Here is a 56,129-nt window from a genome sequence, read left to right as displayed (position 1 = left end):
AAGCGAGGGTGGCGTCATCGAGCGCGGCAACAATAAGGAGAATCAGGTCCGCGCCGTGCGCGCGGGCTTCGAAGATCTGGTACTCGTCAACGGTGAAGTCCTTACGCAGAATGGGGACGTTCACGGCTGCCCGGACAGCATCAAGGTCCGCGAGCGACCCGCCGAAGCGACGTTCTTCTGTGAGGACGCTGATCACCGCAGCCCCGCCGCGCTCATAGGCGGCAGCAAGTTCAGCGGGGTCCTGGATGTTCGACAGTTCACCCTTGGACGGGCTCTTCCGTTTCACCTCCGCGATGACGCCCATACCGTTCGTCCCTGCGCTCAGCGCGGCGTAGGCGTCGCGGGGGGCAGGAGCCTGTTCCGCCAGCACGCGGACGTCCTCCAGCGGGAGGGACCGCCTGCGTGCGTCGAGATCTTCGCGGACTCCGGCGACGATGTCTTCGAGAACGCTCACTTAGTGCCCGGAGTTCTTCAAACGGTGGCCGCCCACGCCGAATCCGGCCTTCTTCAGGACGAGTCCGAGGGCGAGGCCGATCACCATGATGAGGGCACCAATCCAGAAGAGTATGGTGCCGGCGTCCTTGTTGCCCTCGGTGCTTGCGAAGATGAAGGCGAACGAAGACAACGCTGCGCCGGCAAGCATCACAAAGACGCAGGTCCAGGCTGCGGGACTGTTGCCGTGTCCGACGGTTTCATCGTAGGCCGCCGAATGCTCAGCCATCGGGGTGTCGTTGGTACCGGTCTCGGGCGCGGTCTTAGCCATGGCATATCTCCTTGTGCTGTGGTCTCATTCCATTCTGCCATTGATTCAGCGGGGCGCTGATTCGCATCCGGCACTCAGCCGGTGGGGTCCTCACCCCGGCTGAGACTGTCCCAGTTATCTATCTCGTCGGCGTTCGCATCGGCCTTCGGAGCCTGCCTCCTGCCGGCTGTTGTTTCGTACCGCCGGGCGGCGCGCCAGCCGCGGCCGGCGATCAGCAGCCAGACCGCGCAGGCGACCAGCAGGATTCCCGCTACGGCGGCGAGCCACGGCATAGGGGTTGCCGTCACTGAGACGCCGTCCTGACTGGTGACTCCGAGTGCTTCACCGATCGCCGGTGCGGCGGAGGCCGCGGGGTCGCCGGCGACGGCAAGGCTGCTGACGAGGATGCCTGCGCCGGCCACGGTCAGGATTGCGGCGATGATCCACCGGGCGGTGCGGCCGGCGATCGATACGGCCAGCGCTGCGGCCAGGCCCACCAGCGCGAACGCCGTCACGGCAGTGGCGGCGTCGGATCCGGGGACTTCGATGGTGGGGGTCTGAACCGCGGTCTGTGGCAGGGTGACTGAAAGCCAGGTCTGGGTGGTACTGCCGAAAGCCGCAAGCGCCGCGATCACCGTAGCCAGGACGACGACGCCCTTGCGGCGCGCGGCGGGCGTTCGGGACTGCCCAGGAACGGGTGGCTGTGAGGACGGGCTCATACGGTGCCCACGCCGGTGTCGGTCACGGGATGAAGACTCGCCGCGATCAAGGCAGCCCGCAATGGCGCAGCGGCCTTGTTGACAGTTTCCAGTGCCTCCGCCTCCAGCTCGGAATCGGCAACGATTCCGCCTCCTGCCTGCACATAGGCACGGTTGTCGCGCAGCAGGGCGGACCGGATGGCGATCGCCATGTCCATGTCCCCGGCGAAATCGAGGTAACCCACCACTCCCCCGTAGATGCCGCGTTTGTGCGGTTCAAGTTCGTCCAGCAACCGCAGGGCACGCGGTTTGGGAGCTCCGGACAGCGTGCCTGCGGGGAAGGTCGCGGCCAGCACATCGTAGGCGGACCGCTTCGGATCCAGTTGCCCGACGACGGTCGACACCAGGTGCATGATGTGGCTGAACCGTTCGACCTCCATGAACTGAGTTACGTCCACTGTTCCCGGGCGGCACACCTTGGAGATGTCGTTGCGCGCCAGATCCACGAGCATAAGGTGCTCCGCCCGCTCCTTCTCGTCCGCGAGGAGTTCCTCGGCAAGGGCACGGTCCTGTTCGGCAGTCTTTCCGCGCGGCCGGGATCCGGCGATGGGGTGGGTGATGACCTCCGAGCCGTTGACGGTAACGAGCGCTTCCGGTGACGATCCCACGATTGAATACGGGCGTCCGGACGCGTCCTCGAGGCTGAACAGGTACATATACGGACTCGGATTGGTGGTACGCAGCACCCGGTAGACGTCCAGGGCTGAGGCGTCGCAGTCGAGCTCGAACCGGCGGGAGATGACCACCTGGAACACCTCGCCGTCCACGATGGCCTCCTTGCCGCGCTCGATCGCGGCCAGGTACTGGTCCCGATCCCATCGTTCGCGGACACGGGACATCATCGTTGCACTGTCGGCCGCGTTATCCGCCAGGACCGACACCGGCTGTTCCGACGCCGCGGCGAGCCGCTGGAGCATACTGCGAAGGCGGGCAACGGCGTCGTGCCAGGCTTCGTCGACGCGCGCGGAGGAATTGTCGTAGTTGATGGCGTTGGCTACCAGCGTCACCCTGCCGCCGGCGTTGTCATGAATAGCCATATCGGTCACCAGATTCATGGCGAGTTCCGGCAACTCGAGATCATCCTCCGGAGGGGAAGTGAGCCGCTCCCAGTGCCGGACCGACTCCCACCCGATGAAGCCGACCATGCCGGAGGTGAAAGGCGGGAGTTCATCGAACCGTGCGGTCTGAAGTTCCTCGACAGTCCGGCGAAGCGCCTCCACCGGATTGCCGTTCACTGGAACACCCGCAGGCGGCTCCCCCAACCAGCAGGCCTCGCCGTCCTTGGTGGTGAGGGTTGCCCGCGAGTTGACGCCGATGAACGAGTAGCGGGACCACACTCCGCCCTCAGCTGCCGATTCCATCAGGAACGTGCCCGGGTGCCCGTCTGTGAGCTTCCGGTAGATTCCGATGGGCGTGTGCGCATCATCGAGCACCGTCAGCCGGACAGGTATGACCCGCCGGTCCCGGGCAAGGACGCGGAACTCCTCCAGGCCGGGGGCGATTACTCCGAGCTCATCCATGAAAGGCGTTTCCTAAATACTTGCGCCCGTCCGCGATGGTGGGCGGGCTGAGTGTTTCCTGCTTCTGGTTTGCGTCCGTTGGTCCTACGCGGAGCCGACGACGGCGGCAAGTTCCCTGCCCTCAAAACAGGTCCGGGTGCCGGTATGGCAGGCCGCACCGACCTGCTGCACCCGCACCAGGAGCGCATCGCCGTCGCAGTCCAGCGCTACCGACTTCACGTACTGCACGTGCCCGGACGTGTCCCCCTTGCGCCAGTATTCCTGCCGGGACCGCGAGTAGAAGGTGACTCGGCCGCTGGTCAGGGTCCGCCGCAGCGCTTCATCGTCCATCCAGCCGAGCATCAGGACCTCGCCCGTGCCGTGCTCCTGGATGATGGCTGCGACAAGTCCGGCGGCATCGCGCTTGAGGGCGTCGGCAACGGCAGGATCGAGCGCCGGGGTATCGCCGGCGGCAGGGGAAATGGCGGATTCGGGGTGTTGTGACATCGCAACTGATTCTAGGCGAGGAAGGCGCCTGTCATGCTATTTTCAGTAGTGATGCATTTCGTTGATCCTTCCCGTGAAGTCCTCGCCGAAACCCTGCTCGCGGCCGGGCCTCACTCCCCCACGCTGTGCGACGGGTGGCAGACGAAGGAACTGGCCGCGCACCTGTATCTGAGGGGTCACCGGCCCAGCGTGGGAATCGGCGCCCTGATCAAGCCGCTATCTGTCGTCTCCGAGAAAGCCACCCGCACCCTGGCCGCAAAGTCTGCGTCGACGCCCGCCTATGAGCAACTCGTCAACGACTTCCGCAAGGGCCATCCGTTTTACTCGCCCATGCGCGTGCAGTCCCTTGATACGAGCACCAACCTCATCGAGTACTTCGTGCATACGGAAGACGTCCGCCGCGCAACCAGCAGGTGGGCGCCCCGTGCACTGGATGACGAATACTCGGATGCCCTCTGGGACGAGCTGATCAAGCGTGCCGCCATCCTCTACCGGGGCGTGGACCTCGGCATCGTTCTGGTGCGTCCGGACGGTCCCAGGCACGTTGCCAAGCGTGCGCCCGTGTCGGTTGCCATTGTCGGCGAGCCCGGGGAGCTGCTCATGCACGCCCACGGCCGCACCCGCCATGCGCTGGTTACCTTCGAAGGACAGCCCGACGCCGTCGCACTCCTTGAGAGCGCAGAGGTAGGACTCTAGCGGCACGGTTCCCTACCGGACCGGGAAGCCTGCGTCCCTGATTGCCTTCTTGACCTCGGCGATCGCGTCAACCGGCCCGAAATGGAACACCGATGCGGCGAGCACCGCGTCGGCGCCTGCGGCTACAGCGGGCGGGAAGTGTGCCGGCTCGCCGGCACCGCCGGAAGCGATGAGGGGAACCTTCACGGCAGCACGGACAGCCCGGATCATTTCAAGATCGAAGCCCTCCCGGGTGCCGTCCGCATCAATGGAGTTCAGCAGGATTTCGCCCACGCCACGGTCGGCCGCTTCGCGGGCCCAGGCCACCGCGTCGATCCCGGTTCCCTTGCGGCCGCCATGCGTGGTTACTTCGAATCCCGATGGCGTGGACCGGTCGTGGGTCCGGCGGGCATCGAGGCTCAGCACGAGTACCTGGGATCCAAAGTGCGACGTGATTTCGTCGATGACCTGCGGACGGGCAACCGCTGCGGTATTGATGGACGCCTTGTCCGCGCCCGCGCGCAGCAACCGGTCGACGTCGGAAATCTCCCTTACGCCCCCGCCTACAGTGAGAGGGATGAAGACTTCCTCGGCCGTCTTTGCAACCACGTCGAAGGTGGTGGCGCGGTTGCCGGAGGAGGCGGTGACGTCGAGAAACGTCAGCTCATCAGCGCCCGCGCGGTCATAGCGGTGCGCAAGCTCTACCGGGTCGCCGGCATCGCGGAGGTCCTCGAAGTTGATGCCCTTGACTACGCGTCCGGCGTCGACGTCAAGGCAGGGTATGACGCGGATAGCGACGCTCATCAGACAGCCCCGCCTAAATCCGGCACGCGTGGATGGTGCTGACCAGAATGGCCCGGGCCCCCAGGTCGTAGAGCTCATCCATAATCCGGTTGGTGCTGTGGCGCTTCACCATTGAGCGGACCGCAACCCACTCCGAGTCGCGCAGCGGCGAAACCGTGGGTGACTCGAGGCCCGGTGTGAGCGCGGCCGCCTGATCGACCAGCTCCTTGCGGATGTCGTAGTCGAGCAGCACATACTGGCGGGCCACAAGCACACCCTGGAGACGGCGGATGAGGATATCCAGCCCGACGGGAGTTGCGTTCTTGCGGCCGATGAGTACGGCCTCACTGCGCAGGATCGGATCGCCGAAGATTTCCATTCCAGCAGCCTTGAGGGTGTTCCCCGTCTCGACGACGTCGGCGATAGCATCCGCGACGCCGAGACGCACGGAGGATTCCACTGCGCCGTCGAGTCGGACGACAGTCGCGTTGACGCCCTGCTCGGCCAGGAAAGTGCGCAGGAGCCCGTCGTAGCTGGTGGCCAGGCGGCGCCCCTCAAGTTCGGCGACGGAAGCGAAGTGGCCGACCGGCCCGGCGAAGCGGAACGTCGAGGCTCCGAAGCCGAGGGGCAGGAGTTCCTCAGCGTCCACCTGCGCGTCGAGGAAGAGATCGCGCCCGGTTATTCCGACGTCGAGGGTGCCTGAACCCACGTACACGGCTATGTCCCGCGGCCGCAGGAAGAAGAATTCGATTTCGTTCTCGGGGTCCACCATCACCAGTTCGCGAGTGTCTCTGCGCTGGCGGTAGCCCGCCTCGCTGAGCATTGCGGAGGCGGATTCTGACAGGGACCCCTTGTTGGGGACTGCTACTCGAAGCATGGGTTTCCTTTGGGAAAGAGGGTTTCCTTGGGGCTGGCCTGAAAGCAGGCGCTTGGCCGCGCGGGTCGGTTGAAGGTTTCCGGCGCGCGGCTACAGATGCTTGTAGACGTCCTCGAGTGTGAGCCCCTTGGCGATCATCATGACCTGGAGGTGGTAGAGCAGCTGGGAAATTTCTTCTGCGGCGGCCTCGTTGGACTCGTACTCGGCGGCCATCCACACTTCGGCTGCCTCCTCGACCACTTTCTTGCCGATCCCGTGCACGCCTGAGTCCAGTTCAGCCACGGTGCGTGACCCCGTTGGGCGGGCAGCGGCTTTCTCACTCAGCTCGGCAAAGAGGATGTCGAAGGATTTCACTCTGCCTAGGTTACTGGGTTCGGCGGGATCCACCGTATCCCTGCCATTTTATGTGACGAACCTCCCGCGTAGAAACAGCTGCGGAACCGATGCGGTTCAGTTGCTCCATGGTCCCAGCACGGCTGCCGTTGCCAGCGCGGCGACAGTTGCCTCGTATCCCTTGTCCTCGCTGGAGCCGGCCAGTCCGGCACGGTCCAGGCCCTGCTCTTCCGTGTCGCAGGTCAGGACACCGAAGCCGACCGGCACCTTGGCGCGCACACTGACGTCGGTGAGTCCCGACGTCGCGGCCTGGCAAACGTAGTCGAAGTGGGGTGTCCCGCCCCGGATGACCACACCGAGCGCGACGACGGCGTCATAGTGGGGTGCCAAGCGTGCCGCTGCAACCGGAAGCTCGAAACTGCCCGGGACGCGGACCACGTCGGGTTCGATACCGGCATCGGCGGCAGCCCGTCGGGCGCCGTCGAGCAGTCCGTCCATGATTGCGGTGTGCCAGCTGGCCGCGATGACGGCGAGCCGGACCGGCTCCTGCCGTCCTGATCGCTGAGCGAGGCTGGCGACGTCGATACTGGGGGCGCCGTGTCCGGCCATGGTTCTCCTTGGGATGTTTGGAAGTCTGGAAGGTGGATGTCTGGTCTGAGATCTGAGGGCTGTGTCGAGCGGAGGGAACGGTCAGCTCTGCTGGACGATTTTTTCCTGTGGGCGCTGGTGGAACCGCTCCTCAAGGTGAGACAGCTGGTGGTTGAGGCGGTCGCGCTTCGTCTCCAGGTAGTGCTGGTTCTCCAGCCTGGACGGAATTTCTGAAGGCACCATGGACACGACGGTGACCCCGTACCGTTCAAGGTGTTCCCGCTTGACGGGGTTGTTGCTCAGCAGCCGTATCCTGGCGATGCCGAGCTCCGCAAGGATTCCCGCTGCTGCCTGGTAGTCACGCGCATCGACGGGCAATCCGAGCTGCTCGTTTGCCTCGACCGTGTCCGCACCGTTTTCCTGCAGGGCATAAGCGCGCAATTTATTGGCCAGGCCGATCCCACGGCCCTCCTGCCCCCGAAGGTAGACAACCGTCCCGCCCTGCTCGTGGATCAGGCCAAGCGCCTGCTCGAGCTGCTCGCCGCAATCGCAGCGGTAGGAGCCGAAGACGTCGCCGGTCAGGCACTCCGAGTGCATACGGACCAGCGGGGCGCCGTCCGCTGTGGAAGTGCCCGGAGCGGACATCGTAAGGTGCTCCACGCCGGCTGCCGCATCCGTCCAGGCCTGCGCAGTGAAGGATCCGAACGCCGTCGGAATAGTGACGGTGGGACCGCCGGTGACCGTGCTCATTCGGCAGCTCCCGATCCGCCTGCGGCAAGGTGAGCCGCGAGATCCTCGATCGAAATCAGGGGCGTAGCGTGCCGGGTAGCAAAGTCCCGCAGCGCTGGCAGGCGCATCATGGCGCCGTCGTCATGAGTGATCTCCGCGATGACGGCGGCAGGCTCAACACCCGCCAACCGGCAGAGGTCGATCGCCGCCTCGGTGTGACCGCGCCGCTCCCGCACACCACCGTCGACCGCCCGCAGCGGGAAGATGTGGCCCGGCCGGGTGAGGTCGGACGCCGCAGACGACGGAGCTGCAAGAACGCGTGCGGTCAGCGCCCGGTCGGCCGCGCTGATGCCGGTGCTGACACCGACGGCCGCGTCGCAGGAAACGGTGTAGGCGGTCTGCTTCGCGTCCTGATTGTTGAGCACCATGGCGGGCAGCTCCAACCGGTCCGCGGTTTCTCCGGTCACGGGCACGCACAGCACGCCCGAGGTGTACCGGATGGTCCATGCAGTCAGCTCAACCGTGGCGAACTGCGCCGCGAAAATGATGTCGCCTTCATTCTCACGGTTGGCATCATCAACGACGACGACGGCGCGGCCCGCGGCCATGGCGGCCACGGCCGCCTCCACGGGGTCCAAAGTGATTTCCAGCACCTGTGTCCGGTCTGCCGTCGGCGACACTGGGCTGTTCTCGCTTGAAGTCATGCCTGCGCCCCATTTCCGGTCGACCCGTTCGCGGTGAAGGCGAGCAGCCGCTCTGCGTACTTGGCCAGGACGTCCATTTCGAGGTTCACCGGATCCCCGATGCTCTTGGCTCCCAGACCGGTGCCGGCGAGGGTTGTCGGGATGAGTCCCACTTCGAACCAGGGCGCCGGGTCCCCCGGCCCGCTTACGGCGGTCACGGTGAGCGATACGCCGTCCACTGCGACGGATCCCTTCTCTGCTGTGTAACGGTCCAGCGGGGCGGGAACGCTGAAGCGCAGGCGCTCCCAGGAACCCAGGTCCTCGCGCTCGCGGAGGGTGCCGACGCCGTCGACGTGGCCCTGCACAACGTGGCCGTCCAGCCGACCGTTCGCGGGAACGCAGCGTTCAAGATTCACCCTGTCGCCCTCGGTCAATTGTCCGACGGTCGTTCGCGCCAGCGTTTCCCCCATCACGTCCACGCTGATGCGTGCGCCGTCGATCGTGGTGGCGGTCAGGCACACTCCGTCGACTGCGATGGATCCGCCCAGCTCCAATCCCGTCCCGGTTGGGCCGGCGTCGAACACCAGCACAGCGCTCTTCCCGTCCGGGGTGCGCTGGAACGAGGTGATGGTGCCCTGTCCGGAGACAATTCCTGTAAACACTCAACGGCCTTTCTTCATGGACGCCGGAGCCGGCGCGATGGGTTTGAGGTGCAGTCGGACATCATCGCCGAGCTGGGTTACTGAGGCGGCGCCGTCGGGATCGAGGCGCCACACGTGGGCGTCAGTCAAGGTGGCCACGCCGAGTCGCTGGAAGGCTGGAACTCCGGCGCCCAGGAGCATCGGCGCAACGTAGGCGAAAAGTTCGTCCGCGAGATCGGCCATGAGGAAGACGCCAACCAGCTGTGGGCCGCCTTCCACCAGGACATGCCGCACGCCCCGGCGGTAGAGCTCGGTCAACGCGGCTGCGGGATCGTGTGTCTGCAGGTGGACGAAGCCATTCCCTCGCATGGCTGCCTCTTCGGGAATGGGCCGCAGCCCGACGGCCACGCGCAGGGGCTGGCGATCAGCGTCCGAGCCGTCCAGGGCGCGCGCGGTGAGGCGGGGATCGTCGGTGAGTATCGTGCCGGTGCCGACCAGCACGGCGTCGACCCGGGTACGGATGGTATGCCCGTCGGCGCGGGCGTGCGGACCCGTGATCCACTGGCTTGAGCCGTCCGCTGCAGCGGATTGAGCATCCAGGCTCTGTGCCACCTTCACGGTTACAAATGGACGCTGGTCCTGCAGTGCAGCGAGCCAGCGGCGGTTCAACTCCGTTGCCGCGTCGGCCAGGAGCCCGCCGGCCACCTCGATACCACGGCCGGCAAGCACCCTGGCGCCGCCTGCGGCATCGGGGTTGGGATCGGAAGCGGCGTACACCACGCGCGTGATTCCCGCAGCCAGGATAGCTTCAGTGCAGGGCCCCGTGCGCCCGGTGTGGTTACAGGGCTCCAGCGTCACCACCATGGTGCAACCGGCAGGGTCCACCCCCTGCAGGACGGCGCTCTTCAAAGCTGCGACTTCGGCGTGATCGGTACCGGCACCCAAATGAGCACCGGTGGCCACCATGGCGCCGTCGTCGTCGATTATGACAGCGCCCACCAACGGATTGGCGCCGCGCACGCCCTGGCCGGCAAGGACCAGCGCGTGCTCCATCGCCATCATCTCGTGTGCTGTGAAGACGTGGTCAGCAGCGCCCATGGCGGCCTCCATGCGGAGGCGACGGTTGAAAGTCCATATCATTCCCTCACCTGGCTCTTGCGGCTCCGGGGAACGACAGGCAGGGGCCGGCGGCTGCAGAAGGCGCAAGGACGCCAACGGCAGGGCACAGCCGAAGCTGCACGTGCTTCTCCCATCCAGACTTTAACTGTCGGTGCCGGAATTTCACCGGCTCAACCGTTTGCTGCCCCGAAAGGCTGCGCGCGGGTCGCGGACTATAACCGCCGGTTCGGAATTACACCGACCCCGGAGCACGTTGTACGACGCTTATTCTTTCACATTTTTGGCAGCGTCGGACTTTCCTGCCAGCTTTGCGGCTGGTTTTGCGTCCGGCCTAGCGCCTGGTCTTGCGTCAACGCCTGCTTCCTTGCGCTGCTGAGGCGTGATCGGTGCCGGAGCAGCGGTGAGCGGGTCGTAGCCGCCGCCGGACTTCGGGAAGGCGATCACGTCCCGGATGGAGTCGCTACCGGCGAGAAGTGCGACCACGCGGTCCCAGCCGAAGGCAATGCCGCCGTGCGGCGGGGCGCCGTACTTGAAGCCCTCGAGCAGGAAGCCGAACTTCTCCTGTGCGTCCTCGGGGCTGATACCCATGACCGAGAAAACCCGTTCCTGAACGTCCCGCTGGTGGATACGGATCGAACCGCCGCCGATCTCATTGCCGTTGCAGACAATGTCGTAGGCGTACGCCAGGGCGCTGCCCGGATCGGTGTCGAAGGAGTCCAGATACTCGGGCTTTGGCGAGGTGAAAGCGTGGTGCACAGCGGTCCACGCACCGGTTCCGACAGCGACGTCGCCGGCTGCCACCGCGTCCGACGCCGGCTCGAACATGGGCGCGTCAACGACCCACACGAAGGCCCAGGCGTTCGGATCAATCAGCCCGGTCCGGTGACCGATCTCCACCCGGGCGGCACCGAGCAGCGCACGCGAGGAGGACTGCTCGCCGGCGGCGAAGAAGATGCAGTCGCCAGGCTTGGCGCCGACAGCGGACGCCAGCCCGTCCCGCTCGGCGTCCGTCAGGTTCTTGGCTACGGGGCCACGGAGGCTGCCGTCGTCGTCAATCAAGACGTACGCAAGACCCTTTGCACCACGCTGCTTCGCCCACTCCTGCCAGGCGTCCAGCTGCCGGCGCGGCTGGGATGCTCCGCCGGGCATGACGACGGCGCCGACATACGCAGCCTTGAACACCCCGAATCCGGTGTTCTTGAAGTACTCGGTCAGCTCGGTGAGCTCGAGTCCGAAGCGCAGGTCCGGCTTGTCTGAGCCGTAGCGGGCCATGGCGTCCGCGTACGTCATGCGCTGGATAGGCGCGGGAATTTCGACGTCGATCAGCTTCCACAGCGACGTCACCAGCTGCTCGCCGAGGGCGATGATGTCATCCTGCTCAACGAAGCTCGCCTCAATGTCCAGCTGGGTGAACTCGGGTTGCCGGTCTGCCCGGAAATCCTCGTCGCGGTAGCAGCGGGCTATCTGGTAGTACTTCTCGAAACCGCCGACCTGGAGGAGCTGCTTGAAGAGCTGCGGCGACTGCGGGAGCGCATACCAGGAGCCGGGAGCCAGGCGTGCCGGAACCAGGAAGTCACGGGCGCCCTCGGGCGTCGAACGGGTGAGGGTGGGCGTTTCGATCTCCACGTAGCCGTCGGAGTGCAGGAGCTCGCGTGCAACCCGGTTCGCTTCGGAGCGCAGGCGGAGGTTGGCGTTCGGCGTTGGGCGGCGGAGGTCTAGGTAACGGTGCTTCAGGCGCGCCTCCTCGCCGACCTCGACATGCTCGTCGATCTGGAACGGCAGCGGATCCGAGGTGTTGAGGATTATCACCTTCTCGGCGATGACCTCGATCTCACCGGTTGCAAGCGCCGGGTTTTCGTTGCCCTCGGGGCGCTTCTCGACGGTACCGATGATCTGCAGCACGTACTCGTTGCGCAGGCCATGAAACACGTCCTCTTCACGCACCACGACCTGGGCGACGCCGGAAGCGTCACGAAGATCGAGGAATGCCACGCCACCGTGATCACGACGACGGGCCACCCATCCGGCGAGAGTAACGGTCTGTCCAATGTGCCCGGTCCGTAGTGAACCAAGGTCATGTGTGCGCAGCACAGCATTCCTTCCGGTGGAATTGCATCCAGGTCTGTGGATCGTGGTTGAATCTCAGTGTTCGAGTTTACCGCCGGATGAGATGCACTCCCGGCCACACTTCTCACCGGACGGAGACCCTCGCGCATGCCGCAGGCGCTGAACAGACAACTCGGCGGGTTCGATGCCACAACGGTCGGCGTCGGATCAATGATCGGCGCAGGTGTTTTCGTGGTCTTCTCCCCCGCCGCCGCAGCTGCCGGATCTCTGCTGCCCCTCGCCGTCGGCCTCGCGGCAATCATCGCCTACGCCAATGCCGCAGCCTCTGCCCAGCTTGCCACGGTGCACCCGGTGAGCGGAGGGACCTACACCTACGGAAGGCGCCAGCTCGGTCAGTGGCCGGGTTTCCTCGCCGGCTGGAGCTTCATCACGGGCAAGCTGGCTTCCTGCGCGGCGATGGCGCTCACCTTCGGGTTGTATGCAGCTCCGGGCTTCGAGAAGGCAGCCGGAGCAGCAGCCGTGGTTGCCCTGACGGTTGTCAACCTGCTGGGCATCACTCGCACCGCGATGATGACGCGCATCATCGTGGCCCTGGTGATACCCGTGCTCGCTTTCGTCATCGTCGCTGCTTTTGCGCAGCCGGCCGCCGACGGCGGTGCCTTGCCGGTCGGACCCACCGGCGTCCTGCAGGCGGCCGGTCTGATGTTCTTCGCTTTCGCGGGCTATGCGCGCATCGCCACGATGGGTGAAGAGGTCCGCGAGCCCGGGCGCAACATTCCCCGGGCGATTTTCGGCGCGCTGGGCTTCACGCTGGCGCTGTACCTCCTGCTCGCGTTCGGCCTGCTTTCCGCCGTAGGGCCGGACACCCTCGCTGCGTCGCCGGCTCCCCTGACCGAAGTCTTTCCGGACGGTGACTCGATACCGGTACTTGCCGTTGCGGTTGCCGCGGCGCTGGCAAGTCTGGGCGCCTTGCTGGCCCTGATCAGCGGAATTGCCCGCACCACCCTTGCGATGGCCCGGGAAGGTGACCTTCCCCGGGTGTTCAGCGCGGTCTCAGCCCGCCGGGCCACACCGTTCGCTGCGGAGCTGGCCACAGCCGCCGTCGTCATCATCCTGCTGTTGGCGACCGACGTCCTGACGGTGGTGGGCTTTTCCAGTTTCGGCGTGCTGCTCTATTACGCAGTGGCAAACCTCTCCGCGCTCACCCTGACCTCCCGGCCCTGGTACGCGCCGCGGGCGCTTAACCTGCTCGGCCTGGTGGGCTGCCTGGTGCTGGCGTTCACCCTTCCGGCCCAGTCCGTGCTGACCATGACCGCCCTTGTGCTGGTGGGCCTGGCCGGCCGCGCCGCCGTGATCCTGCTACGACGACGCCGCCACCGGGCTTAGCGCGTCAGTTCAGTTCCGGCGCCACGGACTCTGCTGCGGGACGGCTCTGCTGCAGGACGGCGGGCCACCGGTCCTCGGCAGGCGGAGCCCAGGACGACGGATCAGCAGGAACCTGCTCACCTGACCGAATGTCTTTCACCTCGTGGGTGCCGTCTTCGGAGGTGAACCAGACGAACGGAATACCCCGACGGTCGGCGAACTTGATCTGCTTGCCGAACTTCTCCGCTGAGGCTGCCACCTCCACCGGAATACCGCGGCTGCGCAGCGTTGCCGCGACGTCCTGGGCGGCGGACCAGGAGTCATCGTCGGCGAGGGTGACCAGCACCGCCGTCGGAACGTGACGGGAGGCAGCCGCGAACTCCTGGTTCAGGATGCGCGTCACCAGACGGGTGACACCGATGGAAAGTCCGACGCCGGGAAAGATCCGGTTGCCCTTGCTCGCCAGCGCGTCATAGCGGCCGCCTGAACAGATAGAGCCGAGCGATTCATGGCCCACCAGCACTGTCTCGTAAACCGTGCCGGTGTAGTAATCGAGGCCGCGCGCGATGCTGAGGTCGGCGATCACCTTACCGGGGGCTCGCCTCGATGCCTCCGCGATGACCTGCTCGAGTTCCGCAAGTCCCTCCTCCAGCAGCGGGTCCTCAACTCCGAGGCTCCGCACCTGCTGCACGAAGGAGGTGTCGCGGGAGCGGATCGCCGCAAGGCTGAGCGCCGCCTCCGCCTGCTCGTCGGTGGCACCCAGCTCCGACTTCAGCAGCTGCGCAACCTTCGCCGCCCCGATCTTCTCCAGCTTGTCGATGCTTCGCAGCACACCCGGAGTGTCGGACAGGCCGATGCCCCGGTAGAAGCCTTCGGCGAGTTTGCGGTTGTTAATGCGCAACTGGAAGTCGGGGATGGGCAGGGCTCCGAGCGCCTCGGCGATCACGAGCGCCAGCTCGACGTCGTAACGGAAGGGCAGAGTTCCATCGCCGACCACATCTATGTCCGCCTGCGTGAATTCGCGGGCGCGGCCCTCCTGCGGGCGTTCACCGCGCCAGACCTTCTGAATTTGGTACCGGCGGAAAGGAAAGGCGAGGTGCCCGGCGTTTTCAACCACGTAGCGGGCAAAGGGCACGGTCAGATCGAAGTGGAGCGCGAGCGAATCATCGCCGGCACCTGCGTCTTCGTCCTGAAGGCGGGACACGGCGTAAACCTCTTTGTCGATTTCGCCTTTGCGGAGCAGCTGACCCACCGTTTCAACAGCACGAGTCTCAACACTGGAAAACCCATGAAGCTCGAACGTCCGCCGCAGCGTGTCCAGAATATGCAGTTCCACGAGGCGCTCCTGAGGCAACCACTCGGGAAATCCGGACAACGAGGACTTTCGTGCCATGTAACTCTCCTTGGGAGGACGGGATGTCCCCAACCGGCCGGCTCGGGATCCTGCGCTGAATCGTCAGGCAAGTGGTCAGCTATGCCTACACTGTCTGCGGCATTCATTTTAGGGGTTTGGACTGTGCCGTGCTAACTCGGCCGGGCACTTGGACGAGTAACACCGGGCCTCGTACATAGGGAACCGAACAACCGTTGAATACAGGAGGTCACGTGGCCGTTGACCGTCGCGGACGCGAAATGCGACGCCATATCAGCCAGATCGAAGCAAGGCGGGAGCTGAAACGGGCGCAGGAGAAACGTCGTCGGAAGGACAGCGCCGTCGCCGGAATTGCGGCGCTCGTGGTCCTGGCGCTCGCCGTCGCACTGCAGGTGTTCTGGTTCAGCTCGAATCCCACGGCAGCCCAGATGGACGTGCTGGAGGAGGCTCCCGGCGTCGCCGAGTCTCTCAAGGCGGATCCGACGGAAAACAGCTCCAACATTCCGGACCCGTCAATCGCGGCATGGAAAGTGTTCGCCGGAACCCTCGCCACCAGCGCCGGCAACATTGGTGTCCAACTAAACGGAGAGGTAGCGCCACAGGCGGTTGCGGTCTTCACCTCCCTCGCTGAAGAGGGATTCTTCGACGGCAAGACCTGCCACCGGTTGACCACGGCGGAGACCATGGGCGTATTGCAGTGCGGGTCCCTCAACGGCGATGGGGCGGGCGATCCCGGCTACCAGTGGGGGCCGGTCGAGAACACCCCTGAGGACGGCGTCTACCCCGCCGGCGCGATTGCGGTTGCCCGCGGGGCGACGACGGACAGCAACGGCACGCAGTTCTTCATTGTCTACAAGGACTCGCAGATTCCACAGAACACCGGCGGATACACCATCATGGGTTCGGTGACCTCGGGTCTGGACGTTGTTCAGGAGATCGCTGACGCCGGCGTGGAAGGCGGCGGCGAGGACGGAGCCCCCGCTACGCCTGTGACGATAGACTCATTAACTCTGCAGTAACCAAAAGGGACCCGGCCTCTGCGCCGCCCATCGAGCGAAAGACTTCTAGCGGTGACAAACAGTCAACAATCCGACGAAACGCCTGTAACCGAAGCGACCGAAATCAATCAGCCCGACGCTGCGGCAGGGTCTTCAGCGCCTGAGCCTTCTGTGCCTGAGCAGCCGGCAGCTTCAACTGCTGAGCAGCCTTCTGCGCCCGAGCCTTCCGCTGCGCCGGAGCAGCCGGCAGCTTCAGCTGCTGAGCAGGCAGCAGATCCGGAGCCTTCCGCTGCGCCGGAGCAGCCGGCAGAAACTCCGGAGCGACCAGCGACTCCCGTGCCCGGCCCAGGCAAGGCTGGACGGCCCCGCCCCACGCCGGCAGCCATGGCGCCGCGGCCCAACGGCCCCGCCGCACCCGCCGTCATCGCTGCTCCCCCGATTCACACGACTGCGCTGGAAGAGGTGGAGAAGTTTGCGCGCGTGGAGGAAGACGGCCACGTTTTCCTGATCGTCGACGGCGAGGAATTCCCTGTCGGCCAGTACCCCGACGCCTCACGCGAGGAAGCGCTGGGCTACTTCGTGCGTAAGTTCGACGACGTCGCAGGCCAGGTCACGCTGCTCGAGCAGCGCGTCCAGGCCAAAGCGCCCACTACCGACATGCGGAAGACCGCTGCGCACCTTGCCGAACAGGTGGCAGAACGGAAGATGGTGGGCGATGTGCGCGCGCTTGAGTCGCGGATCAACGCACTGACCGAACGCGTCACGGAGCTCGAGTCTGCCGAGAAGGCGGAGCAGGATGCGGCCCGGGCCCGGGAACGGGCAACGCGGGAAGCGATTGTTGCAGAAGCCGAGGAGATTGCCGGTCGTGATCCGTCCACCGTGCAGTGGAAGGCCAGCAGTAACCGGATGAACGAACTGTTCGAGCAGTGGAAAACGGCGCAGAAGTCGGGGATGCGTCTTGGGCGCGGTACGGAAGACGCGCTGTGGAAGCGGTTCCGATCTGCCCGTACTGTCTTCGACCGCCACCGCAGGGCCTACTTCTCGCAGCTCGACAATGAGAACTCCGAAGCGAAGCGGGCAAAGGAAGCATTGATCCGTCGTGCAGAGGAACTCTCCACGTCGACGGATTGGGGCCATACTGCCGCGGAGTACCGCAGGCTCATGGACGAGTGGAAAACCTCGAAGCGTGCAAGCCGCAAGGACGACGACGCGCTCTGGTCCCGATTCCGTGCGGCGCAGGACGTCTTCTTCGCAGCGCGTAAGGCAGCGAACGAAGCGATTGATGAGGAGTACGGCTCCAACCTCGCGGTAAAGGAAGCGCTCATCAAGGAAGCGCGGCAGCTCCTGCCGGTCAGGGACGCTACGGCAGCCCGGAAGGCCCTGCAGTCCATCAGGGACCGCTGGGAGGATGCCGGAAAGGTCCCGCGGGCTGACATGGGCCGTGTGGAGGCGCGCCTGCGTGAGGTGGAGGACGCTGTTCAGGCCGCCGAGCAAGAACACTGGCAGCGCACCAACCCCGAGACGAAAGCGCGTACCAATAGTGCTCTCAGCCAGCTTGAGAGCACAATTGCGTCCCTTGAAGACGACCTTGCCGCAGCAGAAAAGAACGGCGACGCCCGGCGGATCTCCGAAGCACGCGAGGCCCTCGAAGCGCGCAGGCAGTGGTTGGACATGCTGCAGAAGTCGGCACAGGACTTCTCGTAAGCACCGTCGTTTTCAGGACGGAGGTCCCGGTCAAACCGTTATCCACAGCGGTTCGACCGGGACTTTCCCTTTGCCTGTGGTTCGGAGAAGCTTGACGCATGCCATTTTCGCAAGGATCTTCCGTGCAGGGGCACACAACTGCCCGGCGGGATCTTGCCATCAACTCCACGGGAGGAGTGCTCTTCCACGGCGGGACACTCTTCAGCCACGTTGAGTTGCAGGCGATGCGCCTGGACGGCCTGATGGTCCATGTGTGCGGCGAGTCCTACGTCCGCACCGATCAGCCCTCTACTCCCGCAATCCGGGCTCAATCGGCAATCAACACCGTTCCCCGCCCGCTGCACCGGCGGGTTGCCCTCGCCCGCCAGAGCGCTGCCTGGGTATACGGGTGTGCTCCCGCTCCGGCGGTAGTAAGCCTCGTCACTGATCATCGCCGCCGCACAACCGCTCTTCCGGCGTTCAGTGAAGCGGTCATGCATCAGGTCACCCTAGGGCCCTTCGATCTTTCCACCATCGGCGGCGTAGAGGTCACCTCTCCCCTGCGGACGGCGCTCGATGTCGCCATCCATGGCCAGGATTCCTGGGCAGTGCAGACGTTGAAGAACATTGCTGCAGCACCGGAGCTGCGCTGCCCGCTGCACCTGGTGATTCTCTCACTCGAGAATTCCACCCGGGTGCCGGGCAAATCTCGCGCGTTGAACCGGCTGCGCGAAGCTTTGCGCGTCGGCCGCTAGTTGCGTCGCTGAGAGCCCGTGGTGCGGTAGACGTCGAACACACCGTCAATCCGCCGTACTGCGCTCAGAATGTGGGTCAGGTACTTGGGATCGCCCATCTCGAACGCAAACCGCGACATCGCCACCCGGTCCGTAGAGGTGTTCACGCTCGCCGCCAGGATGTTTACGTGGTTCTCGGACAGAACCCTTGTCACGTCGGAGAGCAGGCTCTTCCGATCCAGCGCCTCAACCTGGATCTCCACCAGGAACACGCTGGACTGCGTAGGCGCCCATTCGACGTCCGTGATGCGGCCGGGCTGGTCGCGCAGTTCCTCGACGTTCCGGCAGTCGCTGCGGTGCACGGAGACGCCGGAGCCGCGAGTGACGAAGCCGACGATCGGGTCCGGCGGAACCGGCGTGCAGCAGCGGGCGAGCTTGACCCAAACATCGCCGACGCCGCGGACCGTCACACCGGAATCGGAGAACTTGGGCCGCCGCGGCTGTGTCGCGACTGTCGCTTCGGCGATATCCTCTTCCGCGCCGGCGTGGCCTCCCATCAGCGCGACGAGGTGCTCGATGACGTTCTGGGCGGAGGTGTGCCCATCGCCGACGGCCGCGTAAAGCGCCGAGATATCCGCATGGCGCAGCTCCTGTGCCACGGCCATGAGGGCGTCGTGGGTCATCATGCGCTGCAGGGGAAGATTCTGCTTCCGCATAGTGCGGGTCAGCTGATCCTTGCCCTTTTCAATCGCTTCTTCACGGCGTTCCTTGGTGAACCACTGACGAATCTTGTTTCGCGCGCGCGGACTCTTGACGAATCCCTGCCAATCCTGGCTGGGACCGGCACCTTCTGCCTTCGAGGTGAAAATTTCCACCCAGTCGCCGTGATTGAGCTCGCTGTTGAGCGGCACCAGCTTGCCGTTGACCCGGGCACCGATGGTTCGGTGACCCACTTCGGTGTGTACTGCGTATGCGAAATCGACGGGCGTGGATCCAGCCGGCAGCGCCATGACCTCACCCTTGGGCGTGAACACGAAGACTTCGCGGGCGTTGATTTCAAACCGCAGCGAATCGAGGAACTCGTCGGGGTCGGAGGTTTCCTGCTGCCAGTCAACGAGGCTGCGCAGCCACCCCATGTCGCTGTTGTCCGGTGCACCGCTGGTACCGGCACCGCCCTGGTTCTTGTACTTCCAATGCGCCGCGACACCATACTCCGCCCGCCGGTGCATGTCGTGGGTACGGATCTGGATTTCTACCGGCCGCCCGCCGGGTCCGATCACTGTGGTGTGCAGCGATTGGTACATGTTGAATTTCGGCATCGCGATGTAGTCCTTGAACCGGCCGGGAAGCGGGTTCCACCGTGCGTGCAGCTGGCCGAGCGTCGCGTAACAGTCACGCACGGAGTCCACCAATACCCTGACTCCCATCAGGTCATGGATGTCATCGAAGTCCTTGCCTCGAACAATCATCTTCTGGTAGATCGAGTAATAGTGCTTTGGCCGGCCGGTGATGGTGGCCTTGATCTTGACTGAGCGCAGGTCCTCGCCGATCAGATCCCGAACAAAATTCAGGTGCTTCTCACGCTCAGGGGTGCGGTCGCCGACCATCCGCACAATTTCCTCGTAGACCTTCGGATGCAGCGCCGCGAAGGAAAGGTCTTCCAGCTCCCACTTGATGGTGTTCATACCCAGGCGGTGCGCCAGCGGAGCGAAAATTTCGAGCGTCTCGCGAGCCTTCCGGGCAGAAGACTCAGGCGAGACAAAGCGCCAGGTACGGGCATTGTGCAGACGGTCAGCCAGCTTGATCACAAGCACACGGATGTCCTTGGCCATGGCGACGACCATCTTGCGGACTGTCTCTGCCTGCGCAGCGTCGCCGAAGGAAACCTTGTCCAGCTTGGTGACGCCGTCCACGAGCATCGCCACTTCCTGGCCGAAGTCGCGGCGGATGTCCTCGAGCGTGCAACTGGTGTCCTCGACCGTGTCATGCAGCAGCGCCGCAGCGAGAGTGGTTCCGGTCATGCCCAGTTCGGCGAGGATGGTGGCCACTGCTACCGGGTGGGTGATGTAGGGGTCGCCGCTCTTGCGCTTCTGCCCCTCGTGGCTGCGCTCAGCAACCTCGTAGGCACGCTTGATGAACTCAAGGTCCTCTTTGGGATTGTTTGCGCGGACTGTCCGCAGCAGGGGTTCCAGGATTGGCGAATACCCTGTGCTTCCGCGCCCGGCCAGGCGGGCGAGGCGTGCCCGGGTGCGTTCCCGGCGCCCGGGTGCGCTTGGCGCTTCCACCGGGGCCGACGAGGGCTGCCCGGGGCGCGCTGGGGCCGGCGCTACAGCGCGGCCTGGCTGAGCGCGCGATTCAACACTTGAACCCGTGGACGGTCCGCTTCCGGACGGGCGTCCGGGACCATCGGCTTCAGCCACCTAACCCCACTTCCGTTGCAGTCCGCACCAACCTACCTCGGGCGGGTAAGGCTACAACATCCCACACTCGCGGTTGACTATCCAAGTTTATCCGCCGCTTGTAGCCTCCCGCGCACCTTTGCTCAGCGCGTAAGCCCGGAGCGCTGGGTCACCAGTGCAAACGGCCCGGCACTTTGAAGTGCCGGGCCGATTGTCCGAAGTTTGCGCTGCAGCGCAGAGGCCGATTACGCCTGCGCTGTACCTGCTTCTCCAGCTTCCAGCGAGCGACGGTGCAGGACACGCTTTTCCTGCTTGCGGATCTCCGGTTCGTTCATCCGGAGCTTCGCATACATCGGTGCGGCGACAAAGACGGTGGTCAGAGTTCCGATGATGATGCCGACGAAAAGAGCCAATGACAGGTCCCGCAGCGTTCCCGCACCGAGCAGCATCGCGCCGATGAAGAGAATCGCGGCGACCGGCAGGACAGCGACAACGGAAGTGTTGATGGACCTGACAAGGGTCTGGTTGACCGCGAGGTTCACCTGCTCCCCGAAGGTCCTCTTGCTGGACACCTCCAGATCTGCAGTGTTCTCGCGTATCTTGTCGAAGACCACGACTGTGTCATACAGCGAATAACTCAAAATCGTGAGGAACCCGATGACGGCGGACGGCGTGACTTCGAAGTCGCTGAGCGAGTAGATGCCGGCAGATGTCACCATTACAACCACCAGTGCGGCCATTGCAGCGACGGACATCTTCCACGTTCTGAAGTAGATCGCCATCAACGCCGCGGCGAGAACCACGAAAACGATCAGGCCGATGATCGCCTGGCGGCTTACGTCCTCTCCCCAGGTAGGACCGACGAAGTTGGAGGTGACGTCCTCCTCAGTAACGCTGTAGGCGCCGATCAGGGCGTCGCGGACGCTGAGGGTCTGGTCATCGCTCAGACGTTCGGTCTGGATGCGCATCGTTTCGGGCGCAATATTGGTCACCCGCGGAACGGCTTCGGGCACTACCCCGGTGACAGCTTCTTCGCCCGCGGTGACGGAGGTGTCCTGCACATTCGACACGGTGAACTCGGATCCACCCCGGAAATCGATGCCAAGGTTGAACCCGCCCTTGATGACCGGAATCAACAGGGACAGCAGAACCGCCGCGCCCGCGATGATGAACCAGAGGTTGCGTTTGCCCACGAAGGGGTAGGACCGCTTGCCGGAATATAGTTCGTTTCCGAATTCGGCGAAACTGGAACGGCTCATCGGTTGTCCCCTTCCTTGGATCCCGGTGCCTGGGCACCGACGGTTTTTTGTTCTTCGGCGGCTTTCCGCTGTTCGGCAAGGCGGCGCTCGGCAATGGTCATACGGCGCTCCGCCTCACCGGCAGCGGCCTTGTTCCGGCCGCGCAGTTCTACCGCCGGACGCTCCACCGGCTTGTGCCGTACCCGACCGGCTCCTCGGTACAGCGGGAGCACGCCGAGGCGCGATGGGTCCAGTCCGGACCAGCGGTGGCCCTCGCCGAAGAAACGGGTCATGGCGAGCAGACGCATGACGGGGTGGGTGAAGAGGAACACCACTACGAGGTCGGCAATCGCAGTCAGGCCCAGCGTGAAGGCGAAACCGCGTACGTTGCCGACAGCCACAAAGTAGAGCACGACGGCGGCTAGAAGGTTCATTGCCTTGGACGCCAGCACAGTTCGCTTGGCTCGCCGCCAGCCGTTCTCGACGGCGGACACCAGGCCGCGGCCGTCACGGAGTTCATCACGGATTCGTTCGAAGTACACGATGAACGAGTCCGCCGTCTGACCGATTGCAACGATCAGACCTGCCACACCCGCGAGGGAGAGCCGATAGTTCTCGGTCCAGCCGAGGATACAGATCGCGAGGTACGTAAGGGCACCGGCCACCACCAGGGAGGCGATGGTCACGAGGCCGAGCATCCGGTATTGGAAGAGCGAGTACACCGCTACAAGCACCAGTCCAATGACACCTGCAATCAGGCCGAGGCGCAGCTGATCGGCTCCGAGGGTGGCGGAAATCTGCTGCTCGCTCTGGATCTCGAAGCTGATCGGCAGGGCGCCGTACTTCAGCTGCTCCGCCAGTGCTGCTGCCGATTCTTCCGTGAAGCTGCCGCTGATCTGCGGCCGACCGTCGGGGATGACGGCGTTGGTGGTCGGAGCCGAGACGATAATGCCGTCGAGCACGATGGCGAACTGGTTCCGCGGGTCTCCCGATCCAATGGAGAACAGCCGTTCGGTCACCTCACGGAAAGTCTCTGTTGCCTCATCGTTGAAGTCGATGTTGACGACCCACTCGTTCAGCGTCTGGCCCTGGGCGCTCCGGGCCATACCGTAATCCGCTGATTCGATCTCGGTTCCGCGGACCTCAACCGGTCCGAGGATGTACTTCCCCTGCGTATCCGGTTCGCAGGCGACCATCGGCTGGTCGGCGGGCGCCGGCTCTACCGCGGGCTGCAGGGCTTCAGGGCTCGTGCAGTCAGTTGATTCGAACTCCTGCAGAACCTCGGCGGTGATCCAGTTCGGGTCGCTGGCATCAGTCGGCTCGGCCGTCGGTGTCGGAAGCTGATCTTCCGGCGTCGGCGTTTCTGCAGCCGGGGCGAGCCCTGGGCCACCGAACAGCACGGGCCGGAACTCCATCTGGGCTGATGCCTGGATCAGTTCCCGGGTTTCCGGTTCGGGGATGCCGGGGAGGGCAACAATGACGTTCTGCCCCGACTGCGTGCTGATCTCAGCCTCCGCGACCCCGCTGCCGTCGACGCGCTGGCGAATGATCTCGACAGCCTGGTCAAGTTGCTCAGGGGTAATTTCCTCGCCGCCCCCCTGAACCTCCGGGGCAAGGATCATCTGGGTGCCGCCCTCAAGGTCGAGGGCAAGTTTTGGCGCCCAGCTGGCGTTGCTCCACAGCGAGCCACCGCCGAGCAGCAGCGCGAGGAGTGCGAAGACTACGCCGAGCCACACGAGAGTTCGTCTGGCGGCGGAGCCCGGGCCGGTTCGTGCCATGGTGCGTAAATCCTTCGGGTATTGGAACTCGAGACATTTCAGGCCGACAACGCGCGGCCGGGTCGAACGTTACTGGTCTTTGTCGTTGCGATCGCGGGCGTTTTCCCGGTTCAGCCGCTCGACTGCCTCTTCCGGAGTCTCCTCACGGTGGACGCCGTCAGCGTCCGCTTGAGGGCCGGTAAGCGAGGAGGCGTCGTCGGGAACCGCGTGCTCTTCCTCGACAGCCGGCTCCGGAGTAACGACCTTGCTCAGAGTCTGAGTATGGACTGTGGCAGTGGCGCCGGGCGAGATCTCTATGAGCGCCTTGTTGTTCTCGGCATCCAGGGAAACGATGGTGCCGAAAAGTCCAAAGTTGGTCATGACTTCGGTACCCGGCACCATCTGGGTGCGCTGTTCGGCAACTTCCTTCTTCATCTTCCGCTGCTTACGGAACATGGTGAAGATCAGGAAGGCAAGAGCCAGCGGGAGAAGCAGGCTGAAGATATCAAATCCGCCACCCGTCGGCTCGGTGGTCTGGGCAACTACATTTGCGAGCACAGAGAAGATCCGTTTCTGTATTTGGTCAGCGCGGCCGGGCGCAATGAACTGCGTGCGGTGTGCCACACGTCATAACAGTCTAAGGGGGCTGGAGCGCAACTTACGCACTAGCCCTCGTTGCGGCTCCATTCCGCTTCACTTTCGAACGAACTCTGCCCGGCAGACGGGGAATCCTCCTCGTACACCGAAAAGAGGTCTTCCGGCATGGCTGCGGCCACAGTGGCAGGCATGACAAGCCCGAGGTGCTCCCAGGCAGCCGCGGTGGCGATCCTTCCGCGGGGGGTTCTGCCGAGCATTCCCTCACGCACAAGATACGGCTCGGCAACTGTTTCAACCGTCTCCGGTTCTTCCCCCACCGCAATGGCCAGAGTGGAAAGCCCCACCGGCCCTCCGTTGAACTTCGTCACCAAGGCGGTCAGCACAGACCTGTCGAGGCGGTCGAGTCCCTTGGCATCAACCTCGTACATGTCCAGCGCCGCACCGGCACAGCGGGCGTCGATGACGTCAACGTTGTGCACGAGCGCCCAGTCGCGAACGCGTCGGAGCAGCCGGTTGGCGATTCTGGGCGTGCCGCGGGAGCGCCCGGCCACTTCAGCGAAGGCAGCGGAGTTCACCCGCATGTCCATCATCATGGCTGAGCGCCGGAGGACGAGTTCAAGCTCCGCCGTGGAGTAGAACTCGAGATGGCCGGTGAAGCCGAACCGGTCACGGAGCGGCCCAGGCAGCAGGCCGGCGCGGGTAGTGGCACCGACCAGCGTGAACGGCGGAAGGTCAAGCGGAATCGCTGTTGCACCGGGGCCCTTGCCGACGATGATGTCCACCCGGAAGTCCTCCATCGCCATGTACAGCATTTCTTCGGCGGGGCGGGACATGCGGTGGATCTCGTCGAGGAAGAGAACCTCCCCCTCGGTCAGCGAGGACAGAATAGCGGCGAGGTCTCCGGCGTGCTGGATTGCCGGTCCGGAACTGATGCGCAGAGGCGCATTCATTTCGGCCGCAATGATCATCGCGAGGGTGGTCTTGCCGAGACCGGGCGGCCCGGACAGGAGTACGTGGTCGGCGCTGCGTCCGCGCATCCGGGAAGCTTCGAGGACAAGGGACAGCTGACGTCGCACTCTCGCCTGACCCACGAAGTCATCGAGGTTTTTCGGCCGCAGAGCTGCCTCGACTGCCCGGTCCTCCGGATCTCCGGCGGGCGAGACGAGCGGCTGTTCCTGATCTGTCATCAGTTCGCCGAAGCCCTCGCCGAGCTGCGTGCCCCATCCTGGCCCAGCCTGCGCAGGGTGAGCTTCAGGATGGAACCTACGTTCCCGGATGCGGCTATTTCAGGAGACTCTTTCACCGCGGAATCAATGGCGGAACCCGCATCCTTTTCCGACCAACCCAAGCCCATCATCGCCGCAAGGACCTGGGGCTGCCAGGCTGCTGCAGCCGTTGCCGGTGCGTCTGACTCCAGCGGAACGAGCTTGTCAGCGAGTTCAAGCACGATGCGCCGCGCGCCCTTTGGACCGATGCCGGGCACCTTGCTGAACGCCTTGTCATCACCCGATGATGCAGCTCTGCGGATGGCTGCGGGCGCGTGCACGGCCAGCACCGCAAGCGCCAGCCGCGGGCCCACACCGCTGACACCGATCAGGGTTTCGAAGACCTCCCGCTCCTCGGCGTCGACAAATCCGAACAATGTCATGGAGTCCTCACGTACGATCATCGCGGTGAAGACCCGGGCCTGATCGCCGGGACGGAGGGTGGAGAGGGTCTGGGGTGTGGCCTGAACCTGCATTCCGAACCCACTGACGTCGAGGACGGCCGAGTGCAGGCCGACGTGGCTTACCGTCCCGGTCAGAGAACTGATCATGCGTGGCCTCCAGGTGCTGGGGGTTGAATTGAATATCACCGAACATACCTACGAATCAGCGTACTGGGATGCATCGGCTATGCGGTGTTGCCACACCGGTGTACCGGCTCAGCCGAGGCATCCTCTGGTTCGGTGTCTCACCGCCGTCGTCGTGCTTTCGCTTCCGCCTCGGCCCACAACCGTTGGGCTGCGGTGTGGCCGGACCCGCCCTGGCTGCGAACGGAAGCCGAAGATCCGGTTCGCCACGCGTGCGTGATGGCAAGAGCGAGTGCATCCGCTGCGTCGGCCGGGGTGGGTGCAACCGCGAGACGGAGGATCTTCGTGACCATCTTGGTGACTGCCGCCTTGTCGGACTGGCCGTTGCCGGTGACGGCTGCCTTGACCTCCGTCGGCGTGTGCAGGGCAACCGGTATTCCGCGGCGCGCCGCCGCAGCAATCACCACCCCCGAAGCCTGAGCCGTACCCATGACCGTGCTCACGTTGAGTTGGCTGAAGACGCGTTCGACGGCGAGAACCGCCGGTGCATGTGTGTCGAGCCAGGTGTCCACCGACTCCGCGATCATCAGCAGCCGGCGATCGAGGCTGTAGTCAGCCGGCGTGCCAACCACACCGACCGCCACCAGCGTGGCGCGCCGGTTCGGCTCGACGTCGACCACTGCCAGTCCACAGCGAGTGAGCCCGGGATCGACACCCATGACGCGCAGTGTCACCGGTGTCCGCCCGGCTGCACAGCAGTCGAACTAATCGTCGCTCTCCAACTGGGCCAGAACGTCCTCGCTGAGGTCCGCATTCGAGTACACGTTCTGCACGTCATCAAGCTCTTCGAGAGCGTCCACCAACTTGAGGAACTTGCGTGCGGCGTCGGCCTCGAGTTCCACCTGCATGGATGGAACAAACTCAACCTCGTCGGTCTCGTACTCGATACCGGAGTCCTCGAGAGCCGCGACGACGGCGCGCAGGTCGGAGGGTTCGGAGTGGACGTCGAATGCGTCGCTGGACTCCTTCACCTCTTCGGCACCCGCGTCCAGGACAGCCATCAGCACATCGTCTTCGGACAGGTCCTTCTTCGGCAGCGAGACCACGCCCTTGCGCGCGAACAGGTAGGCGACCGAACCGGGATCGGCGATAGATCCACCATTCCGGGTGATCGCGACCCGGACCTCGGAGGCCGCACGGTTCTTGTTGTCAGTGAGACACTCGATCAGCAGGGCCGATCCCTGCGGGCCACGTGCTTCATAGATGATCTCCGAGTAATCGACGACCTCGCCGGTGAGTCCGGCGCCGCGCTTGACCGCGCGGTTGATGTTGTCGATGGGAACGGATGTCTTTTTGGCCTTCTGTACGGCGAGCTCGAGGGCCGGATTGCCCGCCATGTCGGCGCCGCCGGCGCGGGCGGCCACCTCGATATTCTTGATCAGCTTGGCGAAGGACTTGGCGCGCTTGGCGTCAATCACGGCCTTCTTGTGTTTGGTGGTAGCCCATTTAGAGTGCCCCGACATGCTCTGCCCTTCTTTGTGCAATCAACGATAGGAAAAGCTCATGGATGCGGTGCTCGCCCGTCACTTCCGGGTGGAAGCTCGTGGCAAGCAGGTTCCCTGAGCGAACTGCAACAATTCTAGCGACCGGCTGCTCCTGGCCCTTGCTGGGGTATCCCACCGCCCCGTGCTCGGCGGGCGGCGTCTCGGGCGCATCAACCTGCGCCAGAATCTCCACTGACTCACCGACCTTCTCCACCCAGGGAGCCCGGATGAACACTGCGTGGACCGGCGCGCCGTCGCCGGGCAGCTCCGTAAACGCCAGGTCCGTCTCAAAGGACTCGCGTTGCCTGCCGAAGGCGTTGCGTCGAACCACGATGTCCAGCCCGCCAAGCGTCTGCTGCGGGTCGCCCCTAAGGTCCAGCGAGGGGTCGGCAATGGTGTCCGCCAGCATGATCATTCCCGCACAGGACCCGTACACCGGGAACCCGTCCCGGATAAGCTGCCGCACCGGTTCGGCAAGATCGAACGCACGGGTGAGTTTGTCCATGGTGGTTGACTCGCCGCCCGGAATGATGAGGCCTTCAACAAGCTCCAGCTCGCTCGGACGGCGGATGGGTACGGCTTCTCCGCCGAGGGATTCGATCACCCGGATATGCTCACGGACGTCGCCCTGCACTGCCAGGACGCCAACGCGCAGTGCCGAGCCCGCTGAGTCAATGGTGGAAGTCACCGGCCCATTCTAGTTTGGCGCTGCCCCTTCCTGCCGAATCGGGCCGAAAAGCGCGATAAGTTAGACACCATGTCTGGTCTGTCTAGCTTGAGCGTGCCCCTAGGCAAAACAGTTCGGGCACTCTCGCGCCTGCGCGGTGGTGGTTCGGCGTTCCCCGGACTGGTGGTTGAACGCATTGATCCCGGCTTCATGGCACGTGCGCTGCGGAACCTTCCCAGGGGCGTCATCGTCGTCAGCGGCACGAATGGGAAGACCACGACCACCAAAATGGTGGTTGAACTCCTTGAGGGCCAGGGCCTGAAGGTCTTCACCAACCGGACCGGAAGCAATTTTACGCGCGGTGTCGCAGCGGCGCTGCTCGGCGAAGTGGACTGGCGCGGACGGCTGGACGCCGATGTGGCCGTCCTGGAACTGGACGAAGCGCATGCCGTCCACTTCGTGAAGCTGGTTCCACCAACCCACTGCCTGCTGCTCAATGTCCTGCGGGATCAGCTCGACCGATTCGGCGAAATCGACAAGACCACCCGACTGCTCGAACAGATCGCTGTGAAGACCACCGGCACCGTCGTGCTCAACCGGGAAGATCCGCGTGTCGCCTCGATCGCGTCGTCCGTCCGCGAAGCCTCCGTGGCGTACTTCGGGCTGAACGAGTCGCTCAGGGACACGTTCCCCAGCGATGACGACCTTCGCGGCGCCACCGGAACAGCCCCCGCCTCTTCCCTGCCTGCCGACGTCGTGCTTGTCGCGGTGGAATCCAACACCGCTACTTTCCGAATGGACGGCGAGGAAAGCACAGTCGATCTGAGCCTCCGCGGCGTCTACAACATTTTCAACGCCGCCGCGGCGCTGGCGATGGCGCGAACTGTCCTGGCTGGAGATGCCAACCGCGAGACGATGCTGCGCTCGCTCGCAGCGGTTGAGCCAGCCTTCGGACGCGGCGAGTCCCTGGTGGTGGACGGCCAGCCCCTGGAGCTTGTCCTCGTGAAGAATCCAAGCGGCTTCCGGCTTGGGTTGAAGTCCTTCGACGCTGCGGGCTACGCGACCATGATCGCCATCAATGACAACTACGCGGACGGCAGAGACATGTCCTGGCTCTGGGACGTCGATTTCGACAGCCTCAGAACCAGCGGGGTGGACATGGTCAGCGGCGTCCGTGCGTATGACATGGCACTGCGCCTGCAGTACGACGACGTCGCGATCCAGGACATCGATCCCGACACCGGTTCCGCGCTGCGCACCTTTATTCGCAGCGCGAAGGGTCAACCGAAACGAATCTTCTGCACCTACACGGCGATGCTCGCCATCCGCAGGGATCTTTCCAGAATTACCGATGTGAAGGTGGTTTCATGACTTCCGGCACCCAGACCGGCACGCCGGCAAAGAAGGGCACGCTGCGGATCCTGCAGCTTTACCCGCGGGACATGAACATCTATGGCGACTGGGGCAACGTACTGGTGCTCAAGCAGCGCCTGGCCTGGCACGGGTATGACGCGGTCATTCTCGAACACAATGCCGGCGACGCGTTCGAGAAGGACGTTGACATCCTGATCGGCGGCGGCGGTCAGGACAGCGGACAGGTGGTCATTCAACAGGACTTGCAGGCCAACGCAGCGCACCTTCGCGCACTGGCCGAGGACGGCACCCCGATGCTTGCGATCTGTGGCCTGTACCAACTCTTCGGGAACTTCTTCAAGACCCACGACGGCACCATCATTCCGGGAATCAGCATCCTGGACATAGAAACCCATGGCGGCAGTGAACGGCTAATCGGCAATGTGGTGGGACGCAGCGAAGAATTCGGCGACATCCACGGTTACGAGAACCACAGCGGCCAGACCTACCTCGGTCCGGGTATCCGTCCGCTTGCCACCGTGACCAAGGGCGAGGGGAACAACTCGAAGGAGGACCATGAAGGCGCCCGGCATCTCAACATTGTCGCCAGCTATCTCCATGGCTCACTGCTGCCGAAAAACCCGGCCATCGCCGACTTCCTGATCCGACACGCCGTAACCCGGAAGTACGGCTCATTCGAACCGGGAAACGTGGATGACAGCCTTGCCGACCTCGCCCGCCGGCACGCTGCAACCCGGCCGCGCTAGGTACGTTCGGCTTCGTCAGTCTTCCTCCGACACCAGCCACTGGTGCGCACCGTCGTCGGACGCTCCAAAAGTTTCCACCGTCGCCAGCGTGCGTGCCTTGACTGCTGCCTCATGCTCGGGGGTTGAGCAGGAGCCCGGCTCCTGGTCGGGAGCCAGCGAGCACCAGCGGTAGGGGTCACGGACTATCACCGACGGCACCCAGGCCAGATCGCTGACCGTCCACTGACCTGATTCGTCTGCCGCGAACTGCGCCCGGATGGTGAGGCCCTCATTGTTGACGTCATACACCGGTGACAGCTCGGTCACTCCATTGCCAAGCCCGTACACAATCCAGGTGTCGTTGTAGTACTCGATGGGCAGCACCGAGTGCGTGTGATGCCCGTATATGAAGTCGACGGCGCCGCTGTCCGCCAGCGCGTGGGCGAGGTCGATCTGCTGCTGGTTGGGCAGTGAGGCGTACTCATCTCCTGCGTGAATGGCCGCGATAACGACGTCGGCGCCCTCCTCACGCGCCCTCTCCGCCTTTGCGATCATGGTGGGCGCGTCGAGCATGTCCACCTGCCAGGGGAATTCCGGAATCAGGCCGTTCAGACCGTAGGTAGCCTCGATGACTGCGATCTTCGCGGCCGGCGTTTCGAGGATCATCAGCTCCTGGGAATCCGCTTCAGTGCGGTAGGAGCCGGTGTGCTCCAGACCGAGCCGATCCAGCGTATCGAGGGTGCGCACCAGCCCCTCAGTGCCGGCGTCGATGGTGTGGTTGCTTGCCGTGGTGCACGCCCGGTACCCGACTGCTTTGGCAGCATCAAGGATCTGCGGCGGGACGTTGAACTGCGGGTAGCCGCTGAACGGCCCTTCCGGTGTGGCGACCGGCGTCTCCATTTGGCACACCGCAAGATCGCTCGCCTCGATGTAGGGGCGCTGCCCTGCCAGGAGCGGCTCGAAATCAAGAGTGCCGTTGCCGGTCTGCTGCGCATCGACGGCGGCCTGGCCCCATAGCTGTGGGTGCACCAGAAGATCACCGGAGGCCATGAAGGAGAAGCAACGGTCCGTGGGGCAGTCAGGTCCCTTGCCAGGGGTCGGCTCGGCAGTTGGCTCAGGGGTCGCCTCAGGCGTCTGGGTGGCGGCGGGCGCAGAGGAGGCAGCGGGCGCCGTCGTCGTCGGTTCTGAGCCCTGGGTGGTCCGGCCCTCCCCTGTTCCCATGCAGCCGGAGCAGGCAAGCGTGAGGGCCAGTCCCAGCGCTGCCCACGTGCGTCGATTTCGCGTCTGTCCCGACACAACGACCTCCCTTGGTGATGACTTCCAATGATAGGTGCGCAGGAAGGCAGACGTGCGAAGGTGAACCTGCCAGGCGAACACGGGATGAAATCGGGATTGCCTGCTGGAGGGGCGCCGCTGGTTATGCCAAGGTTGGTTTCCATGAGCAACCCTTTTCAGAATCCGAGCACGCTGCCGTACCAGTTGCCCCCTTTCGCGCAGATCCGAGAGGAGGACTTCCTGCCGGCGTTTGAAACCGGCATTCGGGAGCACCTCGCTGACATCGACGCGATCGTTGCCGGGCCGGCACCGGCAGCGTTCGACAACACCATCGTGGCGTTGGAACGCGCCGGTCAGGCGCTTCGCCGCGTCGCGCTGGTGTTCTTCAACAATTCGTCTGCACACTCCACCGAGGGAATCCAGGCGGTAGAGACAGAGATCGCCCCGCGCCTTGCCGCGCACGAGGACAACATCTACCTCAACGCCGCGCTGTTCGAGCGCGTGAATGTGGTCGAGATGTCCGGTCTCGACGCTGAGTCCGCACGTCTGGCCGACGAGTACCGGCAGCGCTTCGTGCGCGCCGGGGCCCAGCTCGACGACGCTGCGCAACAGCGCCTGCGGGAGCTGAACGGCGAGCTCTCCCGGCTCAGCACGGAGTTCGGACAGCGGCTGCTCCGTGACACGAATAGCTCGGCGCTGCTTGTCGACGACGCGTCCGAGCTCGACGGATTGTCCGCAGACGACATCGCCTCTGCTGCAGACGCCGCCCAAGCCGCCGGTCACCAGGGCAAGTTCCTCCTGACGCTGATCCTGCCGACGTCACAACCTGCACTGGAGTCCCTGAGCAACCGGGAAACCCGCCGCCGCCTGCACGAAGCGTCGGTCAATCGCGGATCCCGCGACAACGCGGACAACACCATCGGCGTTGCCGCGGAGATGGCAGCGCTGCGCGCCGAGCGCGCCGCTCTCCTCGGCTTCACCAACCACGCCGCGCTTGCCACGGATGACCAGACCGCACCGTCGCTGGATGCCATCCACGAAATGCTCGGCCGCCTCGCGCAGCCGGCTGTCCGGAACGCGCGCGCGGAAGCTGAGCAGCTCGAGGAAGTGGCAGGTCACCCGATCGAGGCCTGGGACTGGTCGTTCTACTCCGAAAAAGTGCGGTCCGAACGGTACGACGTTGACCTCGCCGCGCTGCGCCCCTACTTCGAACTCGACCGGGTGCTCAACGACGGCGTCTTCTTCGCGGCGAACAAACTGTACGGGCTCACGTTCCATGAACGGGACGATCTTCAGGGATACCACCCCGAGGTGCGGATCTGGGAGGTCCGGGAGGAGGACGGGTCCGAGCTGGGACTCTTCCTCGGCGACTACTACACCCGCGACACCAAGAACGGCGGCGCGTGGATGAACTCGTTCGTGGAGCAGTCCCGGCTTGCCGGAACCCGGGCTGTCGTCGTCAACAACCTGAACGTGTCCAGGCCACCCGCAGGTGAACCCACACTGCTGACCTTTGACGAGGTGCGGACCACGTTCCACGAGTTCGGGCACGCACTCCATGGGCTTTTCTCGGATGTCACGTATCCGTTGTTTTCCGGAACGAGCGTGCCGCGGGACTTCGTGGAATACCCCTCTCAGGTCAATGAGATGTGGATGCTCTGGCCGGAAGTGGTGAACAATTATGCGCGCCATCACCAGACGGGTGAGCCGCTCCCCCAGGAAATGATCGACAAGCTCGTTGCTGCCAGGCAGTGGGGCGAGGGTTTCGCCACCACCGAATACCTAGGTGCTGCCCTGCTCGACCTCGCATGGCACGAGCTTCCGCCGGGCACCACGGTGGAGGACCCCCTCGCCTTTGAGAAGCAGGCACTGCACGACGCCGGCGTGGACTACGCGCCCGTGCCGCCGCGGTACCGCACCGGATACTTTAAACACATCTTCGCGGGCGGCTACTCAGCGGCCTACTACGCCTACATCTGGAGCGAGGTGCTGGACGCGGACAGCGTCGAGTGGTTCAAGGAGTCGGGCGGACTGAGCCGGGAGAACGGGGAACATTTTCGCAAGGAGCTGCTTTCACGCGGGTACAGCGTTGATCCGCTGGACGCCTTCGCTGCCTTCCGCGGACGGGCGGCGAGCATCGATCCCCTCCTCGAGCGTCGAGGGCTGGCTGAGCAGTCATGACCACGATCGCCGGTTGCCAGCGGCTGCAGCGCGCCTGGTTCGCTGCGATGGCACAGGCAACCGGCGGCCGGACCTTCTCCACGCACGAATCCGACTGGATCTGGCTGCCTGCCCGGCGTGAGCTCATGCTGATGTTTCCCACCACGTTATCCGCGGCAGGGTTGCGCCCAGGCCTGGCTGAGGGCGTCCGGCTAGGTGCCCGGACCGTGGGCGTGTGGCTTAACGGCGCAGTCCGAGGACAGGAGCTGAGCAGCTTCGGTTTCGAACCGGGCTGGCAACCGTGGTGGATGAGCGCGCCAGTCGAGGCGCTCACCGGCCTGAGCCGCGCAGGAGCCGCAATCACCTCGCGCGTGCCCGAATACTCCGGACCGCTCGCCGCGGAACTGGCCGTTGCCCGCATTGATCCGCCGAAGGCCTGGCATGCACTCCTACGCGTGGATGAAGTTCCCGTTGGCGCCGCGTATGCCTTCTACGACGATGCGGCTACTGACGCGAAAGCACTCGGCGGGATCTTCAACATGGAGGTGCTCCCCCAGTTCCGCCGCCGCGGCTTCGGCACTGCGCTGCTTTCAGCGGTGGCCCAGGAGGCAGCGGCTGCGGGGGCGCAGGAACTGGCGTTGAACGCCACGCCCGAGGGGTATGAGCTCTACTCCCGCCGGGGATTCGAACTCATTGGCCGCGGGCAGACGTGGTGGCTTCAACTCGGGTGATTTCCAGCCGAGTTACTCCTGCCACTCGACGGCACCGGCCTCTGCGGCACCCATCGACTCAACGGTGACCTTGCTGCGCTGTCTGCTCGCTGCGTCCTCCGCGCTGGAGACGCAGGAGGTCTTCGACGCGGCCATCTCCTCGAGATTGAAGGCGGCCACCGGGCACCACCGGTGCCCCGGCCCGTTCCAGGTGGCAGGAAGCCAGCGGAGTCCGGCGCCCTGCCAGCCGCCGTCGTCGTTCTGCTCGAAGGAGACTTCCACCAGAAGTCCCTCGGTGTTGCGGATATTCGGCGTGAGGTGGGCGGCGATGGTGTTCCCGAGTCCATAGACGATCCAGACGCCGTTGTACTTCTCGATGGGCAGCACCGAATGGCTGTGGTGGCCGTAAACCAGGTCGAAGCGGCCGCTGTCCACGAGTGCGTGCGCTACCTCCTGCTGCTGGGCGTTGGCATAGTCGGCATACTCGTCGCCGGCGTGCACCGCTGCAAGTACGACGTCGGCGCCCGCCCCGCGCGCTTTGTCCGCCTTGGCGATCATCGCTGCCGGATCCAGCTGATCCACCTGCCAGCCGAACTCGGGCACGATCCCGTTGAGCGCATAGGTTCCGGTGATCACTGCGATTCGTGCTTCGCCGGTGTTCACGATGAGCGGCTCGGCTGCCTCCTCGGGTGTGCGGTAGGAACCGGTGTGTTCGAGCCCCGCCTTGTCCAGGGTGTCCAGGGTGCGGTTCAGTCCGGCAGTGCCGGCGTCGAGGGTATGATTGCTGGCCGTTGTGCAGGCGTCGTAGCCCAGGTCCGCGACGGCGTCGGCAATCTGTGGAGGGGCGTTGAACGCCGGGAACCCTGAAAACGGGCCGCCGGACTCGGCCAGCGGCGTTTCCTGGTGGCAGATGGCAAGGTCCGCCGGGGCAACGTATTCCTCCTGGGCGGCCAGGAGCGGCCGGAAGTCAAGGTCGCCGCCGCCGTCGAGCGCGGCCTGTTCCCACAGTCCTTCGTGAAGCAGCAGGTCTCCGGTGAGCACAACCGATGTGCAGGGTTCACCCGGACAGCCCGCCGCTTCCGTCGCCGGCGGAGGTGCCGACACTTCCGGCGCTGAAGTGGCGGGCACCGGCGACTGCGAGCCGGGCGCCGAGGGCGATGATTGCGGAGGAGATGCGGTACGGGATGCCGGCGCATTGCCTTCAGGCGTGCCGGTCCCGGTGCAGCCGGTGAGCAGCAGAAGCACTGCCAGAATTGAGACTCGCCCGCTATACGCCCCGCGCCCATTCACGCAACAAGCCTAGCCCTCGCTGGAAGACGACGAAGGGCCGGACGAAAGCCGTCCGGCCCTTAGGTGCTGCGTCGGTATCTACCAGCCGCGCTCAGCGAGGCGGTGCGGCTGCGGGATCTCGTCCACGTTGATGCCGACCATTGCCTCACCGAGGCCGCGGGAGACTTTGGCGATCATGTCGGGATCGTCGTGGAAGGTAGTTGCCTTCACGATTGCCACGGCACGCTCAGCCGGGTTGCCGGACTTGAAGATGCCGGAGCCGACGAAGACGCCGTCAGCGCCGAGCTGCATCATCATTGCGGCGTCCGCAGGGGTGGCAATGCCGCCGGCGGTGAACAGCACCACCGGGAGCTTGCCGGCAGCAGCAACTTCCTTGACGAGTTCGTACGGTGCCTGAAGTTCCTTGGCAGCGACGTACAGCTCATCCTCGGGCATGGAGCTGAGGCGGGCGATCTCGGCACGGATCTTGCGCATGTGCATGGTGGCGTTGGAGACATCCCCGGTACCGGCCTCGCCCTTGGAGCGGATCATGGCCGCACCCTCGTTGATGCGGCGCAGCGCCTCACCGAGGTTGGTGGCACCGCACACGAAAGGAACAGTGAACTTCCACTTGTCGATGTGGTTGGTGAAGTCGGCCGGAGTCAGCACCTCGGACTCGTCGATGTAGTCGACGCCGAGAGACTGCAGCACCTGAGCCTCGACGAAATGACCGATGCGGGCTTTCGCCATGACCGGAATGGAAACGGCTTCGATGATGCTGTCGATCATGTCCGGATCGGACATCCGGGAAACCCCGCCCTGGGCACGGATGTCAGCGGGCACGCGCTCGAGCGCCATAACGGCCACGGCACCGGCGTCCTCGGCGATGCGCGCCTGCTCGGCGGTGACAACATCCATGATGACGCCGCCCTTGAGCATTTCCGCCATTCCACGCTTGACGCGGCTGCTGCCGGTCACCGGCGCAGTGGTGGAAGCTTCTTCAACAGTGGACACAGTATTGGCCCCTCGGGTAGAGAAAAGATGACAATCCATGATACGCCCGCCGGCAGGTTCCGGCCGCCGGTCAGCAACTGTACGTAACCGCACGGCGGTTGTGCACGCGAACATTGCTCCGTCAGCGATGAAGATGGTTAGTCACTCGTCGATCGGCACAGTCCATCCGCCTGAATCTTCGATCACGTGTGTGACCTCGGAGGGATTCGGCCAGCCCTGAAGAACCCCGTCGAGGTAATCGCTGTCGTCCGGGCCCGCTGCATTAACAGTCAACATGTCAAGTTTGCCGTCATAGATATGCAGCAGTAGCTCCAGCAGTGTGCCGCCCTGCCCGGTGAACTGCGCACGAACCGGGAATATCTGGTTGTGGGGTACGGCGCGGGGTAATTCATCTGGAACCCTGAAGTGCGCGGCGGCGGTGAACTCCCTGTCCCAATAGACTTCCCTAGCTGAGGCGAGTTGCGCCAGAAGCTCCGGCGCCCCCAAGATGTCCCGGGCACCCAGAATGCCTTCGGCGATGCTTCGAACCCCAGGGTTCAGAGCCCTCTCATGCTCAGCCGGGTGGCCGGGCACAGCCTCGAACCGGCTCTTCCGGGCGGCGGCTCGGTCACTCAAGTAGCCGGCGAACGTGGCTGCTGCTGCCGCCACTGCCATCCAGCGGCGTGGATGCTTTGCCCCGGCCTCGCGCAGCTTCTCCTGAAAGCGCAGTTCGATCATGTCGCCGGCGTCGGCGAAGCGAAGTGCGATACCGGTTGCAGCGATCCCGGCCGCCGTTTTCAGCGGGACCGATCCCCTCTTGCTGCCCGCGATCGTTGCGGCAACGTAGAACCCGGTCAGGACTGCTGTTACGGCGTGCACGGCGCGGCGCGGCTGTGCATCCAGCTTGGAAGCGTCAATGAGAGACAGGCCGCCCGCGACTACTGTCGAGATGATGCCGAAAGCCGGCGATGCGTTCATCGGCTGGTGCTGCTGGTCAAAGCCCATAAGAGGTCCTCCCTGAATGGCCGCTTTGGCCCGAAACATGCTCGCCCGGGGGCGGTCCTGCGATCTTACAGCGAAGCGTCGAAGCGGTTCCACAACATCCACATCGCCGCTGCCGGGTCATGGACCAGCACCCGTCGCTCAGGAAGCGGCGGACTGCACCCGTACTGTCATGATCCGCTGCACGATGGTGATGATGCTGGCCAGGGCAAGCAGGACCAGCACAGCCAGCAGGACAACCTCCGGCAGGCCGAGGCCGGTCAGGCCTGTCACCACCAGCACCGAGACCAGCCGCTCCGCGCGCTCTGCAATACCGACGTTCGCGGTGAACCCCAGCGACTCGGCCTTTGCCCGCGCATAGGAGACGATCATGCCGAGCACCAGGCAGGCCAGGGCAGAAACGGCAATCGCACTGTTACCGCCGCCGAGAAAGAACCAGATGGCCACACCGGCAAAGAGAGCACCGTCCGCAATGCGGTCGAGGGTGGAGTCGAGGAAGCTGCCCCAGGACCCGCTACGGCCCTGGATCCGCGCCATGATCCCGTCGACGACGTCCGAGAAAACGAACAGGGTGATGAAGACCGTGCCCCAGAAAAGCTCTCCCAGTGGGTAGAAGATGAGCGCACCACCGGCCACACCCACGGTCCCGACGACGGTGACGGCGTCGGGCGAGACCTTCCACCTCAGCAGCAGAGTAGCCAGCGGCGTGAAGAGCGAGGTGAAGAATGACCGCGCGTACTTATTCAGCATGGCTCGTCCCGGAATCAGTCGAGGCAACCGCGGCCGCGTCCCAAGCGGCCGCGAGCTGCGTGCGCACCTCGTCAAGGGTCTGGGTAATCGCTTTGGTCTGGGCGATGATCGGGAAGAAGTTGCCGTCGCCGCTCCACCGCGGAACGACGTGCTGGTGCAGGTGCGCCGCGATTCCCGCTCCCCCGGTGACGCCCTGGTTCATGCCGAGGTTGAAGCCGGTGGGGCGGGCGACGCTCCGCAGAGCGTGCATGGCGGTCTGCGTCAGCCGCGCGATCTCGACCGTCTCCTGGGAAGTGATGTCCGTGTAGTCGGGCACGTGCCGGTACGGACACACCAACAGGTGGCCCGGGTTGTACGGGAAGAGGTTCAGGACGACGTAAGCGCTTTCGCCGCGGTGAACGATGAGCGACTCCTCGTCCGACCGCTCAGGAGCCGCGCAGAAAGGGCAGTCCTCCTGCTTGTTGAACTGCCCCTGCCCGCCCTTGATATACGCGAGCCGATGCGGCGTCCACAGGCGCTGAAAGGCATCGGGAACTCCCGGCAGCTCGAAGCCGTCCGTTACTTCCCCGTCGTCGCGATTCTGTTCATCAGCACCTGCGTGGCCGTGCATGCGCTGCTACTGTTCCCGACTGCGGACGGCTTCCACGATCCGCTTCACGGCTTCGTCGACCGGCACCTGGTTCTCCTGGCTTCCGTCCCGGAAGCGGAAGGAAACCGCGCCGGCGTCGGCGTCGTCCCCTCCGGCGATGAGGACGAAGGGAACCTTCTCCTTGCTCGCGGTACGGATCTTCTTCGGGAAGCGGTCGGAACTGATGTCGACCTCCGCCCGGATGCCCTCCGCCTTCAGCTTGTCGACGACGTCGAACAGGTAGTCGTTGAACGCGTCGGCAACAGGAATAGCCAGCACCTGAACGGGAGCCAGCCAGGCCGGGAATGCACCCGCGTAGTGCTCGGTCAGCACACCGAGGAACCGTTCGATGGAGCCGAACAGTGCACGGTGAATCATGACCGGCCGCTGGCGCGTGCCATCTGCAGCCTGGTACTCAAGCTCGAAGCGCTCGGGCAGGTTGAAGTCCAACTGGATGGTGGACATCTGCCAGGTGCGGCCGATCGCGTCACGGGCCTGAACGGAGATTTTCGGGCCGTAGAAGGCCGCTCCACCCGGATCGGGAACGAGTTCCAGTCCAGATGCCTCTGCAACTTCAGCGAGAGTCCGGGTTGCTTCCTCCCAGGCCTCGTCCTCGCCGACATACTTCTCGGGATCCTTGGTGGAAAGTTCCAGATAGAAGTCGTCCAGTCCGTAATCCTTGAGCAGCCCGAGGACGAAGTTGAGTGTTGTGGTCAGCTCATCCTTCATTTGCTCGCGGGTGCAGTAGATATGGGCATCATCCTGGGTCATGCCGCGTACGCGGGTCAGTCCGTGCACAACCCCCGACTTCTCATACCGGTAAACAGAACCGAACTCGAACAGCCGCAGCGGCAGCTCGCGGTAGGACCGCCCGCGGGAGCGGAAAATCAGGTTGTGCATCGGGCAGTTCATCGGCTTCAGATAGTAGTCCTGGCCGGGCTTACGGACCTTGCCGTCGGCGTCGAGCTCTGCGTCCACGTGCATGGGCGGGAACATGCCGTCGCGGTACCAGTCCAGGTGGCCGGAAACCTCGTACAGGTGACCCTTGGTGATGTGGGGTGTGTACACGAACTCGTAGCCGGCCTCAACGTGCCGCTGGCGCGAGTAGTCCTCCATCGCCTTGCGGATGATGCCGCCGCGCGGGTGGAAGACGGGAAGGCCTGAGCCCAACTCGTCCGGGAATGAGAACAGATCCAGCTCACTGCCCAGCTTGCGGTGGTCACGACGCTCGGCCTCGGCCAGCCGCTCCTGGTAAGCCTTGAGATCGTCCTTCGTTGGCCAGGCTGTGCCGTAGATGCGCTGCAGCTGCTTGTTCTTCTCGCTGCCGCGCCAATACGCGGCAGCAGACCGCGTGAGGGCATAGGCATTGGAAATCAGCTTGGTATTGGGCAGGTGCGGTCCGCGGCAGAGGTCTTTCCAGACGATGTCCCCCGACTTGCGGTCCACATTGTCGTAAATGGTCAGCTCGCCGGCACCGACCTCCACGGAGGCGCCGTCGTCGTCGGTAATATCGCCGTTGCCGCCCTTCAGTCCGATCAGTTCGAGCTTGTAGGGCTCATCCTTCATCGCTTCGCGTGCCTCGTCCTCACTCGCGACGCGGCGCTGAAAAAACTGGTTCGCATTCACGATCTTCAGCATCGACTTTTCGAGCTGCTTCAGATCGTCCGGGGTGAAAGGCTCATTGACGTCGAAGTCAAAGTAGAAGCCGTCGGTGATGTAGGGTCCGATGCCCAGTTTCGCATCGGGGCGCAGCTGCTGGACCGCCTGCGCCATCACATGGGCGGCGGAATGGCGAAGGACATTCAACCCATCGGGAGAATCGATGGTGACCGGTTCCACCCGCGCGCCGTCCTCGAGCTCGCGGCTCAGATCCCACAGCTCGCCGTCCACCCGAACCACCACGACGTCGCGCTGCTCCTTGAAGAGGTCAGCTCCCGTAGTGCCGGTGGTCGCCCGCTGCTCTTCGCCGTCGACGATGAGGGTGATTGATGGGGGCGCTGACACTAAGGTCTCCTCTTGATAAGGGTGAACTGGCTGGATACTGATCGATCAAACCCTACCGGCGGACGAGGGCAGACTGAGGTCCAACACTCCCGCCATGATGCTTCCGATGGTATCCGTTGCGCGAGCGGCCAACCAACCGCACCGCAGGCCGCGCCGACTGTCGGACAGCGCCTACGGCTCCCTGCGGACCTTCAGTTCGAACTCGATGAACGCATCGATCATGGACCGGTAGGTTCGCTCAACGACGGTGGGGTCCACGTCGAGTTTTTCAGCGAAGCTCCGCACATTCGCGATGACCTGCTCCACTCGGGCAGGTGCGCGAACCGACTCGTCGTCGTCCTTCAGGGAGCCGGCCCTGCGCACGAGCCGCTCGCGCCGGGAAATAAGGCCGACCATCTGCTCGTCGACCTCGTTGATGGCGATGCGGACGGCCTTCAGCTGTTCGGCGTGCACCGATTCGGACTTCGGGCGCTCGGGCGTCTGGGGGCTTGGCATACGCCGAGACTACGCGAGGGCCTGCTCTCCGGCGTCGTTGGTTACGGCGCCGCCCGGGAATGGACCTCGCAGCGTGGACGTTACATCTGCGACAGAAATGAACCCATTGCGAGCTCGTCGAGGCCGCGAAGCATCAAAAGGAGCACTGTGGATTACACACCCGCTGCCGGCACCATCACCATGTTCAGCACCACCTGGTGCGGATACTGCCGCAGGCTCAAGTCGCAGCTTGATGCGCAGGGGATCGGCTACCAGGAGATCAACATCGAAGAAGTGGAAGGTACCGCGGAACTGGTCGCCTCACTCAACGGCGGAAACCAGACCGTACCCACCGTCATCTTCCCCGACGGCAGCACGGCCACCAACCCGTCGGCGTCCGAGGTCAAGGCTCGCGTAGCCGTCTAACCCCTCGTTCATTTGGCAGGACACGCCCCTTATCCGCTCGGATAAGGGGCGTGTCCTGCTTTTTCAATGTCGATAAGGTGGAGACATTCCCCCACCCCCAAGGATAAGGACTGTCTCAATGGCACATAGCGTCAAGGGCGTCGTCGTAATGGAGAAGGATGCGCCCGCCACTGTCGTCACCATCAGTGTCCCTGATCCGGGACCGGGTGAGGCACTTGTCGACATCCTGACCTGCGGCGTGTGCCATACCGACCTCCACTACAAGCAGGGCGGCATCAGCGATGACTACCCGTTCCTGCTCGGTCATGAGGCAACCGGGGTTGTCAGTGCTGTCGGTCCCGACGTGACCAACGTCGAACCCGGCGACCGCGTCATCCTCAACTGGCGCGCGGTCTGCGGTCAATGCCGCGCCTGCCTCCGCGGAGAGCCGCAGTACTGTTTCAACACCCACAACGCCACGCAGAAGATGACTCTTGAGGACGGCACGGAACTCTCCCCCGCCCTCGGTATCGGCGCATTCGCGGAAAAGACTCTGGTGGCTTCGGGGCAGTGCACCAAGGTGGATCCTGATGCTGATGCTGCGGCGGTGGGCCTGCTCGGCTGCGGAATCATGGCGGGCATCGGCGCAGCCATCAATACCGGAAACGTCCGGCGCGGAGACTCCGTAGCCGTCATCGGCTGCGGCGGTGTGGGCATTGCCGCCATCGCCGGCTCGAAGCTGGCCGGCGCAACCCGGATCATCGCGGTGGACATCGACAACTGGAAGCTGGAGCTCGCCCGCGGACTGGGCGCCACCGACCTGGTGAACTCCAAGGAAACCGATCCGGTCGAGGAGATCCGCAGGCTCACCGACGGTAACGGCGCCAATGTGGTGATCGACGCCGTCGGCCGGCCCGAAACGTACAAGCAGGCGTTCTACGCCCGCGACCTCGCCGGCACCGTTGTACTGGTCGGCGTCCCCACGCCGGACATGACGCTCGAACTTCCCTTGCTGGACGTCTTCGGCCGGGGAGGAGCGCTGAAATCCTCCTGGTACGGCGACTGCCTTCCCTCACGCGACTTCCCCATGCTGGTCAGCCACTACCGGCAGGGCAATCTGGACCTGGACGCTTTCGTCACCGAGCGCATAGCGCTTGACCAGGTGGAGGACGCCTTCGCCAAAATGCACGACGGCGTGGTGCTGCGTTCGGTGGTGGAACTCTGATGGGCGCGCGTATAGACCATTTGGTCACCTCCGGCACATTTTCCCTGGACGGCGGCACGTGGGAGGTGGATAACAACGTCTGGATCATCGGCGACGACTCCGAATGCATTGTCATCGACGCTCCCCATGACGCCGGCGCCATCGAGGATCAGATCAACGGACGCCAGGTCCGCGCGATCCTGCTGACGCATGGCCATGACGATCACATCCGTGCCGTAGGAGACCTCTTCGACCGAGTACGTGCGCCGATCCACCTTCACGCCGAAGACCGTATGCTCTGGGACGATGTGTACCCGAATACCGCTCCCGGGGCGACCATCGCCGACGGCGACACCTTCAGCGTCGCCGGAGTTACCCTCCACGCGATTCATACACCCGGACACTCGCCGGGCTCGGTCTGCTTCTACCTGCCCGACGCCGGCACCCTGTTCAGCGGCGACACCCTGTTCCGGGGCGGGCCGGGAGCAACCGGACGCTCCTACAGCGATTTCCCCACGATCATCGATTCCATCCGAACCCGCCTACTGACGCTCCCGGCCGACACCGTGGTAAGGACAGGCCACGGCGATTCGACGAGCATCGGGGAGGAAGCTCCGCACCTGGAAGAGTGGATTGCTCGCGGGCACTGACTGATTCAGTCGCCTACCGGACGTCGAGGACTGTCTTGAGCCAGCCCTCTTCCCTGCGATCGAAGGTACGGTAGGCGTCCACCGCATCGGGTACCTGTTCGTGCTGGGTGATGAACCGGGTGGGATCGAATACCCCGGAGGCGACGAGGTCCACGAGCGGTGGGGCCACCGACTTGTGGTTGCAGTTGCCCATCCGGATAGTCAGGTTCTTGTTCATCGCCTGCCCGATGGGAAAGCTGCTGAGCTGGGGTGGATAGACGCCGATGATGCCGATCCGGCCATTCTTGGCCACTGTCTCCACAGCCCACTGCGCGGCTTGGCTGGGCGCATCGCCGGGCACCCAGTTATCTCCCTGGACGTTGGTTTTTGGAGCAACCTGGCCGACTTCCTGCTCGAACTGCTCACGCTCCTCATCATCCGGAACTGCAGGACCGGACGAGGGGCTCTGCGCGTCTACCCCGACCGCATCGATCACCGCATCCACCCCGCCGCCGAGTGTTGCCTCCTGCAGCACCTGCACCGGATCATCGCGGTTGAAGTCAATCACTTCGGCGTTCTGTTCCAGTGCGGTAACCAAACGGGTTTCGATGCCGTCAATTGCCCACACGCGGGCCGCGCCCTGCCGGAAGGCCGAAGCAATGGCGAGCTGACCGACGACGCCGGCACCGTACACGGCTACGGTGTCCCCCCGGCGGATGCCCGCCAGCTCAGCACCGAACCATGCTGTGGGAAAGATGTCGGAGAGCAGGATTGCCTGATCGTCGGAGACGTTGTCAGGAATCGGAACCAATGTGTTGTTGGCGAAGGGAACACGGGCGTACTCTGCCTGCAGGCCGTTGATTGGTCCCGTTGTCTGGGGTCCGCCGAAGAAACAGGTGCCGGCCTGCGGGCCGTTGGGGTTGGACACGTCGCATTGGGCAGTGTGTCCCCTGCGGCACTGCGGGCAAACCCCGCAGGACATGGTTGAACAGATGATCACCCGGTCGCCTGAGCTGAACCCGCGCACGCCCCTGCCGGTTTCCTCGACGACGCCGACGGCCTCGTGACCCAGAATGGTGCCTTCCTGCATACCCGCCATAGTGCCGCGCACGAAGTGGAGGTCTGTTCCACAGATTGCGCTGCGTGTGATCCGGACGATTGCATCATTGGGATCCTGTACCGTCGGATCGGCGACCTCGTCGAGGCGGATGTCGCCCTCTGAGTGCCAGACAACTGCTTTCATGGTCCTGCTCCTTCCATCTGCGTTGGAGGTGAACTACGGCGAAGCGCCGCTCACCGCCACGCTACGGCGATCGGCGGGTGGCCACAAGGGAAGCAGGCTTACTAACAGACGGGAATTGCGCTTCCGGACGAGCAGCACTCTCATAGGCGGCTACGACAGCGCGTGCCACGGCCTGCACCGTCACGCCGGGCACCAGATCTTCTGCTGCTCCTGCAGTAGACGGTTCCCACGGAAGTTCCAGCGCCGAATACGTCGCTTCGAGGACTGATCGGATCGGTGGCGAGTCCTCCACCACAATCACCGAGGAAAAAAGCCACGCGCCCGAGATAACCCGCTGCGCTGTGCCGACCAGCTTCACCGATCGGACGCCGTCCACCCCGTGCACGCTGAACTCACCGGGGCAGTATTCGCCCGGGATCTCCCCCAACCGGGCATCCACGCCGACCCCGCGCAGCGCATCCGCAAGTAGCGCGCCAAGAACACTGAAGCGCGCGCGGGAGGCTGCGACGGCGTCGTCATGCGGTTCGATGTGATCCACAATCAGGCAGCCCTGGTGGTAGGCAGCAGCCCGGCCTCCTGCCTTCCGGACCAGCGGTTCGAAGCCGAGGGCCCGCGCCGCGGCCGTTGCTGCCTCATAACCCGGCAGGCGGGTGTCCCGTTGCCCGAACGCGACAGTGGGCTGCGGCCGGTAGAGCCGAAGGGTGGGTTCAAGATCACCGCGAGCGGACTCGCGGAGAAGGTCGAGGCCGCGCTCCATGTCCGCAGCAGCTCCGTTCGAGGTTTCGTGCAGGATCTGCAGGTGCCCCTCCGACCAGGGACGAGCAATCATGTACGTCAGACCCCTCAGCGGCCGCCGTTGATGTTGCGGCTTCGCTGTTCCACGCCGGGGGTTCCGTACGGATAGTCGGCGAGGTCCGGGGCACTGACCTCGGAGAGGCGGGCCACTTCCTCCTGGCTCAGTGTGAGCGTCGCCGCCTGAAGGTTGTCGGCGAGCTGCTCGGTGGTCCTTGCACCGAGGATCACCGAGGTGACAGCGGGCTGCTGCGCAACCCACGCCAGCGCCACCTGGGATGCGCTGACCCCGCGTGCTTCCGCAATCCCAAGCACGACGTCGATAATCGCCCAGGTGCGCTCCTGCCCGTTCCGCTTTTTCCACGCCTCCATGCCGCGCTCGGGGTTCTCACCGAGCCGTGTTGCGCCCTCGGGCGCAGTATCGCGCTTGTACTTGCCGGTGAGCCAGCCCCCGCCCAACGGGGACCAGGGCAAGAGGCCCAGACCTGCGTCGAGCGCTGCCGGGACAATCTCCGACTCGATTCCACGCACCAGCAGGCTGTACTGCGGCTGGAGGGTGACCGGCAAATCCCAACCCCGTTCCTTCGCAATACCTACGGCCTTGGTGAGCTGCCAACCGGTGTAGTTGGAGAAGCCGTAATAGCTGATTTTGCCGGCGCCGACGGCGTCGTGCAGGAATCCGAGCGTCTCCTCCAGCGGAGTATGCGGATCCCAGGAGTGCATCTGGTACAGATCAATGTGGTCCACATTGAGGCGCTTCAGCGAGGCGTCCAGCGCCAGCCGCAGGTGCCTGCGGGAAAGACCGAGATCGTTGGGGCCCTTCCCCATCGGGAATCGGCCCTTGGTAGCGATGATCATGTCGGAAGCAAACGAGCTCTTCGCCAGCCAGCGTCCGATGATTTCCTCGGAGGCCCCGGCGGTGTAGACGTCTGCGGTGTCGATGAGGTTACCGCCCGCGTCGGCGTAGTCGTCAAGAATGGCATGCGACGTCGCTTCGTCGGCCTCCGCGCCGAACGTCATCGTGCCCAGCGCATACGCCGAGACCGCTGTACCGCTGCTGCCAAGGTTTTTGTACTCCATTAGTACTCCCTAGTTTTGTGGATCGTTACGTGCTGCTGCTTCGGTTGCTCAGTCGGTGACGGTTACGCCGCGCCAGAACGCCACGTGGTCCCTGATGTTCGCTGCGGCTTCCTTGGGCTCCGGGTAGGTCCACGCGGCGTCGGGGTTGCTCTGGCCGTCGACCTCGAGGGTGTAGTAGCTCGCTTTCCCTTTCCAGGGGCACGTGGTGTGCATGTCGCTCGGTCGCAGGAACTCGTCCTTCACGCTTCCCTTCGGGAAGTAGTGGTTTCCCTCCACCATCTCGGTGGAGTCGGATTCCGCAATTACCTGATTGTTCCAGACTGCCTTGGGCATGATGTCCTCGTTCTTCCTGCGACCGCTCAGCGCCGGATGTGCTGTGAGCGCGGTTACACAGTTGGCCAACGACGACGGTGCCCGCTCCATTCCCCGCGGCCCCCATCCCACCCGTTGAGTTGTCAGGACACGCCCCTTATGGCCGCGGATTAGGGGCGTGTCCTGCCAACTCAACGGGGGGGGGTTAGAGCTTGCGCAAAGTCAGTATCTGCTCACTTCGCCCAAATGGTCCGTCGAGGTCATGGAGGACAGACGACGTCAGCCCGATCCCATCCCGCCCGAAACTCACCCGGGTATCGAGACCGAGCCACTCTCCCGTGGGCTTGCGGTGAAGGTGCACCTGAAGGTCGACATTCGGGAACGCCCAACTGCCGGCGCCCGGAGGAACCCGGGTGGCGATGCCGTTGGCCGTGTCGATGAGCCCGATGAGCCGCGTGGTATCCGATACCGCTTCGCCCTCCACCAATGGATGCGGCGTGCGCAACCAGACCCTGCCCCGGCCGGGGCGATGGCCCGCGACCTTGCGGACTTCGATCGACTGGATATAGCCGCCCGGCCACTCTGCAACGGCATCATGGTCCTCGCCGTCGTCCGGGCCCGGCATGAACTCATCCTCAAGCGCTGCAACTTCGGACGTACCACTGGTGACCAGCCGCCAGGCGCGGGCGCGGATTGCTGTCCGCCCGCCGTGGTTCATCTCCGCCTCAAGCAACTCGATGGTTCGCCCCGGCCGTACCATCCTGGTTGCCACCTCGACGGTATCCAGCGGGATAAGGCCGAGGATCTCGTACGAAACCCGTGCCATCTGCAGCTCTGCACGCGGCTGGAACTGTTCAAGGCAGTGAGCCAGCAGTCCCGAGGCCGGCGCCATGTGCTGCTCGTGCGCGTTCCAGGCCCCCTGTGCGTGAACCGTGGCTTCGAACAGACCTTCGCCGAGCGGTCGGTAATAGGAATCTGCCATGGTCTGAGTAAACACGCTCCTGAAGGAAATGGTCGCTTAGGGCCGGACCCGCGCCCTGTTGACAGCGTCTGAGGCACGGATAAAGCCTAGATGACTGAACGCCTGGGGGAAGTTGCCTGCCAACCGCCCGCTAACCGGATCGTACTCTTCCGCGTACAGGCCGAGGTCATTCGCGTAGCCGGTGAGCCGGTCGAGCAACGCCGTTGCATCTTCCGTACGGCCGCTGTCCGCATACTGCTCCACAAGCCAGAACGTGCAGATCAGGAATGGATATTCGTGGCCCTCCAGGCCGTCGAGGCCGGACGCGGTGCGATATCGGTGCAGGAGCCCGTGCGCATCCTGCAATTGCTCCTCAATGCGGGCGACCGTACCGAGCATTTTAGGGTCATCGCTGGCCACAAAGCCCGTGTGAGGCAGTTGCAGCAGGGACGCGTCCACTTCATCGTTCGAGTACGTTTGCGTGAACGAGTTGAGTTCGGGGTTGAATCCGCGCTCCATAATCTCTTCCCGGAGCCGGTCCCGGATTTCCTCCCATCGATCTGCAGGCCCTTCCAGCCCGTGCTGCCGCACTGCCCGGATACCCTGGTCGAAGGCGGCCCACATCATCACACGCCCGTGGACGAAGAACTCTGCTTCCCCGCGCATTTCCCAGATTCCATGACCTTTCCGGTCAAGGTTCTGCTCACAGAAGCGCAGCAGATTCTTTTGCAGTCCCCATGAGTACTCTCCCTCGGCCGCCCCGGCGTCCCTCAGCGCGGCGAGAGCGAGCATGACTTCCCCGACGACGTCGGCCTGGTACTGACCCACGGCCCCGTTCCCGATTCTTACCGGCTTTGAATTCTCGTAGCCGGGCAGGTGGTCCAGTTCGCTTTCCGGAAGCTGGCGCTCGCCGGCGATGCCGTACATGATCTGTACCTGATCCGGATCTCCGGCCACCGCACGCAGCAACCAGTTGCGCCAGTGCAGCGCACCTTCGGTGAAGTCATGCGCAATGAGCGCCTCGATGGTCAGGGCGGCGTCCCGGAGCCAGGTGTAGCGGTAGTCCCAGTTGCGCGACCCGCCAAACTCTTCAGGCAGGGATGTGGTGGCCGCGGCCACGATGCCGCCGGTTCTGCCGTGGGTGAGGGCACGCAGCACCATCAGCGAGCGCAGTACGGCCTCGTCATGTCGATCGTGTACTTCAACCCGGGAGGACCACTCCGTCCAGTAGGCAATCGTCGCTTCCAGAGCTCTGTCTGGGTCTGCTGCCGTTGGCAGTCCCCCGTGCGACTGGTGCCAGGTAAGCACCCAGCTTTCGGATTCTCCGGCTGCAAGCGGAAGGACGCCGCTCAGCCGGTTGGAGACGGCACCCTGGTAATCGTCTGCGTGGCCCTCCGCGGAGGCTTCGTGGCGGTCCTCCATGCCGGTCTGGGGTTCTGTCAGTTGAGCCTCATGCGGGTGCAGCAGCGGTCCGGTCAACAGCAGCGCATCCGGCCCTGCAACCGACAGCAATCCGCAGGAGCCGACTTTCTCGAGATCGACCCGCCGGGTCCAGGGCCTCGCCCGCGCATAGTCAAATCGGATGCGCAGGTCGTGCTCCACTTCCACGGTTCCCTCGACGCACTCCACCCGGCGCACCAGGTCAGACTGGTCGTCGCCGGGCGGCAGGAAGTCGGTAACCACCATCTTCCCGGTGGGCGTGCGCCAGGTCGTTTCCAGGACGAACGTACGCGGCAGATACCGTCGGGAAACCACCTCGCCGTCCGAGGCGGAAACCTTCCACCTGCCGTCTTCCGGGGATCCCAGCAGGGCAGCGAAAACCGAGGGGGAATCGAAGCGGGGGAAGCATAGCCAGTCGATACTGCCGTTCCGGGATACCAGCGGCCCCGTACTCAGATCGGACAGGAGTGCGTAGTCCTCCAGCGGCGTGGACGCGTGCTTGGCAGGCTCATCTGTCATCTCCCCATTCAATCAGCAAGCTTCCTACCATGCATGAGCCCCATAGGAATGCCGAGGCTGAGCTGGAAGTCCTTGTCCGGGTGCGCCAAGACAGCTGCGCCGTGCGCTTGATTATTGTCAATGTTTCGTCTGCGCACTCGCAATGTGTGCACACTTGCGCACTCAAGCGCTACATTGGTCTCATGCTGACAGTTCTACGCGTGGCTGCCTATCGCATTCTCTTCTCCGCGCAGGTGATCGCGCTTCTTGGCACGGGTCTGCTCACCGTGGCCCTCGGCCTCCTCGCTTTCGATCTCGCTGCAGGACGGGCCGGGGCGGTCCCGGGCACGGCACTGACCATCAAAATGCTGGCCTATGTGTTCGTCGCGCCCGTTATGGCCGCGGTCGTCGAGCACCTTCCCAGGAAAGCCGTCCTGATAACGGCTGACCTGATTCGTGCAGTAGTTGCCCTGATGCTGCCGTTAGTCGACCAGATGTGGCAGGTCTATGTCTGGTCTTCGTGCTACAGGCGGCTTCGGCTACCTTCACCCCCGCGTTTCAGTCGGTAATTCCCGTGATTCTGCCGCGGGAGCGCGACTATACGAAGGCGTTGTCCCTCTCACGACTGGCATACGACCTCGAATCGCTGGTGAGCCCTGTTCTCGCAGCTGCGCTGCTGGTGATCATGAGCTATTCCAATCTCTTCATCGGCACCGTGGTCGGGTTCGTCATCTCTGCCCTGCTGGTGCTGGCCGCGCGGCTACCTGCTTCCCCACCGGCAGCCCGGACCGGCTCCCTGCTCCACCGCACGGCCCTGGGATCGCGGATCTTTCTGCGGATACCTTCGCTTCGTGGGCTCCTGGCCCTGAACCTCGTTGTGGCGTGCGGCACCGCGCTCGTCCTCGTGAATACCGTCGTTTACGTCCGGGACCTCTACAACGGCACCAACGCAGGGGTGGCAATCGCACTGGCCTGCTATGGCGCCGGATCGATGGCTGTGGCATTGACGACGCCGGCACTGCTGGAACGCTTGACGGACCGCACCGTGATGGTTGGCGGCAGCATCGTGGTGGCCGCGGGCATGGGCGCTGCCGGAGTCGTCGCGATGATGCAACCACCGTGGGCACTGATGCTCCTGCTGTGGGCGGTTCTTGGTGCGGGCACCTCGATGATCAACACGCCGTCCGCGAGGCTGCTGCGCCGCGCGGCCAGCGATTCCACCCGCTCCTACCTCTTCACCGCGCAGTTTTCCCTTTCGCATGCCTGCTTCATCATCACCTACCCGGTTGCAGGGTGGGTTGGCGCCGCCGCGGGCCAACCGGCCGCAGCCTTCATCCTTGCGGCGCTCGCTACACTTGGTGCCATCGCGGCTTTGCGTCTTTGGCCTGCCGACTCTCGGGCCGATCGGGCAGCAATGTCGTTTGCCGACTAGGAGTGCACTGTTGAGCGAGGAACCGACCGGCCCGCACCCAAGCCTGATTCACCCGAACGAGCCGGATGAAGCACGGCTCGATGTCGGTGCCGCCCTATTCCGGATGCTCGCCGACCCTACCCGCCTGAATATTCTTTGGCTGCTCTCCCAGGAATCCCGCGATGTCAGTTTCCTGGTCGAACGCACCGGCGCAACCCGAACGTCCGTGAGTCAGCATCTGGCCAAACTTCGCTTCTCGGGTCTGGTGACCACCCGGAAGAACGGACGCAACGTGGTCTACAGCATCGCAGACGGCCATCTTGCGCGGCTGGTGAGGGAAGGCCTCAACCATGCTGATCACCGTGTCACCGGCGAGCCGGTACACGACTGAGCGCACTGTTCCTCCTCAAGTCAATCGGGGCGCTGCGAAACTCAGGTGCCGCAGAAGGTCCGGTAGGAGCCGAAGTCGTCGGGCGCTCCCGCGGCGTAACGCTCGAAGCCTTCTCGCTCCTCAAACGGTGCCGTTACAGCCGCGAGAAGATTGCCCAACGGTTCCAGGTCACCGTCGACGGCGGCGGCAAGTGCTTCCTCCACGAGGTGGTTCCGAGGGATATAAATCGGATTGACCCGGTCCATGGCCTCGGCGGAGGGCTTCAGGGCAAGCCACTCCCCCAACCAAGCATCGAACCGCGCCGTGTCCGTGAAGAAGTCGCGGGCAGGCTCCGCATTTCCGCGCGCTGCAGTGCTGAGGCTGCGCAGAAAGGACGTGTAGTCCACCTGGCTCTCCTCCAGCAGTGTCAGGAGCTTCCCGGCCAAAGTGGCCGCGTCGTCGTCGTCGTTCTCCAGGCCCAGCTTGATCCGCATCCCGGCAGACCATTCAGCACTGTACTGGGAGGGAAAGGTGCCGATAGCTTCTTCGGCGAGCATGACGGCTTCGTCCTGGTTTTCATCAAGCAGCGGCAGCAGCGCCTCGGCGAAACGGGTGAGGTTCCAATGGGCGGCGGCAGGCTGGTTGGCGTAGGCGTAGCGGCCCATCGTGTCGATGGAGCTGTAGACGGCGGAGGGGTTGAAGGCGTCGATGAAGGCGCAGGGACCATAGTCGATCGTCTCGCCGGAAATCGTCATGTTGTCGGTGTTCATGACCCCGTGCACGAACCCCACCAGCATCCACTGCGCGACCAGCGACGCCTGCGCGCTGATGACCGACTCGAGCAGTGCGAGGTACCGGTTGGGTGCCTGCGCAGCCTCGGAATAGTGGCGATCGATAGCGTAATCCGCGACTTGGCGCAGGAGTTCGATGTCGCCGGTCGCCCGGGCGTACTGGAACGTACCGACACGGAGGTGACTGGCAGCAACCCTGGTCAGGAGGGCGCCGGGCAGAAGCTCCTCGCGCTGAACGGGTCGGCCGGTAGCGACGACGGCGAGCGAACGGGTAGTGGGAATGCGAAGCGCATGCATTGCTTCGCTGACTATGTATTCGCGAAGCATCGGACCGATGGCGGCAAGCCCATCACCGCCACGCGCGAACGGCGTGCGGCCGGAGCCCTTGAGGTGGATGTCGCGAAGTCCTCCATCGGAATCCGCTACTTCGCCAAGCAGGAGGGCACGTCCGTCGCCGAGCCGGGGGCTGTATCCGCCGAACTGGTGCCCTGCGTAGGCCTGGGCGACGGGGGTTGCTCCTGCCGGAACAAGGTTGCCGGTGAGCAGACCGGCGCCGTCGGGAGTGCGCAGATAGCCGGAGTCCAGACCGAGCTCCGCTGCAAGCTGCTCGTTCAGCACGAGCAGTTCCGCTTCAGGCACGTCGGCAGCCTGCCAGGCCACGCCCATCTCGGGCAGGTGGCGGGCGAAGTGGTTATCGAGGGTGATGGCTGGCGCAGTAGAAACACTCACCCTATGGACAACCGCGATTCTGCCGCGGTTGTTCCCTGCGTCCGGGTGTCTGTGCCTGCGTCGGGATGTCCGATCCCCGCCTCCTATTCGTTATCGCTTTCCGCTCCGGCCGGGCGTATGTTGGGACTATGTCGGCGAGGGCCGTCCGCCCGGAGCCGTTGAAGCGGTACGGGAAAGGAGCCGGATATGTTCAACCTCCGTCGAAAGGGCACCGCGTTCGAGCGCAAACAGGCCGCTGCCGCATCTGCCCATCAAAAGGACTTCCGCGAGGGCTACGTCCACGTCCACGGAAGTGAGAAAAAGGCAGACGAGTTGGCGATGCGCGCCTACGGCGACAAGGACGGTGACGGCAAGCCGGACGTGCCGTTCATGCCGTTCCCCGGTTAGCAGCTTCTCCACCTCAGGGCGTCACGAAAGCTCCGTCAACTTAGCGCCGGAGTCTTCTGTCGCTTTTGCTTCCCGTTCTTCTGCTGCTGCCCGCGCATACGACGCCGAGACGCGCCGATAGACCGGCGTCAGGAAGGCGAGCAGCGCGGCCACGATCAGGATGATGCCGGCTATCAGAAACACCAGCGCAATGCCCCGTGAGATTCCCTCGCCCAAGAGCGGTGCCAGCTGTGCGCTCCCCTCCGCCGAGCGCGCATAGGGAATGATCCAGAATTGAGCCAGTGGAGCGATGAGGAAAGCTGTGATCGGGGCAGCCGCACTCTCAACCGCCATCGCAAATCCGAACACCCGACCCTGACGCTGCAGAGGCACTACACGCTGGATGACCGTCTGTTCGGCTGCCTCTACGAACGGCACCAGGGCAAGGTAAAGCCAGATGCCTGCGATATACAGCCACGGCCACTCCCGCAGCGTGAACCCTGCACCCAGGATGCCCATAATAATGACCGCAATGAGCATGGTGCGGAGCGGATTGGGCCCGAGTCCGAACTTGCCGATCAGAGCGCCGCCCACAATGAATCCGGTAGAGCCCACCGCGAACAGAATCCCCCACAGCTCGACGGGGAACATCTCCAGGCCATACGGATCCATCAGCGCCATATAGACGCCGCCAATGAAATTGTTGAAGGTGGAAAAAAGAACCAGGGCGAACAGCCCGGCAACGGCCATTACGGCCGCGAGGGCGCCTCGGAGGTCGAATCCCCCGTGCGCGTCGGTGGTTGCCGCGCGGACCTCCTCCGGCATCCGCAGCGTGAGCAGGTGCGCGAACGCCAGCGCGGTGAGCACCAGCGCCACGGCGATAGTCCAGCCCATGCCGAGTAACCCGACCGACAGTCCCGAAAGCACCGAAGTGACGATGAACATGAGTCCCTGAACCATGCCCACCAGGCCGTTGGCATTGGCCCGCCGGTCCGGCTCAATGAGAATGGTGACAGTAGTGGACAGTGCGATATTGCGCATGTTCTCGACCACTGCCCCGATCAGGATGACAAGGGTGAAGACCCAAAACCAGGGCTGCGTCAGGTCCAGCAACCAGGGCGTCGGTATGACCAGGAACATCGCGCCCGACAGAGCGAACATCACCAGTGTGAAGGCCGCGGCGAAGCGCATTACGGCCAACTTGCGGTAGCGGTCTACAAAGGTGCCGAAGCTGATGCTGGAAACTGCGATCAGCAGCATGTAGGCGCCGCCGACCACTCCGGTAGCAATGACGTTGCGGGTTTCCAAATACACCCAGAACGTCAGCGCGAACCACAGGTAGCTGGTCGTGATGTTGGCTAGGGCCGTGTTGACCAGGATCTCGGCGAAGGTGCGGGATCGCTGTTCCGGGCTCCTTAGAGACGTGTCAACTGCGTCTGGATCAGCCAGACGCGTGCCCGTGACGTCTTCGGCCGGCACGGACATGCCGCCCTCATCCGGAGGCAGACCCATGCCGTCGTCATTCGCGGCGGACCTGAGCGAAGCAGGTTCCTGCTCGGTCATGCGTCCAGTGTACTGAGAGGACCACCGCGCAGCACCCCCTGAATTGTGCGCTTCAATCGCTAAGCCAGTGGCGGCGAACCCCACCGTCGGTGCGATGGTTAAGCTGGGTGGATGGCGACAGTTCTTCTCGTGCGGCACGGGCGCACCACAGCGAATGCTTCCGGACTGCTGGCCGGAAGGGCCGATGGCGTCAGCCTGGACCAGACCGGCCGCGACCAGGCGGCGCTGACCGCTGACCGGATTGCGGCCGTGCCGATCATCGGCGTGGTGTCGAGCCCTCTCGAGCGTTGTCAGCAGACCGCCCAGTTCATCCTCGATCGCCAGCCCCGTACCTTCCACGTGCCGCTCGATATCAATCTTGATGCCTGTCTCACTGAGTGCGATTACGGCCAGTGGCAAGGACGCACTCTCACCGATCTCGCGACGGAGAATCTATGGTCGGCGGTTCAGTCGCAGCCGTCCGCCGTCACTTTTCCGGGCGGCGAATCCATGTCCGCCATGCAGGCGCGGTCGGTCGCGGCGATTCGACGCCACGATGCAGCTTTCGAGGCCGAACACGGACCAGGGGCGGTGTGGGTAGCGGTAAGCCACGGCGACATCATCAAGTCGATCCTCGCCGACGCGCTCGGCATTCACCTCGACCTTTTCCAGCGCATCAGTGTGGGCCCGGCCTCGGTATCGATCGTGCACTACGGCGCCAGTAGGCCGACAGTCCACGCGACGAACACCGACGCCGGGAATCTTTCGTGGCTGGCGAACACCGTCAAGTCCGAGGATGCAGCGGTGGGTGGTGGCGCAGGGCACACAGCGCCACCAGCGTGATG

57 protein-coding genes and 1 riboswitch (1 of these 58 only partly in view) are annotated in these 56,129 nt (G+C 64.3%); of the genes, 17 read left to right on the top strand and 40 right to left on the bottom strand.

Features of this window, described 5'->3' with window-relative positions; all coding sequences use genetic code 11:
• The 5 genes from trpC to hisI all read right to left on the bottom strand — a co-directional run.
• A protein-coding gene (gene trpC, locus Q0877_RS01020) for an indole-3-glycerol phosphate synthase TrpC (RefSeq protein ID WP_299165145.1) crosses the window boundary here: on the bottom strand, positions 1-454 show its 5' portion. 347 nt of this gene lie to the left of the window's left edge; the window shows 454 of its 801 coding nt (coding positions 1-454); its start codon is at positions 452-454; the stop codon falls past the left edge of the window.
• A complete protein-coding gene (locus Q0877_RS01015) occupies positions 455-721 on the bottom strand; it encodes an HGxxPAAW family protein (protein WP_299165261.1) in 267 nt (88 codons plus the stop codon).
• A gap of 116 nt (positions 722-837) precedes the next feature.
• The gene (locus Q0877_RS01010; RefSeq protein WP_299165143.1) at positions 838-1,461 is read right to left on the bottom strand and encodes a Trp biosynthesis-associated membrane protein; all 624 of its coding nucleotides are present in this window, start codon (positions 1,459-1,461) and stop codon (positions 838-840) included.
• Positions 1,458-3,020 carry an anthranilate synthase component I gene (locus Q0877_RS01005; protein WP_299165142.1) on the bottom strand — a complete coding sequence of 521 codons (1,563 nt, stop codon included), beginning with the start codon at positions 3,018-3,020 and terminating at the stop codon, positions 1,458-1,460. The genes Q0877_RS01010 and Q0877_RS01005 overlap by 4 nt, the downstream gene beginning before the upstream one ends.
• A gap of 84 nt (positions 3,021-3,104) precedes the next feature.
• Complete coding sequence (gene hisI, locus Q0877_RS01000; RefSeq protein ID WP_299165141.1) at positions 3,105-3,506, bottom strand: phosphoribosyl-AMP cyclohydrolase; 402 nt, start codon at positions 3,504-3,506, stop codon at positions 3,105-3,107.
• A 51-nt stretch (positions 3,507-3,557) separates the two neighbouring features.
• On the opposite strand from hisI, the gene Q0877_RS00995 reads away from it, so the two are divergent.
• A complete protein-coding gene (locus Q0877_RS00995; RefSeq protein WP_299165260.1) occupies positions 3,558-4,202 on the top strand; it encodes a TIGR03085 family metal-binding protein in 645 nt (214 codons plus the stop codon).
• 12 nt (positions 4,203-4,214) lie between these two features.
• Here the strand turns inward: Q0877_RS00995 and hisF are convergent, their stop codons facing one another.
• From hisF to aspS, 9 genes are all read right to left on the bottom strand, one after another.
• Positions 4,215-4,985: an imidazole glycerol phosphate synthase subunit HisF gene (gene hisF / locus Q0877_RS00990; protein WP_299165140.1), complete on the bottom strand. Its 771-nt coding sequence runs from the start codon at positions 4,983-4,985 to the stop codon at positions 4,215-4,217.
• A 13-nt stretch (positions 4,986-4,998) separates the two neighbouring features.
• Positions 4,999-5,841, bottom strand: coding sequence for an ATP phosphoribosyltransferase (hisG, locus tag Q0877_RS00985; protein WP_299165139.1), 843 nt, complete (start codon positions 5,839-5,841; stop codon positions 4,999-5,001).
• A gap of 90 nt (positions 5,842-5,931) precedes the next feature.
• A complete protein-coding gene (locus tag Q0877_RS00980; protein ID WP_299165138.1) occupies positions 5,932-6,195 on the bottom strand; it encodes a phosphoribosyl-ATP diphosphatase in 264 nt (87 codons plus the stop codon).
• A gap of 96 nt (positions 6,196-6,291) precedes the next feature.
• A complete protein-coding gene (ribH, locus tag Q0877_RS00975) occupies positions 6,292-6,783 on the bottom strand; it encodes a 6,7-dimethyl-8-ribityllumazine synthase (RefSeq protein ID WP_299165136.1) in 492 nt (163 codons plus the stop codon).
• Between the two features lie 81 nt (positions 6,784-6,864).
• Positions 6,865-7,512 carry a GTP cyclohydrolase II gene (gene ribA / locus Q0877_RS00970; RefSeq protein WP_299165134.1) on the bottom strand — a complete coding sequence of 216 codons (648 nt, stop codon included), beginning with the start codon at positions 7,510-7,512 and terminating at the stop codon, positions 6,865-6,867.
• Positions 7,509-8,099: a 3,4-dihydroxy-2-butanone-4-phosphate synthase gene (ribB, locus tag Q0877_RS00965; RefSeq protein ID WP_299165259.1), complete on the bottom strand. Its 591-nt coding sequence runs from the start codon at positions 8,097-8,099 to the stop codon at positions 7,509-7,511. Before ribB ends, ribA begins: the two co-directional genes overlap by 4 nt.
• Before the next feature lie 92 nt (positions 8,100-8,191).
• Positions 8,192-8,836 carry a riboflavin synthase gene (locus Q0877_RS00960; protein ID WP_299165132.1) on the bottom strand — a complete coding sequence of 215 codons (645 nt, stop codon included), beginning with the start codon at positions 8,834-8,836 and terminating at the stop codon, positions 8,192-8,194.
• Complete coding sequence (gene ribD / locus Q0877_RS00955) at positions 8,837-9,955, bottom strand: bifunctional diaminohydroxyphosphoribosylaminopyrimidine deaminase/5-amino-6-(5-phosphoribosylamino)uracil reductase RibD (RefSeq protein WP_299165130.1); 1,119 nt, start codon at positions 9,953-9,955, stop codon at positions 8,837-8,839. It abuts the gene before it with no gap.
• A 97-nt stretch (positions 9,956-10,052) separates the two neighbouring features.
• A riboswitch (FMN riboswitch) is annotated at positions 10,053-10,189 on the bottom strand.
• Positions 10,190-10,198: 9 nt separating this feature from the next.
• Positions 10,199-12,025 carry an aspartate--tRNA ligase gene (gene aspS / locus Q0877_RS00950; RefSeq protein WP_299165129.1) on the bottom strand — a complete coding sequence of 609 codons (1,827 nt, stop codon included), beginning with the start codon at positions 12,023-12,025 and terminating at the stop codon, positions 10,199-10,201.
• A 123-nt stretch (positions 12,026-12,148) separates the two neighbouring features.
• Between aspS and Q0877_RS00945 the strand changes: the two genes are divergently transcribed.
• Positions 12,149-13,387, top strand: coding sequence for an APC family permease (locus Q0877_RS00945; RefSeq protein WP_299165128.1), 1,239 nt, complete (start codon positions 12,149-12,151; stop codon positions 13,385-13,387).
• A 4-nt stretch (positions 13,388-13,391) separates the two neighbouring features.
• Here Q0877_RS00945 and hisS read toward each other — a convergent pair whose 3' ends face one another.
• Positions 13,392-14,759, bottom strand: a complete 1,368-nt coding sequence (hisS, locus tag Q0877_RS00940; protein ID WP_299165127.1) for a histidine--tRNA ligase — start codon at positions 14,757-14,759, stop codon at positions 13,392-13,394.
• Between the two features lie 212 nt (positions 14,760-14,971).
• On the opposite strand from hisS, the gene Q0877_RS00935 reads away from it, so the two are divergent.
• The 3 genes from Q0877_RS00935 (at position 14,972) to Q0877_RS00925 (ending at position 18,174) form a co-directional block, all read left to right on the top strand.
• Complete coding sequence (locus Q0877_RS00935) at positions 14,972-15,757, top strand: peptidylprolyl isomerase (RefSeq protein ID WP_299165126.1); 786 nt, start codon at positions 14,972-14,974, stop codon at positions 15,755-15,757.
• Positions 15,758-15,808: 51 nt separating this feature from the next.
• The gene (locus tag Q0877_RS00930) at positions 15,809-17,440 is read left to right on the top strand and encodes a DUF349 domain-containing protein (protein WP_299165125.1); all 1,632 of its coding nucleotides are present in this window, start codon (positions 15,809-15,811) and stop codon (positions 17,438-17,440) included.
• A 122-nt stretch (positions 17,441-17,562) separates the two neighbouring features.
• Positions 17,563-18,174, top strand: a complete 612-nt coding sequence (locus Q0877_RS00925) for a hypothetical protein (RefSeq protein ID WP_299165124.1) — start codon at positions 17,563-17,565, stop codon at positions 18,172-18,174.
• On the opposite strand, the gene Q0877_RS00920 is transcribed toward Q0877_RS00925, so the two are convergent.
• The 9 genes from Q0877_RS00920 to pdxT all read right to left on the bottom strand — a co-directional run bounded on the left by Q0877_RS00920 (position 18,171) and on the right by pdxT (position 28,168).
• Positions 18,171-20,438 (bottom strand): bifunctional (p)ppGpp synthetase/guanosine-3',5'-bis(diphosphate) 3'-pyrophosphohydrolase, encoded by a 2,268-nt coding sequence (locus Q0877_RS00920; RefSeq protein ID WP_299165258.1) that lies wholly within the window; start codon positions 20,436-20,438, stop codon positions 18,171-18,173. The genes Q0877_RS00925 and Q0877_RS00920 overlap by 4 nt on opposite strands.
• 359 nt (positions 20,439-20,797) lie before the next feature.
• Positions 20,798-21,811 (bottom strand): protein translocase subunit SecF, encoded by a 1,014-nt coding sequence (gene secF, locus Q0877_RS00915; protein ID WP_299165123.1) that lies wholly within the window; start codon positions 21,809-21,811, stop codon positions 20,798-20,800.
• Positions 21,808-23,568 (bottom strand): protein translocase subunit SecD, encoded by a 1,761-nt coding sequence (secD, locus tag Q0877_RS00910; RefSeq protein ID WP_299165122.1) that lies wholly within the window; start codon positions 23,566-23,568, stop codon positions 21,808-21,810. Before secD ends, secF begins: the two co-directional genes overlap by 4 nt.
• A gap of 69 nt (positions 23,569-23,637) precedes the next feature.
• A complete protein-coding gene (gene yajC, locus Q0877_RS00905; RefSeq protein WP_299165121.1) occupies positions 23,638-24,105 on the bottom strand; it encodes a preprotein translocase subunit YajC in 468 nt (155 codons plus the stop codon).
• A 107-nt stretch (positions 24,106-24,212) separates the two neighbouring features.
• Positions 24,213-25,331 (bottom strand): Holliday junction branch migration DNA helicase RuvB, encoded by a 1,119-nt coding sequence (ruvB, locus tag Q0877_RS00900; protein ID WP_299165120.1) that lies wholly within the window; start codon positions 25,329-25,331, stop codon positions 24,213-24,215.
• Positions 25,331-25,960, bottom strand: a complete 630-nt coding sequence (ruvA, locus tag Q0877_RS00895; protein WP_299165119.1) for a Holliday junction branch migration protein RuvA — start codon at positions 25,958-25,960, stop codon at positions 25,331-25,333. The genes ruvB and ruvA overlap by 1 nt, the downstream gene beginning before the upstream one ends.
• Before the next feature lie 137 nt (positions 25,961-26,097).
• The gene (gene ruvC / locus Q0877_RS00890) at positions 26,098-26,670 is read right to left on the bottom strand and encodes a crossover junction endodeoxyribonuclease RuvC (protein WP_299165118.1); all 573 of its coding nucleotides are present in this window, start codon (positions 26,668-26,670) and stop codon (positions 26,098-26,100) included.
• A 30-nt stretch (positions 26,671-26,700) separates the two neighbouring features.
• Positions 26,701-27,459 (bottom strand): YebC/PmpR family DNA-binding transcriptional regulator, encoded by a 759-nt coding sequence (locus tag Q0877_RS00885; RefSeq protein ID WP_299165117.1) that lies wholly within the window; start codon positions 27,457-27,459, stop codon positions 26,701-26,703.
• On the bottom strand, positions 27,443-28,168 hold the full coding sequence (gene pdxT / locus Q0877_RS00880) for a pyridoxal 5'-phosphate synthase glutaminase subunit PdxT (RefSeq protein ID WP_299165116.1): 726 nt from the start codon (positions 28,166-28,168) through the stop codon (positions 27,443-27,445). The genes Q0877_RS00885 and pdxT overlap by 17 nt, the downstream gene beginning before the upstream one ends.
• Before the next feature lie 78 nt (positions 28,169-28,246).
• Between pdxT and Q0877_RS00875 the strand changes: the two genes are divergently transcribed.
• On the top strand, positions 28,247-29,518 hold the full coding sequence (locus Q0877_RS00875; RefSeq protein ID WP_299165256.1) for a Mur ligase family protein: 1,272 nt from the start codon (positions 28,247-28,249) through the stop codon (positions 29,516-29,518).
• The gene (locus Q0877_RS00870; protein WP_299165115.1) at positions 29,515-30,267 is read left to right on the top strand and encodes a type 1 glutamine amidotransferase; all 753 of its coding nucleotides are present in this window, start codon (positions 29,515-29,517) and stop codon (positions 30,265-30,267) included. Before Q0877_RS00875 ends, Q0877_RS00870 begins: the two co-directional genes overlap by 4 nt.
• A gap of 15 nt (positions 30,268-30,282) precedes the next feature.
• On the opposite strand, the gene Q0877_RS00865 is transcribed toward Q0877_RS00870, so the two are convergent.
• Positions 30,283-31,542 carry a CapA family protein gene (locus Q0877_RS00865; protein ID WP_299165114.1) on the bottom strand — a complete coding sequence of 420 codons (1,260 nt, stop codon included), beginning with the start codon at positions 31,540-31,542 and terminating at the stop codon, positions 30,283-30,285.
• Positions 31,543-31,683: 141 nt separating this feature from the next.
• Between Q0877_RS00865 and Q0877_RS00860 the strand changes: the two genes are divergently transcribed.
• Positions 31,684-33,702: a M3 family metallopeptidase gene (locus tag Q0877_RS00860; RefSeq protein WP_299165113.1), complete on the top strand. Its 2,019-nt coding sequence runs from the start codon at positions 31,684-31,686 to the stop codon at positions 33,700-33,702.
• Positions 33,699-34,412: a GNAT family N-acetyltransferase gene (locus Q0877_RS00855; protein ID WP_299165112.1), complete on the top strand. Its 714-nt coding sequence runs from the start codon at positions 33,699-33,701 to the stop codon at positions 34,410-34,412. Before Q0877_RS00860 ends, Q0877_RS00855 begins: the two co-directional genes overlap by 4 nt.
• Positions 34,413-34,424: 12 nt before the next feature.
• Here the strand turns inward: Q0877_RS00855 and Q0877_RS00850 are convergent, their stop codons facing one another.
• The 7 genes from Q0877_RS00850 to Q0877_RS00820 form a co-directional block, all read right to left on the bottom strand.
• On the bottom strand, positions 34,425-35,636 hold the full coding sequence (locus Q0877_RS00850) for a CapA family protein (RefSeq protein ID WP_299165111.1): 1,212 nt from the start codon (positions 35,634-35,636) through the stop codon (positions 34,425-34,427).
• 123 nt (positions 35,637-35,759) lie between these two features.
• Positions 35,760-36,674 carry a pyridoxal 5'-phosphate synthase lyase subunit PdxS gene (pdxS, locus tag Q0877_RS00845; RefSeq protein ID WP_299165110.1) on the bottom strand — a complete coding sequence of 305 codons (915 nt, stop codon included), beginning with the start codon at positions 36,672-36,674 and terminating at the stop codon, positions 35,760-35,762.
• 141 nt (positions 36,675-36,815) lie between these two features.
• On the bottom strand, positions 36,816-37,658 hold the full coding sequence (locus Q0877_RS00840; RefSeq protein ID WP_299165109.1) for a hypothetical protein: 843 nt from the start codon (positions 37,656-37,658) through the stop codon (positions 36,816-36,818).
• 138 nt (positions 37,659-37,796) lie between these two features.
• Complete coding sequence (gene pgsA / locus Q0877_RS00835) at positions 37,797-38,405, bottom strand: phosphatidylinositol phosphate synthase (protein ID WP_299165108.1); 609 nt, start codon at positions 38,403-38,405, stop codon at positions 37,797-37,799.
• Complete coding sequence (locus Q0877_RS00830) at positions 38,395-39,015, bottom strand: HIT domain-containing protein (RefSeq protein WP_299165107.1); 621 nt, start codon at positions 39,013-39,015, stop codon at positions 38,395-38,397. The genes pgsA and Q0877_RS00830 overlap by 11 nt, the downstream gene beginning before the upstream one ends.
• A gap of 6 nt (positions 39,016-39,021) precedes the next feature.
• Complete coding sequence (gene thrS / locus Q0877_RS00825) at positions 39,022-41,037, bottom strand: threonine--tRNA ligase (protein WP_299165106.1); 2,016 nt, start codon at positions 41,035-41,037, stop codon at positions 39,022-39,024.
• Between the two features lie 171 nt (positions 41,038-41,208).
• Positions 41,209-41,532, bottom strand: a complete 324-nt coding sequence (locus tag Q0877_RS00820; RefSeq protein ID WP_299165104.1) for a chorismate mutase — start codon at positions 41,530-41,532, stop codon at positions 41,209-41,211.
• 147 nt (positions 41,533-41,679) lie between these two features.
• On the opposite strand from Q0877_RS00820, the gene Q0877_RS00815 reads away from it, so the two are divergent.
• From Q0877_RS00815 to Q0877_RS00805, 3 genes are all read left to right on the top strand, one after another.
• Complete coding sequence (locus tag Q0877_RS00815) at positions 41,680-41,937, top strand: mycoredoxin (RefSeq protein ID WP_299165102.1); 258 nt, start codon at positions 41,680-41,682, stop codon at positions 41,935-41,937.
• Positions 41,938-42,055: 118 nt separating this feature from the next.
• Positions 42,056-43,141: an S-(hydroxymethyl)mycothiol dehydrogenase gene (locus Q0877_RS00810; protein WP_299165100.1), complete on the top strand. Its 1,086-nt coding sequence runs from the start codon at positions 42,056-42,058 to the stop codon at positions 43,139-43,141.
• The gene (locus Q0877_RS00805) at positions 43,141-43,770 is read left to right on the top strand and encodes an MBL fold metallo-hydrolase (protein WP_299165098.1); all 630 of its coding nucleotides are present in this window, start codon (positions 43,141-43,143) and stop codon (positions 43,768-43,770) included. The genes Q0877_RS00810 and Q0877_RS00805 overlap by 1 nt, the downstream gene beginning before the upstream one ends.
• 13 nt (positions 43,771-43,783) lie before the next feature.
• Here the strand turns inward: Q0877_RS00805 and Q0877_RS00800 are convergent, their stop codons facing one another.
• The 6 genes from Q0877_RS00800 to Q0877_RS00775 all read right to left on the bottom strand — a co-directional run bounded on the left by Q0877_RS00800 (position 43,784) and on the right by Q0877_RS00775 (position 50,096).
• Positions 43,784-44,992 (bottom strand): alcohol dehydrogenase catalytic domain-containing protein, encoded by a 1,209-nt coding sequence (locus Q0877_RS00800; RefSeq protein WP_299165097.1) that lies wholly within the window; start codon positions 44,990-44,992, stop codon positions 43,784-43,786.
• A 61-nt stretch (positions 44,993-45,053) separates the two neighbouring features.
• Positions 45,054-45,821, bottom strand: coding sequence for a lipoyl protein ligase domain-containing protein (locus tag Q0877_RS00795; RefSeq protein ID WP_299165095.1), 768 nt, complete (start codon positions 45,819-45,821; stop codon positions 45,054-45,056).
• Positions 45,822-45,835: 14 nt separating this feature from the next.
• Complete coding sequence (locus tag Q0877_RS00790; RefSeq protein ID WP_299165094.1) at positions 45,836-46,864, bottom strand: aldo/keto reductase; 1,029 nt, start codon at positions 46,862-46,864, stop codon at positions 45,836-45,838.
• A 48-nt stretch (positions 46,865-46,912) separates the two neighbouring features.
• Complete coding sequence (locus Q0877_RS00785) at positions 46,913-47,308, bottom strand: DUF427 domain-containing protein (protein WP_299165093.1); 396 nt, start codon at positions 47,306-47,308, stop codon at positions 46,913-46,915.
• Between the two features lie 73 nt (positions 47,309-47,381).
• A complete protein-coding gene (locus Q0877_RS00780; protein WP_299165091.1) occupies positions 47,382-48,158 on the bottom strand; it encodes a thioesterase family protein in 777 nt (258 codons plus the stop codon).
• A gap of 36 nt (positions 48,159-48,194) precedes the next feature.
• Positions 48,195-50,096: a glycoside hydrolase family 15 protein gene (locus Q0877_RS00775; protein ID WP_299165090.1), complete on the bottom strand. Its 1,902-nt coding sequence runs from the start codon at positions 50,094-50,096 to the stop codon at positions 48,195-48,197.
• Positions 50,097-50,278: 182 nt separating this feature from the next.
• Here Q0877_RS00775 and Q0877_RS17080 point away from each other — a divergent pair, with 182 nt between their 5' ends.
• The 3 genes from Q0877_RS17080 to Q0877_RS00765 are packed head-to-tail and all read left to right on the top strand — an operon-like array spanning position 50,279 to position 51,877.
• Entirely contained in the window at positions 50,279-50,644 is a 366-nt protein-coding gene (locus Q0877_RS17080; protein WP_367182100.1) for a hypothetical protein, read from the top strand.
• A 5-nt stretch (positions 50,645-50,649) separates the two neighbouring features.
• Positions 50,650-51,507: an MFS transporter gene (locus Q0877_RS00770; protein WP_367182099.1), complete on the top strand. Its 858-nt coding sequence runs from the start codon at positions 50,650-50,652 to the stop codon at positions 51,505-51,507.
• A gap of 10 nt (positions 51,508-51,517) precedes the next feature.
• Positions 51,518-51,877 carry a metalloregulator ArsR/SmtB family transcription factor gene (locus tag Q0877_RS00765; protein ID WP_299165089.1) on the top strand — a complete coding sequence of 120 codons (360 nt, stop codon included), beginning with the start codon at positions 51,518-51,520 and terminating at the stop codon, positions 51,875-51,877.
• 41 nt (positions 51,878-51,918) lie between these two features.
• Here the strand turns inward: Q0877_RS00765 and Q0877_RS00760 are convergent, their stop codons facing one another.
• Positions 51,919-53,376, bottom strand: a complete 1,458-nt coding sequence (locus Q0877_RS00760; protein WP_299165088.1) for a YdiU family protein — start codon at positions 53,374-53,376, stop codon at positions 51,919-51,921.
• A gap of 186 nt (positions 53,377-53,562) precedes the next feature.
• Here Q0877_RS00760 and Q0877_RS00755 point away from each other — a divergent pair, with 186 nt between their 5' ends.
• Positions 53,563-53,763, top strand: coding sequence for a hypothetical protein (locus Q0877_RS00755; RefSeq protein WP_299165087.1), 201 nt, complete (start codon positions 53,563-53,565; stop codon positions 53,761-53,763).
• A gap of 21 nt (positions 53,764-53,784) precedes the next feature.
• Here Q0877_RS00755 and Q0877_RS00750 read toward each other — a convergent pair whose 3' ends face one another.
• A complete protein-coding gene (locus Q0877_RS00750) occupies positions 53,785-55,227 on the bottom strand; it encodes an MFS transporter (RefSeq protein WP_299165255.1) in 1,443 nt (480 codons plus the stop codon).
• 189 nt (positions 55,228-55,416) lie between these two features.
• Here Q0877_RS00750 and Q0877_RS00745 point away from each other — a divergent pair, with 189 nt between their 5' ends.
• Positions 55,417-56,127, top strand: a complete 711-nt coding sequence (locus Q0877_RS00745) for a histidine phosphatase family protein (RefSeq protein ID WP_299165086.1) — start codon at positions 55,417-55,419, stop codon at positions 56,125-56,127.
• Positions 56,128-56,129 lie beyond the last annotated feature (2 nt).

The organism is uncultured Arthrobacter sp., from assembly GCF_947495145.1.
In the GTDB taxonomy this organism is placed as follows: domain Bacteria; phylum Actinomycetota; class Actinomycetes; order Actinomycetales; family Micrococcaceae; genus Arthrobacter_D.
Note: the sequence above shows the minus strand (reverse complement) of the source record. Positions and strands in the feature narration are given on the sequence as shown.

Excerpts from the sequence above, each read along its gene's own strand:
- Q0877_RS01015 (WP_299165261.1), bottom strand. The coding sequence starts at position 721 with ATGGCTGAGCATTCGGCGGCCTACGATGAAACCGTCGGACACGGCAAC.
- Q0877_RS01010 (WP_299165143.1), bottom strand. The coding sequence starts at position 1,461 with ATGAGCCCGTCCTCACAGCCACCCGTTCCTGGGCAGTCCCGAACGCCC.
- Q0877_RS01005 (WP_299165142.1), bottom strand. The coding sequence starts at position 3,020 with ATGGATGAGCTCGGAGTAATCGCCCCCGGCCTGGAGGAGTTCCGCGTC.
- hisI (WP_299165141.1), bottom strand. The coding sequence starts at position 3,506 with ATGTCACAACACCCCGAATCCGCCATTTCCCCTGCCGCCGGCGATACC.
- Q0877_RS00995 (WP_299165260.1), top strand. The coding sequence starts at position 3,558 with ATGCATTTCGTTGATCCTTCCCGTGAAGTCCTCGCCGAAACCCTGCTC.
- hisF (WP_299165140.1), bottom strand. The coding sequence starts at position 4,985 with ATGAGCGTCGCTATCCGCGTCATACCCTGCCTTGACGTCGACGCCGGA.
- hisG (WP_299165139.1), bottom strand. The coding sequence starts at position 5,841 with ATGCTTCGAGTAGCAGTCCCCAACAAGGGGTCCCTGTCAGAATCCGCC.
- ribH (WP_299165136.1), bottom strand. The coding sequence starts at position 6,783 with ATGGCCGGACACGGCGCCCCCAGTATCGACGTCGCCAGCCTCGCTCAG.
- ribA (WP_299165134.1), bottom strand. The coding sequence starts at position 7,512 with ATGAGCACGGTCACCGGCGGTCCCACCGTCACTATTCCGACGGCGTTC.
- ribB (WP_299165259.1), bottom strand. The coding sequence starts at position 8,099 with ATGGCCGCGGGCCGCGCCGTCGTCGTCGTTGATGATGCCAACCGTGAG.
- ribD (WP_299165130.1), bottom strand. The coding sequence starts at position 9,955 with ATGATATGGACTTTCAACCGTCGCCTCCGCATGGAGGCCGCCATGGGC.
- Q0877_RS00945 (WP_299165128.1), top strand. The coding sequence starts at position 12,149 with ATGCCGCAGGCGCTGAACAGACAACTCGGCGGGTTCGATGCCACAACG.
- hisS (WP_299165127.1), bottom strand. The coding sequence starts at position 14,759 with ATGGCACGAAAGTCCTCGTTGTCCGGATTTCCCGAGTGGTTGCCTCAG.
- secF (WP_299165123.1), bottom strand. The coding sequence starts at position 21,811 with ATGAGCCGTTCCAGTTTCGCCGAATTCGGAAACGAACTATATTCCGGC.
- secD (WP_299165122.1), bottom strand. The coding sequence starts at position 23,568 with ATGGCACGAACCGGCCCGGGCTCCGCCGCCAGACGAACTCTCGTGTGG.
- ruvB (WP_299165120.1), bottom strand. The coding sequence starts at position 25,331 with ATGACAGATCAGGAACAGCCGCTCGTCTCGCCCGCCGGAGATCCGGAG.
- ruvA (WP_299165119.1), bottom strand. The coding sequence starts at position 25,960 with ATGATCAGTTCTCTGACCGGGACGGTAAGCCACGTCGGCCTGCACTCG.
- Q0877_RS00885 (WP_299165117.1), bottom strand. The coding sequence starts at position 27,459 with ATGTCGGGGCACTCTAAATGGGCTACCACCAAACACAAGAAGGCCGTG.
- Q0877_RS00870 (WP_299165115.1), top strand. The coding sequence starts at position 29,515 with ATGACTTCCGGCACCCAGACCGGCACGCCGGCAAAGAAGGGCACGCTG.
- Q0877_RS00860 (WP_299165113.1), top strand. The coding sequence starts at position 31,684 with ATGAGCAACCCTTTTCAGAATCCGAGCACGCTGCCGTACCAGTTGCCC.
- Q0877_RS00855 (WP_299165112.1), top strand. The coding sequence starts at position 33,699 with ATGACCACGATCGCCGGTTGCCAGCGGCTGCAGCGCGCCTGGTTCGCT.
- Q0877_RS00840 (WP_299165109.1), bottom strand. The coding sequence starts at position 37,658 with ATGGGCTTTGACCAGCAGCACCAGCCGATGAACGCATCGCCGGCTTTC.
- pgsA (WP_299165108.1), bottom strand. The coding sequence starts at position 38,405 with ATGCTGAATAAGTACGCGCGGTCATTCTTCACCTCGCTCTTCACGCCG.
- Q0877_RS00830 (WP_299165107.1), bottom strand. The coding sequence starts at position 39,015 with ATGCACGGCCACGCAGGTGCTGATGAACAGAATCGCGACGACGGGGAA.
- Q0877_RS00820 (WP_299165104.1), bottom strand. The coding sequence starts at position 41,532 with ATGCCAAGCCCCCAGACGCCCGAGCGCCCGAAGTCCGAATCGGTGCAC.
- Q0877_RS00810 (WP_299165100.1), top strand. The coding sequence starts at position 42,056 with ATGGCACATAGCGTCAAGGGCGTCGTCGTAATGGAGAAGGATGCGCCC.
- Q0877_RS00805 (WP_299165098.1), top strand. The coding sequence starts at position 43,141 with ATGGGCGCGCGTATAGACCATTTGGTCACCTCCGGCACATTTTCCCTG.
- Q0877_RS00800 (WP_299165097.1), bottom strand. The coding sequence starts at position 44,992 with ATGAAAGCAGTTGTCTGGCACTCAGAGGGCGACATCCGCCTCGACGAG.
- Q0877_RS00795 (WP_299165095.1), bottom strand. The coding sequence starts at position 45,821 with ATGATTGCTCGTCCCTGGTCGGAGGGGCACCTGCAGATCCTGCACGAA.
- Q0877_RS00790 (WP_299165094.1), bottom strand. The coding sequence starts at position 46,864 with ATGGAGTACAAAAACCTTGGCAGCAGCGGTACAGCGGTCTCGGCGTAT.
- Q0877_RS00780 (WP_299165091.1), bottom strand. The coding sequence starts at position 48,158 with ATGGCAGATTCCTATTACCGACCGCTCGGCGAAGGTCTGTTCGAAGCC.
- Q0877_RS00775 (WP_299165090.1), bottom strand. The coding sequence starts at position 50,096 with ATGACAGATGAGCCTGCCAAGCACGCGTCCACGCCGCTGGAGGACTAC.
- Q0877_RS17080 (WP_367182100.1), top strand. The coding sequence starts at position 50,279 with ATGCTGACAGTTCTACGCGTGGCTGCCTATCGCATTCTCTTCTCCGCG.
- Q0877_RS00755 (WP_299165087.1), top strand. The coding sequence starts at position 53,563 with ATGTTCAACCTCCGTCGAAAGGGCACCGCGTTCGAGCGCAAACAGGCC.
- Q0877_RS00750 (WP_299165255.1), bottom strand. The coding sequence starts at position 55,227 with ATGTCCGTGCCGGCCGAAGACGTCACGGGCACGCGTCTGGCTGATCCA.
- Q0877_RS00745 (WP_299165086.1), top strand. The coding sequence starts at position 55,417 with ATGGCGACAGTTCTTCTCGTGCGGCACGGGCGCACCACAGCGAATGCT.